This window comes from Chryseobacterium sp. P1-3, from assembly GCF_000738495.1.
In the GTDB taxonomy this organism is placed as follows: Bacteria; Bacteroidota; Bacteroidia; order Flavobacteriales; family Weeksellaceae; genus Chryseobacterium; species Chryseobacterium gallinarum.
The window spans coordinates 1-57671 of sequence record NZ_JPEQ01000025.1; the positions used below are offsets into that span (position 1 = coordinate 1).

At 37.1% G+C, this 57671-nt stretch carries 53 protein-coding genes and 12 pseudogenes; 34 read left to right on the forward strand and 31 right to left on the reverse strand.

Features of this window, described 5'->3' with window-relative positions; all coding sequences use genetic code 11:
* The first annotated feature begins 183 nt into the window (after positions 1 to 183).
* Both HX13_RS26180 and HX13_RS20805 read left to right on the forward strand, forming a co-directional pair.
* Entirely contained in the window at positions 184 to 1191 is a 1008-nt protein-coding gene (locus tag HX13_RS26180) for an RHS repeat-associated core domain-containing protein (RefSeq protein WP_050022637.1), read from the forward strand.
* 82 nt (positions 1192 to 1273) lie between these two features.
* Positions 1274 to 1522 carry a hypothetical protein gene (locus HX13_RS20805; RefSeq protein WP_238555585.1) on the forward strand — a complete coding sequence of 83 codons (249 nt, stop codon included), beginning with the start codon at positions 1274 to 1276 and terminating at the stop codon, positions 1520 to 1522.
* On the opposite strand, the gene HX13_RS20810 is transcribed toward HX13_RS20805, so the two are convergent.
* The 4 genes and pseudogenes from HX13_RS20810 to HX13_RS20830 all read right to left on the reverse strand — a co-directional run bounded on the left by HX13_RS20810 (position 1494) and on the right by HX13_RS20830 (position 4177).
* Positions 1494 to 1982 (reverse strand): hypothetical protein, encoded by a 489-nt coding sequence (locus tag HX13_RS20810; protein ID WP_128572548.1) that lies wholly within the window; start codon positions 1980 to 1982, stop codon positions 1494 to 1496. The two genes, HX13_RS20805 and HX13_RS20810, sit on opposite strands and share 29 nt — an antisense overlap.
* Before the next feature lie 1010 nt (positions 1983 to 2992).
* On the reverse strand, positions 2993 to 3301 hold the full coding sequence (locus HX13_RS20820) for a hypothetical protein (protein ID WP_050022641.1): 309 nt from the start codon (positions 3299 to 3301) through the stop codon (positions 2993 to 2995).
* The gene (locus HX13_RS20825; protein WP_050022642.1) at positions 3264 to 3632 is read right to left on the reverse strand and encodes a hypothetical protein; all 369 of its coding nucleotides are present in this window, start codon (positions 3630 to 3632) and stop codon (positions 3264 to 3266) included. Before HX13_RS20825 ends, HX13_RS20820 begins: the two co-directional genes overlap by 38 nt.
* Positions 3633 to 3747: 115 nt before the next feature.
* Positions 3748 to 4177, reverse strand: a pseudogene (locus HX13_RS20830) (DUF4268 domain-containing protein).
* A gap of 127 nt (positions 4178 to 4304) precedes the next feature.
* Here HX13_RS20830 and HX13_RS20835 point away from each other — a divergent pair.
* From HX13_RS20835 to HX13_RS20845, 3 genes are all read left to right on the forward strand, one after another.
* Complete coding sequence (locus tag HX13_RS20835) at positions 4305 to 4712, forward strand: RrF2 family transcriptional regulator (RefSeq protein WP_050022643.1); 408 nt, start codon at positions 4305 to 4307, stop codon at positions 4710 to 4712.
* Positions 4713 to 4833: 121 nt separating this feature from the next.
* Entirely contained in the window at positions 4834 to 5721 is an 888-nt protein-coding gene (locus tag HX13_RS20840; RefSeq protein ID WP_050022644.1) for a sulfite exporter TauE/SafE family protein, read from the forward strand.
* A gap of 88 nt (positions 5722 to 5809) precedes the next feature.
* The gene (locus tag HX13_RS20845; protein WP_050022645.1) at positions 5810 to 6100 is read left to right on the forward strand and encodes a putative quinol monooxygenase; all 291 of its coding nucleotides are present in this window, start codon (positions 5810 to 5812) and stop codon (positions 6098 to 6100) included.
* 79 nt (positions 6101 to 6179) lie between these two features.
* Here the strand turns inward: HX13_RS20845 and HX13_RS20850 are convergent, their stop codons facing one another.
* Positions 6180 to 7478, reverse strand: coding sequence for a T9SS type A sorting domain-containing protein (locus HX13_RS20850; protein ID WP_050022646.1), 1299 nt, complete (start codon positions 7476 to 7478; stop codon positions 6180 to 6182).
* Between the two features lie 352 nt (positions 7479 to 7830).
* The gene (locus HX13_RS20855; protein ID WP_050022647.1) at positions 7831 to 8643 is read right to left on the reverse strand and encodes a T9SS-dependent choice-of-anchor J family protein; all 813 of its coding nucleotides are present in this window, start codon (positions 8641 to 8643) and stop codon (positions 7831 to 7833) included.
* A 96-nt stretch (positions 8644 to 8739) separates the two neighbouring features.
* Between HX13_RS20855 and HX13_RS25145 the strand changes: the two genes are divergently transcribed.
* From HX13_RS25145 to HX13_RS20900, 12 genes and pseudogenes are all read left to right on the forward strand, one after another.
* Positions 8740 to 8946 carry a hypothetical protein gene (locus tag HX13_RS25145; protein ID WP_238555586.1) on the forward strand — a complete coding sequence of 69 codons (207 nt, stop codon included), beginning with the start codon at positions 8740 to 8742 and terminating at the stop codon, positions 8944 to 8946.
* Entirely contained in the window at positions 8924 to 9565 is a 642-nt protein-coding gene (locus HX13_RS25150) for a TonB-dependent receptor plug domain-containing protein (protein WP_238555587.1), read from the forward strand. The genes HX13_RS25145 and HX13_RS25150 overlap by 23 nt, the downstream gene beginning before the upstream one ends.
* An 82-nt stretch (positions 9566 to 9647) precedes the next feature.
* A pseudogene (locus tag HX13_RS25155) lies at positions 9648 to 10850 on the forward strand (TonB-dependent receptor plug domain-containing protein); the annotation flags it as partial.
* Between the two features lie 14 nt (positions 10851 to 10864).
* Positions 10865 to 11467 (forward strand): HmuY family protein, encoded by a 603-nt coding sequence (locus tag HX13_RS25160; RefSeq protein ID WP_238555588.1) that lies wholly within the window; start codon positions 10865 to 10867, stop codon positions 11465 to 11467.
* A gap of 109 nt (positions 11468 to 11576) precedes the next feature.
* Positions 11577 to 11990, forward strand: a complete 414-nt coding sequence (locus tag HX13_RS25165; RefSeq protein WP_238555602.1) for an HmuY family protein — start codon at positions 11577 to 11579, stop codon at positions 11988 to 11990.
* 84 nt (positions 11991 to 12074) lie between these two features.
* Positions 12075 to 12954, forward strand: a pseudogene (locus tag HX13_RS20870) (hemin ABC transporter substrate-binding protein).
* Positions 12938 to 13978, forward strand: a complete 1041-nt coding sequence (locus HX13_RS20875) for a FecCD family ABC transporter permease (protein WP_128572550.1) — start codon at positions 12938 to 12940, stop codon at positions 13976 to 13978. Before HX13_RS20870 ends, HX13_RS20875 begins: the two are co-directional and overlap by 17 nt.
* On the forward strand, positions 13978 to 14751 hold the full coding sequence (locus tag HX13_RS20880) for a heme ABC transporter ATP-binding protein (protein WP_050022649.1): 774 nt from the start codon (positions 13978 to 13980) through the stop codon (positions 14749 to 14751). Before HX13_RS20875 ends, HX13_RS20880 begins: the two co-directional genes overlap by 1 nt.
* A 2-nt stretch (positions 14752 to 14753) precedes the next feature.
* Positions 14754 to 15272, forward strand: a complete 519-nt coding sequence (locus HX13_RS20885) for a class I SAM-dependent methyltransferase (protein WP_238555589.1) — start codon at positions 14754 to 14756, stop codon at positions 15270 to 15272.
* 137 nt (positions 15273 to 15409) lie between these two features.
* Positions 15410 to 16439 (forward strand): annotated as a pseudogene (locus HX13_RS20890) (hemin-degrading factor).
* 142 nt (positions 16440 to 16581) lie between these two features.
* The gene (locus HX13_RS20895) at positions 16582 to 17454 is read left to right on the forward strand and encodes a ChaN family lipoprotein (RefSeq protein WP_050022650.1); all 873 of its coding nucleotides are present in this window, start codon (positions 16582 to 16584) and stop codon (positions 17452 to 17454) included.
* A gap of 286 nt (positions 17455 to 17740) precedes the next feature.
* Positions 17741 to 18313, forward strand: a complete 573-nt coding sequence (locus HX13_RS20900; protein ID WP_050022651.1) for a peptide deformylase — start codon at positions 17741 to 17743, stop codon at positions 18311 to 18313.
* 104 nt (positions 18314 to 18417) lie between these two features.
* Here HX13_RS20900 and HX13_RS20905 read toward each other — a convergent pair whose 3' ends face one another.
* The 3 genes from HX13_RS20905 to HX13_RS20915 are packed head-to-tail and all read right to left on the reverse strand — an operon-like array spanning position 18418 to position 19942.
* Positions 18418 to 18843, reverse strand: a complete 426-nt coding sequence (locus tag HX13_RS20905) for an organic hydroperoxide resistance protein (RefSeq protein WP_050022652.1) — start codon at positions 18841 to 18843, stop codon at positions 18418 to 18420.
* Positions 18844 to 19278 (reverse strand): MarR family winged helix-turn-helix transcriptional regulator, encoded by a 435-nt coding sequence (locus HX13_RS20910; protein WP_050022653.1) that lies wholly within the window; start codon positions 19276 to 19278, stop codon positions 18844 to 18846.
* A gap of 31 nt (positions 19279 to 19309) precedes the next feature.
* Positions 19310 to 19942 (reverse strand): NAD(P)H-dependent oxidoreductase, encoded by a 633-nt coding sequence (locus HX13_RS20915; RefSeq protein ID WP_050022654.1) that lies wholly within the window; start codon positions 19940 to 19942, stop codon positions 19310 to 19312.
* Between the two features lie 276 nt (positions 19943 to 20218).
* Between HX13_RS20915 and HX13_RS20920 the strand changes: the two genes are divergently transcribed.
* Positions 20219 to 20971 (forward strand): SDR family oxidoreductase, encoded by a 753-nt coding sequence (locus tag HX13_RS20920; RefSeq protein ID WP_050022655.1) that lies wholly within the window; start codon positions 20219 to 20221, stop codon positions 20969 to 20971.
* Between the two features lie 22 nt (positions 20972 to 20993).
* On the opposite strand, the gene HX13_RS20925 is transcribed toward HX13_RS20920, so the two are convergent.
* The 14 genes and pseudogenes from HX13_RS20925 to HX13_RS25170 all read right to left on the reverse strand — a co-directional run bounded on the left by HX13_RS20925 (position 20994) and on the right by HX13_RS25170 (position 32750).
* Entirely contained in the window at positions 20994 to 21308 is a 315-nt protein-coding gene (locus HX13_RS20925) for a hypothetical protein (RefSeq protein ID WP_050022656.1), read from the reverse strand.
* Positions 21309 to 21379: 71 nt separating this feature from the next.
* A pseudogene (locus HX13_RS20930) lies at positions 21380 to 22330 on the reverse strand (protein-glutamine glutaminase); the annotation flags it as partial.
* 350 nt (positions 22331 to 22680) lie between these two features.
* Positions 22681 to 23409 carry a lipoyl(octanoyl) transferase LipB gene (gene lipB / locus HX13_RS20935; protein ID WP_050022658.1) on the reverse strand — a complete coding sequence of 243 codons (729 nt, stop codon included), beginning with the start codon at positions 23407 to 23409 and terminating at the stop codon, positions 22681 to 22683.
* Between the two features lie 79 nt (positions 23410 to 23488).
* Entirely contained in the window at positions 23489 to 24223 is a 735-nt protein-coding gene (gene trpA, locus HX13_RS20940) for a tryptophan synthase subunit alpha (RefSeq protein ID WP_050022659.1), read from the reverse strand.
* Between the two features lie 64 nt (positions 24224 to 24287).
* Positions 24288 to 25472, reverse strand: a complete 1185-nt coding sequence (trpB, locus tag HX13_RS20945; protein ID WP_050022660.1) for a tryptophan synthase subunit beta — start codon at positions 25470 to 25472, stop codon at positions 24288 to 24290.
* Positions 25473 to 25476: 4 nt separating this feature from the next.
* Positions 25477 to 26022: a GNAT family N-acetyltransferase gene (locus HX13_RS20950; RefSeq protein WP_050022661.1), complete on the reverse strand. Its 546-nt coding sequence runs from the start codon at positions 26020 to 26022 to the stop codon at positions 25477 to 25479.
* A gap of 243 nt (positions 26023 to 26265) precedes the next feature.
* Complete coding sequence (tnpA, locus tag HX13_RS20955; RefSeq protein ID WP_050022662.1) at positions 26266 to 26715, reverse strand: IS200/IS605 family transposase; 450 nt, start codon at positions 26713 to 26715, stop codon at positions 26266 to 26268.
* A 35-nt stretch (positions 26716 to 26750) separates the two neighbouring features.
* Positions 26751 to 27473 carry a phosphoribosylanthranilate isomerase gene (locus HX13_RS20960; protein ID WP_238555590.1) on the reverse strand — a complete coding sequence of 241 codons (723 nt, stop codon included), beginning with the start codon at positions 27471 to 27473 and terminating at the stop codon, positions 26751 to 26753.
* Between the two features lies 1 nt (position 27474).
* Complete coding sequence (trpC, locus tag HX13_RS20965; protein ID WP_238555591.1) at positions 27475 to 28254, reverse strand: indole-3-glycerol phosphate synthase TrpC; 780 nt, start codon at positions 28252 to 28254, stop codon at positions 27475 to 27477.
* A gap of 85 nt (positions 28255 to 28339) precedes the next feature.
* Positions 28340 to 29327, reverse strand: a pseudogene (gene trpD, locus HX13_RS20970) (anthranilate phosphoribosyltransferase).
* Positions 29328 to 29365: 38 nt separating this feature from the next.
* Positions 29366 to 29965, reverse strand: coding sequence for an anthranilate synthase component II (locus HX13_RS20975; RefSeq protein ID WP_050022663.1), 600 nt, complete (start codon positions 29963 to 29965; stop codon positions 29366 to 29368).
* A gap of 70 nt (positions 29966 to 30035) precedes the next feature.
* Positions 30036 to 31455 (reverse strand): annotated as a pseudogene (locus tag HX13_RS20980) (anthranilate synthase component I family protein).
* Positions 31456 to 31718: 263 nt separating this feature from the next.
* Complete coding sequence (locus HX13_RS20985) at positions 31719 to 32333, reverse strand: hypothetical protein (RefSeq protein WP_238555592.1); 615 nt, start codon at positions 32331 to 32333, stop codon at positions 31719 to 31721.
* 159 nt (positions 32334 to 32492) lie between these two features.
* Positions 32493 to 32750, reverse strand: a complete 258-nt coding sequence (locus HX13_RS25170) for a cupin domain-containing protein (protein ID WP_238555593.1) — start codon at positions 32748 to 32750, stop codon at positions 32493 to 32495.
* 395 nt (positions 32751 to 33145) lie between these two features.
* Between HX13_RS25170 and HX13_RS20995 the strand changes: the two genes are divergently transcribed.
* The 4 genes from HX13_RS20995 to lysS all read left to right on the forward strand — a co-directional run bounded on the left by HX13_RS20995 (position 33146) and on the right by lysS (position 36514).
* Complete coding sequence (locus tag HX13_RS20995; RefSeq protein WP_050022665.1) at positions 33146 to 33364, forward strand: hypothetical protein; 219 nt, start codon at positions 33146 to 33148, stop codon at positions 33362 to 33364.
* Positions 33364 to 33738, forward strand: coding sequence for a c-type cytochrome (locus HX13_RS21000; RefSeq protein WP_050022666.1), 375 nt, complete (start codon positions 33364 to 33366; stop codon positions 33736 to 33738). Before HX13_RS20995 ends, HX13_RS21000 begins: the two co-directional genes overlap by 1 nt.
* Positions 33739 to 33741: 3 nt before the next feature.
* Positions 33742 to 34671: a 23S rRNA (adenine(1618)-N(6))-methyltransferase RlmF gene (rlmF, locus tag HX13_RS21005; RefSeq protein WP_050022667.1), complete on the forward strand. Its 930-nt coding sequence runs from the start codon at positions 33742 to 33744 to the stop codon at positions 34669 to 34671.
* A 145-nt stretch (positions 34672 to 34816) separates the two neighbouring features.
* On the forward strand, positions 34817 to 36514 hold the full coding sequence (gene lysS / locus HX13_RS21010) for a lysine--tRNA ligase (RefSeq protein ID WP_050022668.1): 1698 nt from the start codon (positions 34817 to 34819) through the stop codon (positions 36512 to 36514).
* Between the two features lie 34 nt (positions 36515 to 36548).
* Here lysS and HX13_RS25800 read toward each other — a convergent pair.
* The 4 genes and pseudogenes from HX13_RS25800 to HX13_RS21025 all read right to left on the reverse strand — a co-directional run.
* Positions 36549 to 36788, reverse strand: a pseudogene (locus tag HX13_RS25800) (ClbS/DfsB family four-helix bundle protein); the annotation flags it as partial.
* Positions 36789 to 36834: 46 nt separating this feature from the next.
* On the reverse strand, positions 36835 to 37065 hold the full coding sequence (locus HX13_RS25805; protein ID WP_202962943.1) for a ClbS/DfsB family four-helix bundle protein: 231 nt from the start codon (positions 37063 to 37065) through the stop codon (positions 36835 to 36837).
* 6 nt (positions 37066 to 37071) lie between these two features.
* Entirely contained in the window at positions 37072 to 38076 is a 1005-nt protein-coding gene (locus tag HX13_RS21020) for a cytochrome d ubiquinol oxidase subunit II (protein WP_050022669.1), read from the reverse strand.
* Positions 38073 to 39417, reverse strand: a pseudogene (locus HX13_RS21025) (cytochrome ubiquinol oxidase subunit I). Before HX13_RS21025 ends, HX13_RS21020 begins: the two are co-directional and overlap by 4 nt.
* 230 nt (positions 39418 to 39647) lie before the next feature.
* On the opposite strand from HX13_RS21025, the pseudogene gyrB reads away from it, so the two are divergent.
* From gyrB to HX13_RS21050, 7 genes and pseudogenes are all read left to right on the forward strand, one after another.
* Positions 39648 to 41584, forward strand: a pseudogene (gene gyrB / locus HX13_RS21030) (DNA topoisomerase (ATP-hydrolyzing) subunit B).
* 449 nt (positions 41585 to 42033) lie between these two features.
* Positions 42034 to 43548 (forward strand): DUF3857 domain-containing protein, encoded by a 1515-nt coding sequence (locus HX13_RS21035; RefSeq protein ID WP_238555594.1) that lies wholly within the window; start codon positions 42034 to 42036, stop codon positions 43546 to 43548.
* Positions 43505 to 43927 carry a DUF3858 domain-containing protein gene (locus HX13_RS25180; RefSeq protein ID WP_238555595.1) on the forward strand — a complete coding sequence of 141 codons (423 nt, stop codon included), beginning with the start codon at positions 43505 to 43507 and terminating at the stop codon, positions 43925 to 43927. The genes HX13_RS21035 and HX13_RS25180 overlap by 44 nt, the downstream gene beginning before the upstream one ends.
* Positions 43928 to 43929: 2 nt before the next feature.
* Positions 43930 to 45864 (forward strand): DUF3857 domain-containing protein, encoded by a 1935-nt coding sequence (locus HX13_RS21040; protein WP_050022670.1) that lies wholly within the window; start codon positions 43930 to 43932, stop codon positions 45862 to 45864.
* Positions 45865 to 45964: 100 nt separating this feature from the next.
* Positions 45965 to 46498, forward strand: coding sequence for a hypothetical protein (locus tag HX13_RS25185; RefSeq protein WP_238555596.1), 534 nt, complete (start codon positions 45965 to 45967; stop codon positions 46496 to 46498).
* Positions 46499 to 46511: 13 nt separating this feature from the next.
* Positions 46512 to 46793 (forward strand): RsiV family protein, encoded by a 282-nt coding sequence (locus HX13_RS25190; RefSeq protein ID WP_238555597.1) that lies wholly within the window; start codon positions 46512 to 46514, stop codon positions 46791 to 46793.
* Between the two features lie 4 nt (positions 46794 to 46797).
* The gene (locus HX13_RS21050) at positions 46798 to 47688 is read left to right on the forward strand and encodes a diacylglycerol/lipid kinase family protein (RefSeq protein ID WP_410493169.1); all 891 of its coding nucleotides are present in this window, start codon (positions 46798 to 46800) and stop codon (positions 47686 to 47688) included.
* A 47-nt stretch (positions 47689 to 47735) separates the two neighbouring features.
* Here HX13_RS21050 and HX13_RS21055 read toward each other — a convergent pair whose 3' ends face one another.
* Positions 47736 to 49016, reverse strand: coding sequence for a dicarboxylate/amino acid:cation symporter (locus HX13_RS21055; protein ID WP_050022671.1), 1281 nt, complete (start codon positions 49014 to 49016; stop codon positions 47736 to 47738).
* Between the two features lie 182 nt (positions 49017 to 49198).
* Positions 49199 to 50887 (reverse strand): gamma-glutamyltransferase, encoded by a 1689-nt coding sequence (gene ggt / locus HX13_RS21060; protein WP_050022672.1) that lies wholly within the window; start codon positions 50885 to 50887, stop codon positions 49199 to 49201.
* 344 nt (positions 50888 to 51231) lie between these two features.
* Between ggt and HX13_RS21065 the strand changes: the two genes are divergently transcribed.
* Together HX13_RS21065 and HX13_RS21070 are read left to right on the forward strand one after the other, a co-directional pair.
* Positions 51232 to 52197, forward strand: a complete 966-nt coding sequence (locus HX13_RS21065) for an NAD-dependent epimerase/dehydratase family protein (protein WP_050022695.1) — start codon at positions 51232 to 51234, stop codon at positions 52195 to 52197.
* 84 nt (positions 52198 to 52281) lie between these two features.
* Entirely contained in the window at positions 52282 to 53034 is a 753-nt protein-coding gene (locus HX13_RS21070) for a polysaccharide deacetylase family protein (protein WP_050022673.1), read from the forward strand.
* Positions 53035 to 53119: 85 nt separating this feature from the next.
* Here HX13_RS21070 and HX13_RS21075 read toward each other — a convergent pair whose 3' ends face one another.
* Together HX13_RS21075 and HX13_RS21080 are read right to left on the reverse strand one after the other, a co-directional pair.
* The gene (locus tag HX13_RS21075; RefSeq protein ID WP_050022674.1) at positions 53120 to 54325 is read right to left on the reverse strand and encodes a metallophosphoesterase; all 1206 of its coding nucleotides are present in this window, start codon (positions 54323 to 54325) and stop codon (positions 53120 to 53122) included.
* Between the two features lie 70 nt (positions 54326 to 54395).
* Positions 54396 to 55464 (reverse strand): annotated as a pseudogene (locus HX13_RS21080) (3-oxoacyl-ACP synthase III family protein).
* Between the two features lie 101 nt (positions 55465 to 55565).
* On the opposite strand from HX13_RS21080, the pseudogene HX13_RS26185 reads away from it, so the two are divergent.
* The 3 genes and pseudogenes from HX13_RS26185 to HX13_RS21095 all read left to right on the forward strand — a co-directional run bounded on the left by HX13_RS26185 (position 55566) and on the right by HX13_RS21095 (position 57658).
* A pseudogene (locus tag HX13_RS26185) lies at positions 55566 to 56137 on the forward strand (hypothetical protein).
* Between the two features lie 3 nt (positions 56138 to 56140).
* Complete coding sequence (gene ubiE / locus HX13_RS21090) at positions 56141 to 56872, forward strand: bifunctional demethylmenaquinone methyltransferase/2-methoxy-6-polyprenyl-1,4-benzoquinol methylase UbiE (RefSeq protein ID WP_050022675.1); 732 nt, start codon at positions 56141 to 56143, stop codon at positions 56870 to 56872.
* A 3-nt stretch (positions 56873 to 56875) separates the two neighbouring features.
* Positions 56876 to 57658, forward strand: a complete 783-nt coding sequence (locus HX13_RS21095; protein WP_050022676.1) for a porin family protein — start codon at positions 56876 to 56878, stop codon at positions 57656 to 57658.
* The last annotated feature ends 13 nt before the right edge of the window (positions 57659 to 57671 follow it).

The following is a 57671-nucleotide window of genomic DNA, read 5'->3' on the forward strand; positions in this document are numbered from 1 at the left end:
TTATAAGGAATCCGGGGAAATTCTTGAGCCGGGTGTTATTACCCCGGAATGGCGTCTTGATTTTGTACCAACAGCAGAAGGATTTTAATAGTTTCGCTGAAAACCGCTATATTTACCAATACAGGGATCACCTTGGAAATGCGAGGGTAAGACTATACTAAAAACAGCGTAGGTGCTGCTCAAGTGACGGATACTAACAATTATTATCCGTTCGGGTTAAACCATATTGGCCAGGGAAAAGGGCTTTTAGGAGGGTACTTTAATTACAAGTACAATGGAAAGGAGCTACAGGAGACGGGAATGTATGATTATGGGGCAAGGATGTATATGCCGGATCTGGGAAGATGGGGCGTGGTGGATCCGCTGGCGGAAACCTCTAGACGATGGAGTACTTACAATTATGCTTACAATAATCCGATTAGGTTTATTGATCCAGACGGAAGACAAAATGAAGATTGGTTCAAAAACTCTTTAGGCCAAATGGAGTTTAGAGATGATATAAAAAGCCAGCAGGATTTAAATGATAAAGGAATAAAAGGAAGCTATGTTGGTGAGACAGCTCAACAAGGAAATTTAAATTATGCTGCGAACGGAGTGGTTTATGACGAATCTGCTGGAGGGAAACCAATTGCTGATGGAAGAGTTTATGATGTTGGAGAAGTTAAAATAACTCCTAAAGGTGTTATCGCTGAAAGAAATCTTCAGGCTGCAAGAACAAGGCTTGGAGCCGCTGAGTCTGCTATGTTTGGAAAATATGCTTTAGGACTTACTTTTGGAGGTTCCTTTGCTCAGAGTTCAGGAAGCTTAACCTTAGCTTATAACTTAGGTACTGGCCAAGTAAATTTGTTTGGAACTTACGGGGAGCAAGATTTGCCAAGTATAGGAATGGGATTTCAATTTAACATGATGAATGCTTACGGAACAAATCCAGATGGATCAAAATATACAGATGTTTTTGGTGGTGCGGAAGGAGAATCTACAGCTTATTCAGGATCTTATGAAATAGGCGGAGAGTATAGTAAAAGTTCATCAAATGGAAAATTCTCTCCTTATGGCACAGAAACAAGAAGTCTTAACTTAGAATTAGGGTATGGCGTAGGAAAATCTAAAACAAACACTATGAGTATAAGCAATTGGATGAAAGCTAATCCGCAATACTTTAGAATTGGGAAATCTCCGAATTTAAATTAATGTACAAATGAGATTATTTATATTTATTAGTTTTCTTCTTTTATTTTCTTGTGGAAAAGTGAATTGTAACGAATATACTAAAATGCTTTCTAAAGAAGAATGTATTATAGTCGTTGAAACACCTCCTACATCTTCTGTTTATTTTGAAGTAAAAGGCTATGATCCATTCACACAAAAGCCTAAGGTTTGTAAAACTACTAATCGATGGTGGAATTTATATTGGAATGAAATAAAAGCTGGCGATACAATAGTAAAAAATAAAGGAGAGCTAAGTTTTAATATTCATAAACAAGATACTATTATTACTCATTCTTGGAAATGCTATGAATAATAAAAAAAATAAGGCGTAATTTTTTTCGCTTTATTTTTTTTGTTAACATATCAAAGTTTATTTTGTACTTCTCTATTTTAATAGTACCATTAATTTTTTGCATAACAAATGCTTCCTGAGTATTAGTAATAGATCTATTTACTTCATAGACTAGTAAATAATCAGATTTTGAATTTGTTCCTTTAATAATATGTGTTTCCCAATTGATAAGGCTATCATTTTGAATTTGTCCATTTTCACTTTCTATTTTATCAAGTACTAAATTAAATTTTTCTTTGCTTGTTGTTTCTTGGTTAAATAATTTAAATGCTTCCTCTCTGTTATTTTGTTTTATTAGAGAATAGAATTTGTTAGTTATCTTTTGAGCTTCCTGTCTATCGGATTCTCTGTTTTCATAAATTTTATCATAACTACAACCAATAAAAAGAAAAGAAATCAGTATTAGAATATATTTTTTCATAGTAATATTTTTCAATTTTTTTTGGCTCATTTTGTTAGAATTTACTTTTATCTAAAAGCCTGTTTAGTTTTAAAATTTTGGATATAGGTATCAATAACATTAAAGATAATGCTTCTAGTATCTTTTCATTACGTTCATATTTTTACTATAATTTCCCGGAAAGCATCTATCTTCTGGACAAAATCTCCTTGCGACAATCTTTCTGCTTTCTGAGCGCGCTTATTTTACTTTCGATGTCTATTGTGTTACCCATATCTAGCCTGTATTACAGTGAAAATACAAATATGAGAATTTTAGTGCATAAAAAAAGTAAATGATCAAATATAAGAAATAAATCCAACGCTTGCATTTTGATTCGAATTTGCCGCCCGCCACCAGAAAAAGACATTTTTCTCCAACGCTTGCCTAAACTTCCCTGAACTTTAATGCCACAGCAAATTACATAATAAAATTATACGCGCAGCAGTACCTAAACGTTGCCTTCCACTCCGCAAGCTCCGCTACTGGCAAAACCATCGGCACCTATAATTTGAGATTATGTAAAATGCTTTCCTACGCTTCACACAAAGTGCTCCGCTTCCAACGCCCCCGAATCTTCCCATCCCAAAACCAGCACCGAAAAATACCTTTTTGCCCAAGCTTCAACCACCCGAAATAAGGAAAAATGCGCCCCCGCTTTGAATCGAGGTTGAACTTGAGGTATGTTAAAAGGATGTAGATTTGTGGATAAAGCTAAGGCTAAAAGCAACACCAATTTACCCACAAGTCCACAATATTTTTATCCAGTAAAATATCTGCTCTTGCTAGCCAGCATCCTGCTCATGCCAGAATAAAAACAAAAACCTTCACAACAATGAAGGTTTTATTTATATAGAAATAGGGAGTGTTAATTAATTTTTTTAGAATGGGGTACCCATTTACCTTTCGCCATCAAAATCAATAATATTAACGCATATATGCTCTGCCATTATATAGAATAAATGTAATAGATGTAGCTAAATAAGATAATGTTATTTTTGAAAAGCCTCTTTAGGAAGCAGGTTGGCTGTTCTGTAATAACTGATATCTGTTGCTATTTTGTCCTGAAGATCCTGGAAGGTATCATAATCATAATGGGCCCAGTTTTGTTCATTATCAGGATCAGAGGTTTTGTCAACAGCGAGTTCCAGTTTACCGTCTTCCTGGTAGCTGCATTCAATTGCGGCATATTTTTCCCCGTTTTCGTCTGTGGTATACCAGCATTTTATGGTTTTTTCCAGCTGCGGTTCCTGGGTATTTTCATCAATAACCTGGGAACAGATAAAAATTTTCAGGATCATCCGTTTTGAAAACGGTCTTGGAAATAAGTGGATGATCATCTACAGATAACGAATAAAGCTTATTGGTGGAAATAATAAATCCATCAGCAATTTCTCTTCTTTCAATATCGAAGAAGTCTGATTTTTCTTTCAGGTATTCTACAATTTGTTCCTCATCATCTTCTTCACTCAGGAAGTAATTGATGTTGTATATACTGTCTTCACTGATAAATTCAATTTCTTTCAGTAAATCCGAATGCTCCTGGTAATAATACAGGTGATATTCATCTAGCTTCACAGCGTTGTTTTTGGAAATGACTTCTCCAAAAATGTTTTTGTACACTTTTCTCATTTTTAATCATATTATTTAATTTCATCTATTAGTTTAGTGGTGTGTGGGGGGACAAAGATAAGTTTCTTTTTTATCTTAGTTGAAGGCGTAAAATAGTAATTATTTCGCAAGTATATCATATATCCTTTATAAAATCCTCATACTCGTAGTAAAAACGTTCAAATCCGTCCATTTTGTCTACAAAAAATTCATAAATTTCTTGCCATGTACTTTTATTAAAAATTGAAACCCCGTGTTTTTCTACCCAGATTTTACTGATGATCTTTCCGTTTTCCAAAGTGAAATATTCCTCTTTATGAAAATCACCGATGAAATCTTTTAAAATATCTTCCAAAGACCAGATTTTTTCATAATAGGCATTTCTGAAAATTTCATCTTTCATTTCGATATCTAAAGAAACCTCTGCTTTTTTTATTATCAGCAGAAAATTTAAAGGCTAAATCTTTAACCTTGGTATCATAGAGGATCCATTTTCTTGGAAAAGATTTCCCAAAAGCTGTCCAAAACTCTTTCTTTAATTGCTGTGCTTCTTGTTTACTGAACATAAAAGCAAACTTAATGATTTAATGATAAAAAGACAAAAAAGTGAAAAGCCAAATAATTATTGTTTTTATCATTTTACCTTTTTACTTATTTTAGTCATTTCAAACAATTTTCTTTATTTTTGCTGTAATGCTTTCGAAAAAATCTCAATATGCGTTTAAGGCACTTTCATATCTTGTAGAAAAAAGAAATGACGGTCCGATTCTTATTTCCGAAATTGCGGAACATAAAAAGATTCCTTTAAAGTTTTTGGAAAATATCCTGCTTGAATTGAAAAAAGCGGACATCCTTGATAGTAAAAAAGGAAAAGGAGGGGGGTATTTCTTCAGGGAAAATCCTGAAAACGTTAAACTGGCAAAAATTATCCGTCTTGTTAACGGGCCTATTGCCATGCTACCTTGTGTAAGTCTGAATTTTTATGAAAAATGTGAAGACTGTAATGAAGAGCATTGCGGGCTCCACGATGTCCTCATCGAAGTCAGGGATGCCTCACTGAATATTCTGGAGAAAAAAACTTTAATGGATCTGGTTGATTAACCCGGTCCTTTTTTTGAATTATTAGTCTATCTGTTTTGTAGGATAATTATTTTATCAGATATTTGCATGGTCCAATGATATTGTTGTCAAATGGAACCGCAAACACTGAAGTAACAATAATATGGTAATTTCAAGAAAAATCCAGATCAGACTTAATATCCTTTTCATAACCCTTGCCTTGTTATCTATTACAGGTTTTTCCATGTATGAACTAGGGTATATGGATGAACTTTTAACAGTACTGGCAAAAGATCATTACATTTTTTACTGGATGCTTCTGGTGGGCATTTTCGCTGAAATTGTAGCCGGATCTATGGGAATGGGCTATGGAGTAATTTGTACCACAACGTTGATGTTTCTGAATATCCCTCCCCATATTGTAAGTGCAAGTATTCATTCAGCAGAAAGTTTTACCACTGCAGCCGGTAGTATAAGCCATGTAAAACTCAGAAATGTAAGCAAAAGCCTGGTAAAAAAACTGACTGTTCCTGCTGTTATTGGGGCGATTATCGGAGCTGTTTGCCTCACTTACCTCGGAGAATATTATGCTAAAATTACAAAAATCCTTATTGCATTTTATACTTTGTATTTAGGTTTCCGGATCCTGTCCAATGCTTTCAAAGAAAAACAAAACAAAGCCCTTAAAAGAAAAACCAACCTGACAGGCCTTGGACTTATCGGAGGTTTTATAGATTCATTTGCAGGAGGAGGATGGGGACCTTTAGTAACCGGAACATTGATTAAAAATGCATTTACTCCAAGGTTTGCGGTGGGAAGCTCTACTGTAGCCAAATGTATTCTCACCATTACGGCAGCGGTTACCTTTTTCTTTACCCTGGGGATTCAGCACTGGAATATTATCCTCGGACTTTTGATCGGAGGAATCATAACAGCTCCATTTTCTGCAATGCTTACAGCAAAGCTTCCTGTAAAAAAGATGTTTTTAGTGATCGGAATACTGGTGATCATAATGAGTTCTATAACTATTTATAAATCAGTGCTAAGCTGAAAATATAACCTGATGTGGAAAAATAAAGGCTTCAAAAATATATTTGGTTTTGAAAATATTTTACTTTTACATCACTAAATATTGAAACATGAACTTACATATCATTGCACTTTTTAAGTTTAATGAAAATTACCTGATGGAAGCAGTAGAGCTGTTTCAGAATCTTGTAAAGGAAACCAGAAAAGAAGAAGGCTGCCTTCAGTATGACCTTATTGAAGACAAAGACAATAAAGGAACTTTCTTCCTGATTGAATTATGGGAAAGTGTTGAACATCATAACAGGCACAATGGTCAGGACCATCTGCTGGATTTCCGCAGGGATGCTTCCAGGATGATGGAAAGCACAACAGAAGTTTACAAAGGATTTAAAATATATTAAATTGCCCTATATCAAAAGGCGGTTTCAACATTATGAAAACCGCCTTTTTATTAGAAAAAATAGAAAGTATTAAATAAAATTATTTCACGATGAGTTTTTTCGTTTCAGTAGTTCCTCCATAGGTAATCTTTACAAGATAATTTCCGGAAGCAAGGTGAGATAAATTTAAGTCCTGTCTGTAGAAGCCTGCCTGATTAGCAAGATCCGCAGAATAGACTGTTTTTCCTGTAAGGTCATAAACCTCAACTTTTCCTTTATTGCTGGCTTTCTCTTTAATATCAAACAAAACTGTAACTTTTTTATCGGCGGTTGCAGGATTGGGATAAATTCCAAAAGAAGCTTTTTTACCCACTTCTTTGATTCCTAAAGTCTGGGTGATGTTTTTATATTTAAAATACATGTCTCCGGTGGTAGCTCCCCCGTTGGTAATAAAATACATTCTATAGTAATCATTTCCTTTTTTGATGTAATACACTACATCACTTTTCACTGTGCCGATTCCTTTCCATGAATGTCCTACCGTTGTAATATTGGAAGAGAAGTTGGTGCTGGCAGGTATTGAATAGGCTGAAGTGGCCTGAATTTCCGGTTGTACCATGGCTACCTTTACATTAGGGTTTTGAATAGCTCCGGAAAGAGGGTACATCATGATGTTATTATAGAAGGTATAGTATTTGGTAAACATAAGGTCCCAGGCACTCCTGGACGGCTCCATATTGGGAACTTTTGCTCCTGTGGAGAAAGAAAAGTAGTTGAAAAAAGAATCATCACTTCCGTTGGTAATTGTTCTGGTTTCAGTAGGTCCCCAGGCATTTCCGTTCCATGTAGAATATCTGAAAGTATATCCTGCAAATGCTTCATCGATGGCAAACTTTACGTAAGATCCTGTTTTGGTATATTTTAGAACAAAAATAACCCTTCCTTCAATGCGATGCGTTGAAAAATTGTATTCTCCCCAGCCCGTTGGAGAGTAGTTGGGAGACGATGGGGTAGTAATTGGTCCCTGCTCAAATGCTCCCTGGCTTAGATCAGTCGTCTGATCCGGATTGTAAAGGGGAGCTCCCCATGAACCTATATTGTTAATATCGATATTATCCCAGTCGTTCATGTTGGTGGAAGCGGCATATACTTCGATTTCAAGAGCATCATTCACTCTTGAGCCAAAACCGAAATTAGAATTCCTGTAAAAGGCAATATCCCAGGTATTGGCTGGTTGTGAAACCATATTCCCATCAGTCAGGTTGACAAATACACGGTTCTGGTAATTGTTGCCCATAGACATATTCAGCTGGGTATATCCTAATGCATCCGTCTGTGCAAAAACCGTCTGCTGAACAGATAAAGCCAATACAGATGCCAATAATAGTTTTGTTTTCATAATTATCATTTATATTATTAGAACTATTCTACAAAATTATATAATTATTTTTAATAAGTCTAAATAAAAATATGATTTTTGTCGTGTTTACATTGCTAGCAAAAATTAAGAACAGGATAACAAAAAAGCTTTAAAGACTCTAGCATTATGTTTAAGAAGAGCACATAAGTTTAAAAATCATAGATTTCTGTAATCAGGACGGAGATCAAAAATTATCCGTAAACATTTGTGTCTATCTTTGTTATCTGTGGTTACAATTAAAAACCACAAAAGACACAAAAGCTTTTCTACAAATCTAAAAAACCGGCAATAGTCCTGCCGGTTTTACAGTAAAATAAATACTCTGATACTTTTATTTTTTTACGAATTTGGACGAAATGGTTTTTCCTTCTGCTGTTTCAAAATTCAAAAAATAAACTCCTGATGGTAGGGAGCTGATACCAAATTGACGTCCGATTAATTTACCCTCAGATACTTTCTCTCCTACAGCAGAATAGATCCTGATATTTTTCGGAGCTGTTTTAAAAATAAATTCCAATGCGGTCTGATCTGCATTTACTGCAAACCTGATTTCTCCTGCAGATGGATGGTTATCTCTTACACTTAATGAAGAAGAAGTATCATATACTACATCATCGATCTGAACTGCTACATGCTGGCTGCTTGGGGTAAATTTGAATACAAGATATGACCCGGTTACAGCCGGAATAGGAATGCTCTCATTTTGGATGGTTCCGATAGTGTTTACATTAATAGGAGTTCCAACGGGAACGAAAGTAGACATATCTGAAGGATTGCTGGCCACTCCGACCTGAATGGTTCCGGGACCCGGCGAAGGACTCACTAAAGTTGTTTTAAAAGAAAGTGTTTTAGTTCCGGACGGACTCTGGATCTGAGGAGAAATCAAATACGATGAATCTGTGGCGTTGGTTCCCGAATAAGACTGAACAGCTTTATCAGAACCGGTTGTTACAATCATTCTCGGCGGAACCGGAAATGGTGCTGTCCCTGTTACCATAGGAGCAACTACCGCAGACCAGCCCGATTGAGGGAAAGTGGAGTTTCCTGAAGTAAAATTGTCAAAATTTTCATTGATGCTTGAAACCTGGGCCTTCACTGTAAATGCTGAAAACATTAATGTTCCTAAAAGTAATTGTAATTTCATAACGTTATTTTTATTTAGAATTATTACACAAAAATATATATTTATTTTTAATGATTCTAAATAAAAGTTTTATATTTGTCGGAAATTTGTACCCTTATGAAGAAGAAAGTGCTTTCCATTCTGTCATTATCCATAGCTTTTTGGATAAGTGCACAAGAAAAGGATTCTCTTAATCAAAAGAAAATTGAAGAAGTTGTCATTACGGGCCAGTATGTACAGAAGTCAATTAATAAATCCATCTATAAAGTGGAAGTTATTGATGAACAGCAGATTAAAAAATATGGCAGCTACCAATGCTGCTGACGTTCTTAATCAGACTTTAAATATACAGATCACGCCTGATACCAACTCAGGAAATTCTACTGCAAATATCATGGGACTTGGTGGCGACTATGTAAAAATCCTGATCGATAATATTCCTGTTGTAGGAGATACAGGACTGGGAAGCAATATAGACCTTACCAAAATCAGTCTGAGCAATATTGAACGTATTGAAATCGTAAAAGGAAGTATGGGCGTGGAATATGGAAATGGAGCCCTGGCAGGAGTTATCAATATTATCACTAAAAAGAACAGCAACAAGAAATTAAGCATCAGGGCTGCTCTGCAGGAAGAAACAGTAAGGGATGGCTATGACCTGAAAAAAAGAGGAAAGGGAAGGCATATTCAGAATCTGAATGCAGGATATAATCTGAATGACCACTGGTTTGCCAATATCAGTTTTAACCATAATCAGTTTATGGGATACGAAGGCAATAAAAAAGGATATAAACATTTCGGGGATGAAAAGAAGCCGATGAGAGGCTATGAATGGAATCCCAAGGACCAATATGAAATCAATGCTTTGGTCAGATATGCTAAAAATAAGACTTCATTTTTTTATAAGATATCTTATTTAAACGAAAAATTTAAATTTTTATAATCCTGTTTCTACCCCGGAATCTCTTAATGACGGAAATGGAGGAACTACATATTGGGCTACAGATAGAGAGTATAATACAGGCCGGTGGATCCATCAGTTCAATATTCAAACTAACTTCGGGCATATCCGGTATATGGGAGATTTTTCGTACCAGAAGCAGGACAGAAAATATTTTGATTATATCTATGATGTTCCTAGCCGGGCTACAGTCAGTGAAAAACCTGAAAATTCTTATTATAAAACGGATGTGATCTACTCCAGAGGGATGTTCAGCAACTTTTTAAACAATAAAAAGTTTGATTTTCAGCTGGGTTATGAATTAGACCATACCAATGGGTATGCATCACTTATTGCCGGAAATTTCTTTGAAGATAGTGCCAGGAGAAAGATTTTTACCTATGGTACATTCCTGTCTGCCGAATGGAATATTTCAGATAGGTTTTCAGTAAGGCCTGGTGCCAGATTATCAGTGAGTGAGAACTTTGATAATCAGTTTAACTATTCATTCTCCACCAGATGGAAAACATCGGGAAATTCTAATCTCAGAGGAGTATTTGGAACCGCCAACCGATATCCCACCTATGATGAACTGTACACCTATTTTGTTAATCTGAATCATGATATTCAGGGTAATGCGGATCTGAAGCCGGAAAATGGCTATTCGCTTGGGCTTTTCTGGGATCAGGGATTTTCTTTGAGAGACGGATGGAAGTTGAATTATAATCTCGAAGCACTTTACGTTGATCTGAAAGATAAAATAGAATTGGTAATGGTAAAAAAACCTTCTACTTACAAGTATCTGAATATGGATACCTACAGAAGCCTTTTATTTGCCGCCAATGCCAATCTCGTTAAAGACCAGTTCTCTTTGGGAGTAAGGACTTCCCTCAATGGAATTTCTGTTTCAAGATATGATATGGATATTGCTTCACCTACCGATTTCCAATATAATTTCCAGGCAGGTGCCAATGTTTCCTATAAGCTGAAAAACATACATACCACTTTCAATCTTTATTATAAATATACAGGTCCCGCAAGATTATATGTCCTGGAGAACGAAGCTTTCAGGATCGGAAAGACAGATGGTTTCCATATGATGGATTTTATTGTAAGCCAACCGTTCTGGAAGGATCGCCTGGAACTTTCCGCAGGAGTCAAGAATATTTTTGACGTTACTTCAGTCAACAGTACAACGAATGGGGGAAATGCCCATACAGCCGGATCAGACCGTCTCAATTTATATTATGGCAGAAGCTATTTCGCAAGATTAATGTACCAATTCTAAAAGTAAAATATATCATGAAGTATTTAAACATATTTTCATTTCTATTAATAATCACGGCAACACAGTCTTGTCTTTCAGCAGATGAAGACCCTGTTGCAGTACCGCCAATTACAGGATCTATTGTTGACCCCGAGGTTAACGGTGCAAGACAGCCAAACCAGGTCTGGATTGACTTAAGCGATATGAACCCTGAAACCAAAAAACTCAATCAAACCGTTAATTTGCGGACGGATTGGGACCTCGGGTTTTACTCCGGGGATGAATACCGTGTTATCCTTAACAGCTCAGTAGCAATGGCGGTCGCAAAGATTCCTAATGCTACCGATATTAACAAGGTAAAGGAAGCCGATGTCAAAAACCTTATGAATACAGTACAGGTAGGACCTTTCGGACAAGCTGTATTGCAATATATTGATAATCCTGACGGAAATTTTCTGACCCAGACCACAGGAATTGCACCGGTAAAAGAAAATGATGCCGAAAACCCTGTTTACTTACTGAATCTGGGAAGAAAGCTCGATACAGGCTCAAATATTCCTCCGGGTTCTGTTTCTTTGTCAGGAGACTCAAGAGGATGGAAAAAAAATTCAGATTGTAAGGGCTCCGGGTGGGTATAAAATCAGATATGCAGATATAGATGCAACAGAGTATAAAGAATATATCATTACCAAAGATCCGGACTATACTTTTAGCTTCTTTAGTTTTACATCTGGGACAACTGTTAAAATTCAGCCTGAAAAAAAGAAATGGGATTTGGGGTTCACCACTTTTACCAATGAAGTATTTATGGGAACAGCCAGTGCTGGAAGCTACTTTTATGCTGATTTTGTAATCACTAACACCGCAGCAGGAGTAAGTGCTTATCAGGTGAATGTGACAGGCAGCCTGGACCAGGCTTATAAAGCTTTTAAACGAAGTGATGTAGATGCCGGCAAATTCATTTCCAATGATCAAAGGGCAATTGGAGATAAGTGGAGAACGACCACCGGAACTGCTGAAATACAAGGTGCATTTGTGTATACGGACCGGTTTTTTGTTATAAAAGATGCAGCAGGCTTCTATTTTAAACTAAGGTTTAATAAAATGAAGAATGTGGATGGTGAACGTGGATATCCCAACTTTGTGTTTGATCCCTTATAAATTCTGAAATCACCCGTAACAAGTTTTTCTGTTAAAATAATGCAGAACAATAAACGGTAATTGACTAACTATAAAAATCTATCTATGAAAAAATTTATCCTGGCAGCTTCTGTTCTTGTAGCAGTATATTCCTGCAAAAAAACAGAAAGCGCAACAAAAGAAAATACAACGGAAACTACTTCAGAAACTCCGAAAAGCAATAATAAAATCGTTACATTAAGCGGGGGGATTACGGAAATTGTAAGTGCTTTAGGGCACGAAAAAGAAATTGTGGGAACAGATGTTACCAGTACATATCCTGCATCATTAAAGACTACCGCCAAGGATTTGGGCCATGTAAGGTCGATGACTATTGAGCCGATTATGGCGGTCAACCCTACTTTGATTCTGGCTTCCGATAAAGATATCAATCCGGAACTATTGGGAAAAATCAAATCTTCAGGGATTAAAGCTGAAGTTTTTCATCAGGAATATACAGTGGAAGGAACTAAAAAACTTATTGCTGATGTGGCAAAAGCAATAGGAAATACAGAGTATCAGAAGCTTACCGATAAGATTGACGCAGATTTGAAGCAGGTACAGCCCTTGTCCAAAAAACCAAAAGTATTGTTCATTTATGCAAGAGGAAATATGCTGATGGTGGCAGGTAAAAATACTCCAATGGCCTCCTTGATCAATCTTGCAGGAGGGGAAAATGCAGTGAATGATTTTGAAGATTTCAAGCCATTAACTCCGGAAGCGGTTATAAAAGCTAATCCTGATGTATTGTTCTTCTTCGAAACAGGATTACAGGGAGCAGGAGGAAATGAAGGAGCTCTTAAAATGCCTGGGGTTTCCCAGACGAATGCCGGTAAAAAATAAAAAGATCATCGCAATGGATGGAGGTTTGGTTTCAGGATTCGGGCCGAGAGTAGGAGAAGCAGCAGTAGGATTAAACAAATTATTAGTTGAAAGCACAAAGTAAATTATACTTTTACATGATCATCAGTACCATATTGCTCGCTATCATAGCAGTATGGTCTGTTGACACCGGGGTTTATGATTTTGGTGGTCAATCTGCATTTGAAGTTTTAGGAAAAGTTATAAAAGGAGATCCTGATTTATCATTGAGTGATCGATATGTGGTTTGGGATGTACGTGCAGCCAGGATTATAATGGCTGTGCTGATCGGAAGTATGCTGGCGGTTTCCGGGACGAGCCTGCAGGGGCTTTTCAAGAATCCTTTGGCAACGGGGGATTTAATAGGGCTTACATCGGGAGCAACATTGCTGGCAGCCATTGCTATTGTTTTAGGAGGGCATTTCAAAGAATATCTTCCTGAAGCGATACAATTTTCACTGGTAGGAATCTCGGCCTTCATAGGATCTTTGTTATCAATGATGCTGGTTTATAGAATTTCAACAAGTGGCGGAAAAACCAATGTGGTAATGATGTTGTTAACCGGAGTAGCCATTACGGCAATCGGATTTTCTATTACAGGATTTCTGATTTATATTTCGAAAGATGAGCAACTTAGGGATTTGACATTCTGGAATTTAGGGAGTCTTGCTGCCGCGACATGGACAAAAAACATTATTTTAGCTATAGTCTTGGTTGTTGCTTATATTATTTTGTTGCCAAAAGGAAAAGCATTGAATGCGATGATGTTAGGTGAAAAAGATGCGCAGCATTTAGGCATTAATGTAGAAAAACTGAAAAAACAGATTATTATCATCGTAGCATTGATGGTGGGAAGCTGTGTTGCATTTTCAGGAACAATTGGTTTTGTAGGCCTTATTGTACCCTATATTTTAAGGCTGTTATTCAAATCCAATTATGTTTTTATACTGCCTTTATCAGCGGTATGCGGGAGTATCTTATTGCTGACTGCAGATACCTTCAGCAGAAGCATGGTGGCCCCTTCGGAATTACCGATCGGGATCCTTACAGCGCTGATGGGAGGGCCTATTTTTATAGCGATTCTGGTTAAATTTAAAAAATCATTGTAATGATCAAGGCACATCAGATTAATTATAAACATAAAGAATTCCATATCCTGGAGGGCATAGATGTTTCTTTGGGATATGGAGAATTCCTCGCTATTGTAGGACCTAACGGAGCAGGAAAATCAAGTCTTCTGAGTATTTTGGCAGATGAAGTAAGATCCAGAAAACAAAAGGTTGTGTTTAAAGACAAACCGATTCAGAACTGGAATGTGAAAGAACTTTCTATGCACAAGGCAAAATTTTCACAGCACAACAGTAATGATATCCCTCTTGATGTAAAAGATGTGGTCATGATGGGGAGATATCCCTATTTTGACGCTCAGCCCGGGCAGGAAGACTTTGAAGCAATGAACAGTATGATGTATGAAACGGATATTTTTCATCTGAAGGAAAGAGAATATAATACTTTATCAGGAGGGGAAAAACAACGGGTGCACCTCTCCAGGGTAATGGCACAATTGCAGAACGGAATTGCCCATAAGCTGGTATTTCTGGATGAACCCTTGAATAATCTGGATATCAAACATCAATATAAAGCGCTTGAGATCATCAAAAACTTTACTAAAAAAGCAAACAGTGCCATCGTTGTACTGCATGACCTGAATCTTGCCGCGCAATTTGCCGATAAAATCTTATTGATGAAATCGGGGAAAGTTTCCGCTTATGGAACCCCGCAGGAAGTTTTTACAGCAGACAATATCAGCCAGGCTTATAATTTTCCCTGCACGATCTGCGAACACCCTATTACTCATAACCCAATGATCATTTTTGGATAACCATGGAAAAAGAAGAATTAAAAAACCTCGCGAAGCATCTCGCCAATCCTCAGGGAGATAAAGGAATAGAGATCGGAGAAATGATGAATGCCACGAACATCAGCATGACGTTAGAAAGCGCCAGAATGCTTCTCATAGAAGACCATGACAGGATTCTTGAAATCGGACACGGAAATGCAGGACACCTGAAAAATATTTTGTCCCTTGCTAAAGATTTACATTATACAGGAGTCGATATCTCCGAAACTATGTACAATGAAGCCAGAAAATTAAACCAGGAATTTGAGGCACAGGCACAATTTGTATTGTATGGTGGGGAAAAACTCCCTTTTGAAGACCAAAGCTTTGATAAGATTTTTACCGTCAATACCGTTTATTTCTGGAAAAATCCCGTAGAATTTCTCAATGAGATCTATAGGGTTTTAAAGGATAACGGCACTTTTTGTTCTCACATTCGGACAAAAAAAATTCATGGAAAAGCTACCGTTTACAGAGTACAATTTTACCCTGTACAGCAATAGCGAAATGGAACAGCTGGTTTCAAAAAGCTCTTTTAAAAGAATGGAAAATTTCTGAAAAAGAAGAAGAAATCAAAAGTAAAACAGGAAATGACACTATACAAAGAATATATACAGTTTTAACCATAAAAAAATAAATAATGAGCACATTAATTAATGATTTAAAGGAAAAATGGGAGGCTCTGAAAGCAGACAATCCACATGTAAGAATAAGAAATGCGGCTGCCCAATTGGGAGTAAATGAAGCCGAATTATTAGTTACAGGAGTAGGAGAAGGGGTCACTGTGCTACAACCGGACTTTTCTGCCATTCTTACTGAAGTGGAAAAATTGGGAAAAGTAATGGCACTCACCCGTAATGATGAATGTGTTCATGAAAGAAAAGGAATATATCAGAACGGTGATTTCAGCAGCCCCCACGCCCAGCTTTTTGTAGGTGAAGATATTGACCTTAGGATTTTCCTGAACCACTGGAAGTTTGCTTTTGCTGTAGTGGAAGGAGATAAGAAAAGCTTACAGTTTTTTGGAAAAGACGGATTGGCACTGCATAAAATTTATCTAACTAAAGACAGTAATGAAGAAGCTTTTGACGCCATTGTGGAAAAATTCAGGGCAGAAGACCAGAATCAGACTTTTATATTTGAAAATGTAGCTCCGAAACAGGCAGAAAAGCCGGACACTGAAATTGATAGAGAAGGATTCAAAAAAGCATGGACAGAACTAAAAGATACCCATGATTTTTTTATGATGACCAGAAAATTCGGAGTAAGCAGAACCCAGGCATTAAGATTGGCTCCCGAAGGTTTTGCTCAAAAAAATTGATAATGCCAAAGTGGTAAATGTTCTTGAAGATGCTTCTGAAAAAAATACCCCCATCATGGTATTTGTAGGAAACAGAGGAATTATCCAGATCCATACCGGAAATGTAAAGAAAACCCTTTGGCACCAGCAATGGTTCAATGTGATGGATCCAGATTTCAACTTACACCTGGATGTTACAAAGATTGCAGAAGCCTGGATTGTGAAAAAGCCGACAGAAGACGGAGAAGTAACAGCCATTGAAGTATTCAACAAAGAAGGAGATTTCATCGTCCAGTTCTTCGGAAAAAGAAAACCCGGGATTCCGGAACTGCAGGAATGGAAAGACCTTGTTGCAGCATTAGAAAAATAATAATTAGATGATTTGAATAGGCCGTTTTGTTTTGCAAGATTCAAAGCGGTCTTTTTTATGCTAAAAGTAGAATATCAAATTTGCTCATCGTTAAGAATATAGGTAATTTGTAATGAGAATAAAAGAACAAATACATACTAACATGAAGAATATTTTCATAATGGTTTTACTTGCCGGGCTCTGTTCTTTGAAAGGTCAGGATTTCAAAGCTTACCAGTTTTATGATAAAAAAGGGAAAGAAATAACAACAGAAAAATTAGTCAGAGAACTTGCCGGATATGATGTCGTTTTTTTTGGAGAAAACCATAACAGCTCTATCAATCACTGGCTTCAGCTGAAAATTACGGAAGCTTTATATGAAAAGAAAAAGGGACAGCTTATACTGGGAGCGGAAATGTTTGAAAGGGATAACCAGGCTCAGCTTGATCAATACCTGAGCGGAAAATTTGATGCCAAGACCCTGAAAGATTCTGCACGCCTCTGGAATAATTATGCAACAGATTATAAACCACTGGTAGATTTTGCTAAAAATAAAAAACTGAATTTTATTGCGACCAATATTCCCCGGAAATATGCATCCCAGACAGCAAAAGAAGGACTGCAGTCATTAAATACCCTAAATGAAAAAGAGAAAACTTATATTGCCCGGCTGCCAATCCAAGTAACATTAGATACTCCCGGATATCCGGAAATGAAGGCGATGATGGGAGATCATGCAGAAGGAACAAAAGTGATGAACTTTATTTCGGCACAAGCCATAAAAGACGCCACCATGGCAGAATCTATTCTCAAAAACCGACAGGAAGGGAAGACTTTTATCCACTATAACGGAAACTACCACAGTAAAGAATTCGGAGGAATCTACTGGTATATCAGGCAGAAAAACCCAACCCTGAAAATGGCGGTAATTTCGGTTTTTGAATCCGAAGACCCGGAACTGAAAGTGCCCGCAAAAGACTATATCCCAACAGACTTTAATCTGATTATTCCAGCTGATATGACGAAGACTTTCTAGTTTCTGGCGATTTCAATCATTAATACATCAATAACAATTCAATGGGAACGGGCTTTAGCCCGTTTATTTATGGACAAAACCTCTAATGGGCTTTAGCCAAATCCTGATGGTAGAATGCTACCATTAAATAAAAGCTCAGGAATTAACTTCCGGACAAGGTTTAAACCTGCACTTTGGTTATCCATTTTATTCCTACAATTTTTACCTTTGCAGCAGATTTAAATCATTATGAAAAAAATAGCCATTCTGTTTATCTTTTGGGTCACCTTTTTTTAATGCACAAAAGTTGACTTTAGAGGAAGTTTCCCTTATTAATCAAGGGAATGCCAGTACAGCGTTACCAATTTACCAGACCACCAATGCTGTTCAACATAAAACATTACTGGGGCTTTCCACAGAAATTGATCCGCAGGATCCCAATACTGCAATTCTGGTAAAAAGAATGAAGGAATCCCTTCTTTCTACTGACGGCGGAGTAGGAATTGCTGCGCCACAGGTGGGCATCAACAGGAAGGTGATTTGGGTACAACGTTTTGATAAAGAAGGGGCACCATTAGAATATTTCATCAATCCGGTGATTGTATGGAAGTCTGACCTGCAGAATCTTGGGCCTGAAGGAGATTTATCCATCCCTGATTTCAGAGACCAGTTTTACAGAAGCAAGGTAATCCAACTGGAATATGCAGATCTGAAAGGACAACGATATTCTGAAATCGTAGAAGGTTTCACCGCAGTGATTTTCCAGCACGAAATTGACCACCTTTTCGGAATCCTGATTTCCGATAAAAAAGAAAAAGAAAAAAACGATTCATATAAAAAAGTAGATGCTTATCAGAAAAGTGACCTGAATAAGAGATAAGCGAATAATACTGCGATAAATCCGCAGCCAGATAAAAATAAAAAGGAGCTGTTTTCAAATGAAAAACAGCTCCTTCCGTTATAACTATGCTTAAAAAAATTGGATTAACCGTTATTGGTTACTGAAAGCTTAACCTCTATATTATTTCTGGTTGCATTGGAATAAGGACAGATTTGGTGCGCCTTTTCCGTTAAAGATTGCGCTTCTTCAAGAGAAACTCCCGGGATATTAACATCCAGTTCTGCTGCCAACCCGAAACCACCGTTTTCAAGCTGGCCTATGCTGACCTGAGCGGTAACCGTTGTTTCACCTGTTTGTATTTTAGATAAACTGATCACTCTGTTCAGGGCACTGTCAAAGCAAGCCGAATATCCTGCTGCAAAGAGCATCTCAGGATTTAGGAAGTCATCATTTGCCCCTCCTAAAGCTTTCGGCATTCTTACCTCAAGATTTAATACTCCGTTTTCACTTTTTACCTGTCCGTTTCTTCCTCCGGTAGCAGTAACTTTTGTTGTATATAACGTTTTCATTTATTTTTCTATTTTGTTTAATATTTTTAAAACTGTTTCTTTAAGCTGCAGCAGTTCTTCAGGCTGTATATCAATTTTTTTCTGGATTTTTCCAGGAATCTCGCATGCCTTTTTACGGAGTTGCCGGCCAGCTTCATTTAAAAATACCTCAACCACCCTTTCGTCTTCTTTTTTTCGCTTTCTGATGATAAGTCCCTTAGACTCCAGTCTTTTGAGGAGAGGCGTTAAAGTTCCACTGTCCAGAAACAGCTTTTCTCCAATATGCGTTACGGTAAGCCCGTCACCTTCCCATAATATCATCATAACAAGATACTGCGGATAAGTGATGTCAAGCTCATCAAGAAAAGGACGGTAAAGCCCTGTGATTTCTTTGGCAATCACGTATAAGGGAAAGCAGATCTGGTTCTCTAATCTTGGGGTATCCGGATTTTCCATAAGTTTAAATACGAAAGTTTCGATGAAGGTATTACTTTTTTATGATAAATTCATCCATTGGTATGCGGACTTTCTTCATAGAAGACAGCCAGTCATTAGCTTCGTCACGGTACCCAAGGTATAAAAGACTCACACTTTTCAGACCTAATTCCTTTAATCCCAATACTTCATCTACCACCTGATTGCTGAATCCCTCTGCCGGGGTGCTGTCGATCTTAAGTTCTGCCGCCTGTGCAAGGGCAATACCTAAGGCAATATAAGTCTGGCGGGCAGTATGCGCAAAATGCTGTTCTGGAGTCTGGGCTCCATAGATTTCTTTGATTTTATCCGTATAACTACCAAAACGCCCTCTCGGAAGATCTCTTACATCCGTATGATAATCATATACTTTATCAATCTTTTCGTTGGAATAACTGTCCCACGCTGCGAATACCAGTACATGAGAAGAATCTCTCATAACTTCAGGATTTAAAGAGCCGGCTACCATTTTTTCTTTCAGTTCCTGATTTTCTACAACAATAATACGGAAAGGCTGTAGTCCCGAAGAAGTAGGAGCCAGTCTTGCCGCTTCCAGGATGGTATTTAAATCTTTTTCAGATACTTTTTTAGTGGGATCGTAAGCTTTTACAGCATGTCTCCAGTTTAGATCTTCTATTAATGACATTTTTCTTTTTTTTAAATTAAACTACTTTTTATTCCTGAAATTTTTATCAGGCTTAAATCAACAATGCAAATATATGACCAATTAAATTGTGTGCAATTTAATTTTGAAAGATTTTATTGATGACTATTATTTATTTTATAAAAGATTAAAATAAATGAAATAACCCGTAAACCAGCAGCCTGATTTTTTATTCATTTATATATTTTCCGCATGATCCGGATTTTTTCGGAACAGGAAGATTTCAATCTTTGCAGTAGAATTTAAACTAAAAAAACAATGCAAAGATTTAAAAACAAAACAGCTTTGATTACAGGAGGAACAAGCGGAATGGGCTTTGCAACTGCCCAAAGGTTTGTAGAAGAAGGAGGCTCTGTAATCATTACGGGAAGAAGTGAAAACACTGTTAACAGTGCTTTGGAAAATCTGGGAAGTCAAGCTTCAGGAATTGTTTCTGATGCAGGAAGCGTCAATGATCTGATGAATTTGCAGGTAGCAGTGAAAAAATATACAGACCGGATTGATCTGCTTTTTGCCAATGCCGGTTATGGAAGATTTGCTTCTGTCACAGATGTTGATGTAAAAGATTTTGATGAGCTTTTTAATATATTGGTGAAAGGGTCATTTTTTACAGTCCAGCAAATACTCCCATTGATGAATAGCGGAAGTTCTGTAATTTTTAACACTTCCGTAGCTACTGATATTGCAATGGCTAATTTTTCAGTATATTCTGCTGCAAAGTCGGCAGTACAGTCTTTTATTAAAACCTTTGCAGTAGAACTTACTGAGCGTAACATTCGTGTAAACGGAGTGAGTCCCGGACATATCAAAACCAATATTTTTAACAATACGGGTCTGACCAGGGAACAAATTGAAGCTGCGGTTCAGGGGATTATTCCTGCCATACCTTTTAAAAGGCTGGGCGATCCGGTGGAAATTGCTGATGTAGTACTGTTTCTTGCGTCAGAAGAGGCTTCTTACATCCATGGTGCCGAAATCAAAGTAGACGCCGGAATCTCTGTGATACGGTAATAGAAGTTTACTGATAAAAGTATTATTTCTTTATGTCGTTGATCTGCCTGATAATATTGGTATTGTTTTCAATTCCTATATCATATGCTTTTCCTCTTTTGAAGCTTTGTTTGGCCTTTTCAAAAAGGGCATCATAATCAGATGATTTTTTAGAGAGGTAAAAGACCTGGGCGCTTATTCCGATAGCAATGCGTATCACTTCATCAGGTTTGTCCGGATCTTCAATAATATTGGTAATGGTAGAATTCTTATACCAGGTTAAGTTCGTTGAGCCGGAATTGCCGGAGCAGGATGTAATCATAATTAAGGGTAATAACAGATAGGTCCAGATTTTCATAATAAATTTGATTTAATAAAAAAAGCTCCTGCAATTTATGTGCAATAAATACAGGAGCTATATTAAGAGAGTTAGAATCCGCAGTGTCCTACACTCGGTGCAGGTGATGGAGAGCATCCGGAAAGAGACGAGAACGTAGTCAATACACAATTGGTATTTACATAGTTGTTATCATACAATAAAGAACCGCTAGGGCTTCTGTAGTAAACATTTCCTGCAGTATTGGCATAAGAAGAAACAGAAGTAGATCCGCAGGTGGAATTGGTACAAGCGCTTCTCCATGCCGTATCAGTAATAGGCCCGGTTGAATTTAATGAAGGATCTATGATTCTCTTTTCAACAATTCCGGAAGCATTTTTAAAGCTTACAAGGATAGCCACATGGTATACCCATGATACACAGCATGTACCGGTAGACGCTCTCAGGCTACCATATACAAATTGCTTTTCACATTCATATCCTGCATTGTTCAGAATTTGTCTCATTTTGTGAGCTCTTGCATAGCATCCGTCTACAGGATATCTGAAAGTGATGCAGGGAGAAGAAGCAGTGGAAGTCCCGCAAGACTGGCTTTTGATCTGAGCAAATAAGCTGTTTAAAGTAGCCACATCAGGGATAACAGTAGCCAATCTTCTGGCTGTATTATCACTTCTTTCTTCTTTCGTTAGAGCAGATCTGAAAAAACGGATATCTTCATCCGTACCTTTTTCTACCTTTGCAATCTCATTGGAATTGGGCTTAAGAAAAACATGAACCGGTGATTCATCCTTTACAGCCTGTCTGATCATTGAAATGTACTTCTCATTTTCCTTACTTGCTTTTATTGTATAAGGTTGAGCACTGATAATAAATGAAACTTTAAAAGTACCATTCTCTTCATCTATCCCTACCGGGACAGTTCTGCCGAAGTCTTTCATCGCAATTTCGCCGGACTCTGTTGTATTCAGTCCCTGATCCTGGTTAGCACCTGCATCCGAGCAGGCATTGAATGACAGCATTGTGGCAAATACCATCATGGATAAAAAAAAAGTTTTTCATAATTCTCATAAATTTGGTGGTTAAAATTTTCTCATGCAGTGATTTTAGTTCACTGAAATGTGATATTAAAAGTAAAAAAAAATAAAATACCAGCAACTTATTTTTTGTAAAAATTTCAAAAAAATATTAATATATCAGATTTTAAAGTAGTTTTTAAGCATATTTTACTGTAAATTAATAATCGTATTCGATTAAGGAATGTTTTTTATAAAGCCGGAAAATGCTTTTTACCTGCTGATAATTTTTGAGATCTTTTACAGAGAATTAATGGGGTATGGATAAAATTTTCCCTATGCATCCGGAGAGGCATAGGGAGAAATATATGTTTTGAAAATTATTTGTAAATCAGTTCAGCCTGGAAAACATCTGCAAAATGTTTCCGGATTTTTGCTTTTATGTCTTCCATTTCTTCAAGTGTCAGCTCCCTTTCAAGTTCTCTTTGTAAGGAAGTTACCTGTTTGTCTTTGATCCCGCATGGAATGATGTATTCAAAATATCGCATATCCGTATTCACATTCAATGCAAAACCATGAAGGGTTACCCACCGGGAAGCTTTCACTCCCATTGCACAGATTTTTCGCGCATAAGGTTTTCCTACATCGAGCCAAACTCCTGTTTCTCCCTGGGAACGTTCTCCTTTCAGGCCATAATCACCAATGGTTCTGATAATAACTTCCTCAAGGTTTCTCATATATAAATGAATATCAGTGAAAAAGTTTTCAAGGTCCAATACAGGATATCCTACAATCTGTCCGTAGCCATGATAAGTAATATCTCCACCACGATTGGTTTTCACATAAGTAGCTTCCAGTTTTTTAAGTTGATCAATCCCGGCAAGCATATTTTCTTCGTGGCCGCTTTTTCCTAGGGTGTAGACATGCGGATGTTCCACAAGAAGAAGGTGATTCTGAGTAATGCTATGCTGTTCTGCCGGCAGGTCCCGGTTTTTTATTTTGGTATCAATAATATCTTTCATCAGTTTTTCCTGATATTCCCAGGCAGGCTGATATTCTTTTATTCCTAAATCTTCAAACTCTACTGCCTTATTTTGATGTGTATTCATATGCTTATATCTGTCTTCTTTTAACGGTCAGTGAAAACAAGGTTTCAGACCATTTTTTGACATACAAATTTAGTGAATTTTAAGCTTTTATGGAATGGATAAAATCTATGGCATTTTTCTTCCAGCTTGTATCCCTTAGTAAAATATTCACAAAGGCCGTTCCGATAATCCCTCCATCTGCCTGTTCTGTAACATTTTCAAAATCTTCTTTTGATTTAATCCCGAATCCGATCATAACTGGATTTTTAAGAGGCAGCCCGGCCAGTCTCGAAAGGTAATTTTCATTTTTCAGAACTGCATTATCATTTCCGGTGGTTGAAGAAGAACTTACGGCGTATAAAAAACCTGAGCTTAAAGAATCAAGATACCGGATCCTTTCATCAGATGTTTCAGGCGTTACCAGAAAGATGAAGTTAAGATCATATTTTTTCAGGATCTGTTGATAATTTTTTTCAAACTCAATAGGAGGGAGGTCCGGGAGAATTAACCCGGAAATGCCACTTTCAGAACATTCTTTACAAAATCTTTCAAAGCCAAAACTTAAAACAGGATTAATGTACCCCATAAGAATAACCGGAATTCTGATCTCATTTTTAATGGTTTTTAATTGTGCAAAAAGTTTTTCTATGGTCATGCCGTTTTGCAAGGCCAGTTCATGAGCCTGTTGGATAACAGGGCCATCTGCCACAGGATCAGAATAAGGCATACCGATTTCAATCATATCTGCTCCGGAGTCTTGGATAAGCTGTATAATTTCGGTGGTGTTTTCCAGTTGGGGAATACCTGCTGTAAAATATATGTTTAGTTTTTTCATTGTTAATATATAAGTTAAAGGTTAGAAGTTAGAAGCAAATAGTAGAGTTGGTAATTTTTACTATCTAACTTCTAATTTCTTTTAAATAGGTTTCCATATCTTTATCTCCACGGCCACTCAGACAAATAACTACAACATCATTGGGGTTAAACTTCTTTTTGTCTAAAACGGCAAGAGCATGAGAGCTTTCCAAAGCAGGAATAATACCTTCCAGCCTGGTAAGTTCAAACGCTGATTGTAAAGCTTCATCATCATTGATACTAAAAAATTCTGCCCTTTTTTCTTTAAAAAGATTAGCATGGAATGGTCCGATTCCCGGATAATCAAGACCGGCAGAAATAGAGTGGGGCTCAATGACCTGGCCGTCTGCCGTTTGCATCACAAGACTTTTACTTCCATGAAGCACACCTAAAGTTCCTAAAAACGTTGTTGCAGCAGATTTCCCTGAATCTACCCCCAGACCTCCGGCTTCAGCAGCTATAATCTTAACCTCCTTCTCATCCACAAAATGGTAAAATGTTCCTGCAGCATTACTTCCGCCACCTACACAGGCAATTACATAATCCGGATTTTCCCTTCCCATTTTTTCATAAAGCTGCTCTTTTATTTCCTTTGAAATAATACTCTGAAATCTTGCTACAAGATCGGGAAACGGATGAGGTCCTACCACACTTCCGATGACATAATGGGTAGTAACAGGATTGTTGATCCAGTCCCTTAATGCTTCATTGACGGCATCTTTTAATGTTTTCGATCCTGAAGTCGCGGCTACCACTTCAGCTCCCAGCATTTTCATTCTCGCTACATTCGGAGCTTGTCTCCGGATATCAATTTCACCCATATAAACAATACACTCCAGGCCAAGAAGAGCACAGGCTGTTGCAGTAGCAACACCGTGTTGCCCGGCCCCGGTTTCTGCAATAATCCTGGTTTTACCGAGGCGTTTTGCCAATAAAACCTGGCCTAATGCATTATTGATCTTGTGGGCTCCTGTATGGTTAAGGTCTTCTCTTTTCAGGTAAATAGAAGTTTGATATTTTGCAGATAAATTTTTCGCGAAATAAAGAGGAGTGGCTCTTCCCACATAATTTTTTAACAAATCTTGATACTCATGCTGGAAATCTTCAGACTCAATGATTTCAAGATAGTTTTTTTGCAGTTCATCAACATTCGGATACAGCATTTCAGGGATGAATGCACCTCCAAATTCACCATAATATCCGTTTTCATCGGGATTTCTATAATTCATTTTTTTATTCTTTACTGATTAAATAAGCGTTATTTTGTGTGCTCAGTTTACCGAGCTGTTCTTTTCTTTCTTTTGAAACATTAAAAATAAGAATGTCGTCATCCTCAGAACTGATCCATCCGGAACCTGCTTTTTCTTTAATAGCCCTGGCCTTATCATAGAGAATTTCAATATTACATTTTTGATAAAACGGTCGCAATCCGGTATGGCAAAATCCTATCGTTTCAAGACCCCTTTGGGTTACATTTTCTTTAAAAACCTGTACGAGACCCGTACCATATCCCTTTCTTTCATGGGCTGAAACCAGTCCGACTGCTTCTGCAAAAGAATAGGTTTTCCCGGAAATTTCCAGTGCAAAATCAAAGTTAAGCCGAATGGCTGCCGTAATCTCTTTATGGGAATCAAGCAGAAAATGAAATTCGGAATCTTTAAAGAAACTTCGGAAATAAGCTGATTTCATCCCGTTCCAGGCAGAGATATTCCAAAGTTGCAGAATATGTTCTATTTCCTTTTCTGTTAACTCGTTTATTGTCTTAATTTGATATTTCATGATTCTGATTGTAATTTATAAAGAGTCCCGAAGGGACGATCTAACTAATGTAAGTGAAGCCATATCTTTTTCATAAGCCAAATCTGCCGGAATGAAGAGCCCCAAAGGGACGATTTAACTAATGTAAGTGAAGCCATATCTTTTTCATAAGCCCTAAACCTGCCGGAATGAAGAGTCCCAAAGGGACGATTTAACTAATAGCAAAGGATGAAAATCCTTTCGCTTTTTAATTTAAATTACCATTCAATCCCAAAGATATTTTTCATCATATTCCATATTATGTTTTTCTAATATTTCAATCATTTCATTCTTAAAATTTTGTGTCTGATGATGCTGCCGTTGATTTTTTATATAATTCTTTACCGTGTAAATATCTTTTTCACCAACAGAAAATGCCCCATAGCCATTCTGCCAAAAGAAATTTTCATACTTTTCACCTTTTGTTTTGATCCACTTTGAAGAATGTGCCTTTATTTCCTGGATCAATTTCAATGCAATTTTTTGAGAAAGACGACATAAAATATGGATATGGTTATCCGTTCCCCCTATTTGTAATGCTGTACTTTCAAAATCTTTACAAAGGACTGCAATATATGAATACAATTCTTTTTCTATTTTTTCATCAATAAAATCATTTCTATATTTTGTGCTGAATACAATGTGAATGTAATTCTTAACTAATGATTGTGGCATTTTGTGTTTTTTGGATGGTATTTTAAAGTAGTATATCAAGTTTCGGTTAAATCGTCCTTCCGGATGAGCGAAATGAATTTCTTTATTCTGTCGGTATCTTTATCTCCAGGGCTAATTTCAAATTTTGAGTTGATATCCAATACAGCTGGTTTTTGCATTAATGCATCCATTTGCCCAATATTGTCTTCGGAAATGCCTCCGCTTAAAAAATAAGGATGAGGGATTTCAAATTCATTCAGAAAGGTCCAGTCAAACTGTTTTCCGGTACCTCCGAAAGCTTTACTATCTGTATCAAAGAGATAAAAGCTGATGAGGTCTGGATGATTGCTGTTATGATTGAAAAACTGTTCTATATTAGCTTTATTTTCAGAATAATTATTTCCAATTCTTATGACTTTGATGATTTGAGTTTCCGGTTTTAATTTTTCTCTGAGCTCAAGAATGAAATCAGTATTTTCATTCCCGTGAAGCTGGATGAAATTAAGTTGGGCTTTTCCTGCAATCTCTGCTATTGTATCAGCCTCTTCATTAACAAAAACTCCGGTTTTTCCCTGATGGTCTATTTTTGAAATATCTTCTAAAGTTAAATGATTTAGAACATACCTCGGAGACTTTTTATAGAAGATGAACCCAAGAAAGTTTACCTTCATTGCCATAAGCTCCTGAATCTGGCTTAGCTTTGTTAAACCACATACTTTGAGTTCAGGAACATGTTTATTGGGAATAGCAGGCTGCATATTGTAATCATTAATAATCATTTCAATTAACAGATTTTCGGATTTGTGAACTAAACTCTTCAAATGCCTGGGCAGGATCGGTATTCCTCATAAAATACTCTCCCATAAGGAATCCGTCGAAGCCTTTTTCTTTTAAATAAATAAAATCTTCAGTGTGATAGATACCACTTTCAGCTACAGATATAACATCTTTTGGAAGAAGGTTTTTAAGCTGGACAGAATGCTGTAAATCTACTTTAAAATCTTTTAAATTCCTGTTATTGATTCCTACAAGATCTATCTTCGGATTAAAATGCTCAAGCTCTTCTTCAGTATGAATCTCCAGTAAAACTTCCATTCCCAATTCATGGGCAAGTTCTGTAAATTCCTGTACCTGATTGGGTGAAAGACAAGACGCAATCAATAAAACAACATCTGCCCCGATGCTTTTGGCTTCATAAAACTGATAAGCGTCGATCATAAAATCTTTTCTCAGGATCGGAATACGGATATGATTTCTTACATTAAGAATATCATCGGATTTCCCCCCGAAAAAATCCTTGTCTGTAAGAATGGAAATCCCGCTGGCCCCAAATTTTTCATAAGCTGAAGTTACCTCCAGAGGCTGTGCATTATTGTTGATAATTCCCTTTGATGGAGACTGTCTTTTGAACTCAGCAATAATTCCACTTTTATTTTTAACAGATTCTTTCAGAGAAAAGCAGTTTCTTTCGAAAAAAGCTGAATTTCTTAATTGTTCAATACTAATATCAGACTTTGCAGCTGCAATTTCTTCTTTTTTTTCTTTTAATAATTTTATCAAGGATATTCATATTACGGGTATAGAAGTTAGAAATGAAAAAGGTGTGATGTAGAGATAGATTCACTTTCAACTTTTAATTTTTATTTTAGCTCACCAAAAGTTCAAAGCTTTTCAGGGCCTTTCCGCCTTCCAGGCTTTCCTGGGACATAAGAAGACAGTCTTCATAACTTCCAAACCTGCCGGTATGGTAAAGAGCTACAGAAGCATTGGCCAGAACAACGGAATTTTGCTGAACAGTGCCTTTTCCTTCCAGGATATCTGTGAAAATCTTTGCCGTTTCCCGGATGGAGCTTCCTGCTTTGATATCTTCAAGAGTCACAGGGTTGAATCCGAGGTCATTGGCAGAATAGATCTCTTCGCCTTTTTTAGTGATAATCTTACTGTCGTGGGTAAGGCTGATTTCATCATAACCATCCAGACCATGCACCAATATGAAATCCTTATCATCCTTTTGAAGCAGGTATTGATATATTCTTGCAATTTCCAGATTATAGACCCCAATCATAGAATACTGCGGCTTTGCAGGATTTACCAAAGGACCTAAAAGATTGAAAAAACGTCCTTAATCCTAAAGACTTTCTCAATAATCCAACGGATTGTAGTGCAGGGTGGAAGTAAGGTGCATGTAAAAAACAGATATTGGCTCTTTCCAGTTCGTCATTCAACTGATCTGAATTATTTTTGAACTCATAGCCCAGCTCTTCCAGCACATTGGATGAGCCTGTGGTAGTTGAAGCCCCGTAATTTCCATGTTTTGTAACCTTCTGCCCGGCTCCGGCCACCACAAAGCTGGCCAATGTTGATATATTGATTGTGTTTTTTCCGTCACCTCCGGTTCCCACAATATCGATAGCATCTCCGGCATCGATGTTTACAGGAACGGCCATCTGGAGTAAAGCCTCTCTGAAGCCTTCCAGTTCTTTCAGTGTAATATTTCGCATCAGAAAAACACTGATAAAGGCTGTTACTTCCGCAGCATTGAATTTATTCTGGGCAATTTCAATCATCATGGCTTTTGCCTCGGATTTTGATAAAGTATTATGATTGAACAGGTATTGCAGTATGTCTTTCATTTGAGGAGTTTTTATATGGGAAGGAATGTCTATTGTATTCACGATAAAAGAAAATTTTTAATAATGGTTTCCCCTTCAGGAGTTAAAATACTCTCAGGATGGAATTGTACTGCATGTACATCATAGGTTTTATGCTGCAATGCCATGATCATTCCATCGTTATCTATTGCCGTAATTTCCAGTTCTTCCGGAAAGCCTTCGGGGTTGACAGCCCAGCTATGATATCTCCCAACTTCAAGTCCGGAATCAATATCTTTGAACAGTTTCGTATTTTCTTTGATCAGTTGAGTGGTAGTGGCTACTCCATGGAAAATTTCGGAAAGATTGATCAGGTTTCCCCCAAAAGCTTCAGCGATAGCCTGTTGTCCTAGGCATACTCCAAAAATACTTTTTGTAGAAGCGTATTCCCTGATAAGATCCAGTAAAATACCGGCTTCTTCAGGAATTCCGGGACCAGGAGAAAGGATAATCTTATCGTATTTTCCAATTTCCTCCAGGGTAATCTGGTCATTTCTTACCACATCCACTCTCTGATTCAGGATTCTTTCGATGATCTGGACAAGGTTGTAGGTAAAGCTGTCATAGTTATCAAAAACCAGGACTTTAGGCTGTGATTGGTTATTTATTGTGGTATTCATTTTTGTTAATGGTTGATTTATTACTGGTTTTGGGTACAGGTTGTTTGGTGCATCATTTTCAGCTTCATTTTTACACTATTTTCTCTGCTTTTTCTACTGCTTTTTTTAAGGCGTTTTAATTTGTTGTTGACCTCCTGCAATTCATTTTCAGGAACCGATTTGGCTACAAGCCCTGCTCCGGCCTGATAAAAGAGTGTATTGTTTTTGCTTAAAAAGGTCCTGATCATAATGGCCTGATTACAGCTGCCGTTCAATCCAACCATTCCTATACAACCTCCATAATATCCCCGGGAGTCTTTTTCATACTGATTGATCAGCTGAAGTGCTTTATGTTTTGGAGCTCCGCTTAAAGTCCCCTGAGGGAAGGTGGCAGACACCATCTCCAGAGGATTTAAATCACCTGGAATATCGGCTGTTACTTCGCTTACCATATGGATGACATGTGAAAATAGCTGAATTTCTTTCAGTTTGGTAACAGTTACATTCTTTCCTAATTTTCCAAGATCATTTCTGGCCAGATCAACCAACATGGTATGCTCAGCATTTTCTTTCGGGTCATTTTTTAAAAGTTCAACAGCCTGAAGATCTGTTTCGAAGTTTCCTGTTCTTCTGGCAGTTCCGGCAATCGGATGTATGGTGGCTTTATTGTTTTTTATAATCAGCTGGCTTTCCGGACTTGAACCAAATAGCTTGTAATTTCCATAATCAAAATAGAAAAGGTAGGGTGAGGGATTGATATTCCTTAAAGCACGGTATACATTAAATTCGTCTCCTTTAAACTTTTGTTCGAACCTTCTGCTGAGAACCAATTGAAAAACATCTCCTCTCATGCAGTGCTTTTGGGCCGTTTTCACCAGATCAAGGTAATCTTCATCAGTGATATTGGAGGTTTCCCGGCCATTTTTTTCAAACGGATAAAGAGGAGTATTCTGATTTTTAATAAGGTTCTCCAGGAGGTGTACTTCCGATTTAATCCCATCAATTAAATTTTCAATAAGGTACATTTCGTCATTGAAATGATTAATAGCAATCACATATTGATATAACCGGTATCTGAGAATGGGGATTTCAACCTCCGGGCTTTGTGCTTTTAAATTAATATTTTCAAAAAATTGTACGGCCTCAAAACTGGTATATCCAAAAAGGCTTTGTGCCGTTTCTTCAATAGGATCACTGGCTTTTTCGCACTTAAATGCAGTACGGAAATTTTCAAAAATGTCCGTAATGTTTTGCTCCATAATGAATTGCTTTACCGGAGCAGAGTTAGGAAACTTGATTTCATATTCATTGAGATTCTTCACTTCAATTCCTGCAATTGCATTGATGGCTATAAAAGAAAAATTATGATCAATACTCTTTGAATCTGAACTTTCCAGAAGTACCGTATCCCGGAACTTGTCTCTGATCTTGAGATAAATATTCATGGGAGTATGAAGGTCTCCCAAGGTTTTTTTCGAAATGGTTTTTATGTTGATGGTATCACTAAGCATCTTTAGGTTTATTTTTTTTGTAAGGTTTAAGGAATAAAAAAAGGCTTCAACGGTATCCGTCAAAGCCTAGTATATTGTATTATTTTAATTATTTCTGCTGTACAGTTAACAACATGACAATACTTTCAGACCCGACGAAGAGTTTGAAAGCCACCACCAAATATTGTTGCTCATTTTAAACATGGGACAAATGTAGAAAATTTTTCAATAACAAAAAACAAAAAAAAATGAAAAAATAAAGAAAAACTGAATTATCAAATTGCTCATTTCAGTTTTTTAAGCTGCTGTTTAAGCTCTTTAAGTTGTGCCAGGTAATTCTCATCATCATAATATTTCAGGTATTGTTCCAGAGCCTCAATATACTCCTGGACAAACTCTTTGTTAGTTCTGTCTGCTTCGTATTTGATCTTTGCGGTGTTTACCGGAGCAAGCATTGAATATTGAAGAGCCCGCTTTCCCTCTTCAGACTCATTGTAAAGAATGACAATGTTTTTTTCGTATCCCGGAATAAATTTTACAGGAAAAGATTCTCCCACACCCGGAATTCTGATGGCATTTTCAATAGGGTATATGGCAGCAGTAGTGGTAGAAAAGAATGTAGGGCTGTATTTGCCATTCAGTTCTTTCACAATAGCTTCGTAATCATGAATGTACATATCATTTAAAGTAGAATTGGTTTCTATGTCAGAAGTAATGATAGCTGTACTTTTTACTCCGTATTTATTTAAAAACCAGGCATTCAGAGACTGGCCGCCAAATCCGTTTAAGATGGCTAAAGGAATAATGGGAGCCAGAAACCATGCTTTTTTGGTCAGGTAAGAAAGCAGTCCAAAAAAGGCAAAGAGGATTACCACTGTATAAAAACCGTGGTGACTCATAAAAAACAGAATTTTTGAAATAAAAACCATAACTTTAATTAATATATCGGGATAGAACTGTTTTGAATACCAAAATACAAAGGCTATGACAGCTTTAATGTGCCCGTTTTATATACGAAAGATAGGACAATTTCAGAAATTCTGTTTTAAACAATAATTTTATTGTACGGGTTCTGAAACAGGAAGGTCAGTTGTTCCGCTGTAGAACACTATTAAAGTAGCTCCTTTATCTCCTGTTTTTCCCCTGTGAGCAGTATTCACCACCTCTGGGAGTGCTTGCCCCTGCCTTACCCAATGTGTTCTGCCGTCATCTTTTCTTTCAATCTGGATTTCTCCCTTCTCTATATACGCAGCATTGATCATCGGATGTTTATGCCAATCCAGCGTTTTATGGGGAGGAACGGAAATTTTCAGCACTGATATTTCAGGCTGCCCACCCGGGTAGCTGTCATATAATGTCCCATCCCAGGATTTTGTAGCTTTTAATAAGGTTATCGATTCAATTTTATCAGAATACTCTGATTTTTCATCATCTGATGAAGAGTTATCACAAGAAAAGGGAACAGAGGAGGCTAAAACAAGTAAAGCTACTCCTGATAAATTTTTTTTTGGTCATAAGTTTATATTTTAGAATAATATTTTTTATTTCATGAATGTGCTATACAAAAATAATCATTTGATCTAAAATTCTCTTTAATTTGAATTATTTTGTTGCTATTATTTTTGCCTGGGTATAAAAATCTTTTAAAGAAAACATTTGTCATAAGTTTAAAAGTTTATTTTTTATATTTTTGCTTCCAAATTAGAAAACAATGAAAAAAGTATTAGCAATCGCATTTATCGGAGGTCTAGTAATCGCTAGCTGCTCTAAAAAAGTAGATCATTCATTACAAGACAGCAATACCATGCTTGAAGAACCAGAAGCAACTACGGTGGTAGACTCTGCTGCTAAACCTGCTGCTCCTGCTGCTGCAACTCCGGCTACACCTGCTCCTGAAGCTGCTAAAACAGACTCTACAGCAAAAAAATAATGAAAGAAATGCTTTTGGCAGGAATAATGGGTCTTCTGATCCTTTCCTGTTCTAAAAAAGAAAATGTAGCAGAAGTGGCACCTTCTTCTGAAACTGCCGCTGTTTCGGAACCTGCCCAGTCTAATCTTTCAGGTGATCAGATCATTGAAACATTAGATTGCTCAGGCTGCCATTCTGTTAGTGAGAGAATGATAGGACCTTCTTATCAGGAAATAGCAGGTAAATACACTGAAAAAGATGTAGAATTACTTGCTTCCAAAATCATAGAAGGTGGAAGTGGAGTGTGGGGAGGAGTTCCTATGGCCGCTCATCCACAGGTGTCTAAAGAAGATGCCAAAAAAATGGTAGAATATATTTTAAGTCAGAAGAAATAAAATATGTCTGCTGAAAAATCAAGTCTGCACACAAGAAATCTGCACCGTGATTCCTATAATTTTGATCAGCTTATTTCTTGTGTGCCAGAACTTAAACATTATGTTTTTGTCAACGCTTATCAGACAACAACTATTAATTTCAGCATTCCTCAAGCTGTAAAATTGCTGAATAAGGCTTTATTACAGCATTTCTACAATATCAGAAGTTGGGATATTCCCGAAACGTATCTTTGTCCTCCTATTCCCGGAAGGGCAGATTATGTACATTATATTGCCGATTTGCTGGGCGAACAGCAAAAAGAAATTCCAACAGGCATCTCCGTTCGGGGTCTGGATATTGGAACCGGAGCGAATCTTGTGTATCCTTTAATTGCCACCAGATCTTATGGTTGGAAAATGACAGGTACGGATGTCAATGAAGATTCCCTGAAAAATGCTCAACATATTTTAGATCAAAACCCGGATCTTCTTCCGGTGATTCAGTTACAACAACAGCCGGATTCAAAACATATTTTTAAGAATATCCTGAAACCTGGTGACCGGTTCACATTTTCGATGTGTAATCCTCCTTTCCATGATTCAGAAGAATCTATGATAAAAGGAAATATCAGGAAAACGAAAAATCTCAATAAAGCAAAGCACCAAAAACCATTGCTTAATTTTGGCGGACAGCAGTCAGAATTATGGTATGAGGGAGGCGAACTGGCCTTTATCACTAAAATGATTCATGAAAGTGCTTTATATTCTTCACAGGTTCTTTGGTTTACTTGTCTGGTTTCCAAAAAAGAGAATCTCCATAAGCTGACCAGTCTTTTAAAGAAGCTAAAAGCTGTAGAGGTAAAAACCATTGATATGGCCCAGGGACAGAAAATAAGCAGAGTACTGGCCTGGACGTTTATTCCTCAACAGGATAGAAGGACATGGTTTATCTAGTGTAAAGTTCAGGATTAATAGGATTATAGCTCAATCCGGCATCTCAGTTCCCACTCTTAGTTCACTTTTTTAAAATTTCTGAAAAAACTCGTTGACGGTCAACTCAAAAAATGCCTAAATTTGTACGCTTTTAGAAAAATAAGAAATGCAATTATCAGAACAAGAAATCATTAGAAGAGAAAAGCTGAATAAGCTTACTGAAATGGGGATTAATGCGTTCCCTGCGGATGAGTATACAATCACAGATACTACAGAATCTATAAAACAGGATTTTTCTGAAAGTAAACAGGTGAAGATCGCCGGTAGATTGATGTCGCGCAGAATTCAAGGGAAAGCTTCTTTTGCAGAATTGCAGGATTCTAAAGGAAAAATCCAGGTATATTTCAATAGAGATGAGATCTGTCCGGGTGAAAATAAAGAATTATATAATGAAGTATACAAGCATCTTTTAGATATTGGGGATATTATCGGGATTGAAGGAGAATTGTTTACCACTCAGGTAGGAGAGAAGACTGTTTTAGTAAAGAATTTTACCCTTCTTACCAAAGCTTTGCGTCCATTGCCGCAGGCAAAAACAGATGAGAACGGTGTTGTACATGACGGATTTACAGATCCTGAGCTGAGATACAGACAGCGTTATGTAGATTTAACGGTAAATCCTCAGGTAAAAGAAATTTTTGTGAAGAGAACAAAATTGTTCAATGCCATGAGAACTTTCTTCAACGATGCAGGGTATTTTGAGGTAGAAACCCCGATTTTACAGTCAATTCCGGGTGGAGCTGCGGCAAAACCGTTTATTACCCATCACAATGCCCTGGATATTCCATTGTATTTAAGGATTGCCAATGAATTATATCTGAAAAGATTGATCGTAGGTGGTTTTGACGGGGTATACGAATTCTCCAAAAACTTCAGAAATGAAGGGATGGACAGAACTCACAATCCGGAATTTACAGCGATGGAAATCTATGTGGCTTACAAAGATTACAACTGGATGATGGATTTCACTGAAAAATTATTGGAATTCTGCGCTATTCAGGTAAACGGAACTACAAAAGCTACTTTTGGAGAACATGAGGTGGATTTTAAAGCACCTTATCCAAGAGTTTCGATGACAGAAGCAATCCTGAAATTTACAGGGTTCGATATCACCGGAAAAACAGAGCAGGAATTATACGATTTTGCGAAATCTATTGGAATTGAGGTGAATGAGACGATGGGGAAAGGAAAATTAATCGATGAAATCTTCGGTGAAAAATGTGAAGGAAACTTCATTCAGCCGACTTTCATTACAGATTATCCGATTGAAATGTCTCCATTAACTAAAAAACACAGAAGCAAAGAAGGTTTAACAGAACGTTTTGAGCTGATGGTATGCGGAAAAGAAATTGCAAACGCTTATTCAGAGCTTAATGATCCGATCGACCAGAGAGAACGTTTTGAAGCTCAGATGGCTTTATCAGAAAGAGGAGACGATGAAGCAATGTTCATTGATCAGGACTTCCTGAGAGCACTGGAATACGGTATGCCACCTACTTCAGGATTAGGAATCGGAATGGACAGACTAATTATGTTCCTTACGAACAATGCATCCATCCAGGAAGTTTTATTCTTCCCTCAGATGAGACCTGAAAAAGCAACTCCGCAAATTGAGCTAGGGGAAGATGAAAAAGTAATCCTTGAAATCCTTAACTCTCAGGAAGAGCCAATGGCTTTGGCTGAAGTAAAAGAAAGAAGTCAGTTATCCGGTAAAAAATGGGATAAGGCATCTAAAACCTTGACTAAAAATAATCTGGTGAAAGTGGAAAAGATTGATGAGAATCTTTTGATGAAACTGGTTTAAAAATAGAACAGAATACCATATAAAAGGTACAGAGCTATTCTGTACCTTTTTCTTTTTTCCATTTCCGGAGTTGGGCTCTGAAATTCTTAAACGGTGCTACCGTATTCATATGGATCCATTTCCAGACCGGCCATTTTGCAGGCGTTATAGCCCATTTTCTTTGCTCAGGTTCAAACAGGATTTTGTTGTCGAGATTTTCTATCCATTCTATAATTTCATGCATCTGTTTTTGTAACAGTTTCCTTTGTTCTGCTAAACTGTAAGAAGAATATTGATCATAAAAAGACTGGTATAGTCCCTTTAAATTATTCCATTTGTATTCAGGAGAAGGCGTTTTTTACCTCAATTCCGTTCTTTTCGTTGGATTCCCATTGCAGCAATAAGGCTGTCCATCCTATCTGATAGGAAATATTTTGTGAAGGAGTTTTGTCAATTCCTGGTTTTAACAGATTTTTTTCTTCTTCTTTAATACCATTGAACTCCTGGTCGTAGAGAAGGTACCTGGTTTTAATCTCTTCAATAAGTTCTTCTTTGTCTTTATAAGTCTGCATATTACTTTATTTTCTCAACCTGCTAAATGAAGCCATCAGGTAAAATAAAAACGGAAGAATAAATAAGGAACCTAAGATTAGTGCCCATCCTAACGCAGAAATTGTTTTATCAGGGGCCATATGTTCCAGAAGAGAAAGATGTTGCCCGTTACCTAATAATATGATGTTCGGATTGTGCTGATAGGTTGCTGCTACAAGAATCATTACCATTTGAAAGCCTGCAAGAGCACGTACCGGAAGCAGTTTTTGACGATTCATTGCTCTAAGGATCAGAAGCAAAGCAATTGTGGCAAAAGCAATAGCCATAATTCCTAAAGGCTTCGAAAATACCCACATTAAAAGAGGGATATCTGAAATATAAGCAGTAACAAAAACAAGAATTCCGGTAATGACCACAAAAATCATAGTTTGTTTGGATTTTCTGATCATCAGCAGCAATTCGTCCTTACCGCGGGTTTCTCTCAGTGAAAAAATAGAGGCGAGATAAGCACAAAGTGCAACGGTAAATAAACCAACAGAAACTCCGAACCAGTTCAGCCAGCTAAAAATATACAGGTCCAGAAAACCTGTAGCATCGGGGTTGATAGAATGTGAAACTGTTGCAGCAGCGATCAGCCCAAGGAAAAAAGGAGTCAGAAGGCTTGCATAATAAAATATCTGGGTATATAAAATCTGCCAGTTATCCTTTACTGCATCATAATGCCTGAAGGTAAAAGCTGTGCCTCTTGCTATAATTCCTAAAAGCATAAGAACCAGAGGAATATGGAGGTAAGTAGACATGGTAGTATAAATTTCAGGAAACCCTACAAAAAGGATTACAATGGCAATAATCAGCCACATATGATTGGCCTCCCAAACAGGAGCAATAGATTCATACATGATTTCCTGAGTCTTGTGACGTGCTTTCTTATTGGTAAAAAGTTCTACAATACCAGCTCCGAAATCAGCACCTCCCAGGATAATGTAAAGACAAATGGAAAGCCATAAAAAGCCTATAACAATGTAGATCATGATTTTTTGTTTTTATCGTTAAACTGAGGATCTGTAGGGTCATAAAGTTTGGGAACCATCTGGACTTGTCTTCTTAAAAGGAAAATGAGAATCAGGGACAAGGAAATAAAAATTGCAGTAAAGAAATAAAAAGAATATTGTATTCCCGGCATCGGGGTTACTGCATCTATGGTTCGCATTATTCCATAGATAATCCAGGGCTGTCTTCCTACTTCTGTAACAGTCCATCCCGCTTCCAAAGCAATATAACCGAAAGGGGTAGCTATTAGAAATGTTTTCAGGAACCAGTTTTTAGTAAGCCATTCTTTCCTGAAATAAAATGCGTATAAATACATGATTCCGATACAGATCATCACAACACCAAAGAAAATCATAATCTGGAAAGCATAATGAGTAACAGTAACCGGTGGCCATTCATCTTTTGGAAAATCTTTAAGTCCTTTGACTTCAGCGTTGAAATCATTGCTAACCAGAAAACTCAGAACTTTCGGGATTTTTATGGCATATTTTATTTCTTCCTTTTCTTCATCAGGAATTCCCCCGATCACAAATGCAGCTCCTTTTTCTGTTTCAAAATGAGCTTCCATGGCTGCTAATTTTATGGGCTGCCTTTCAGCTACGGATTTGGCAGCAATATCACCACTTAAAGGCGCTCCAAATGCTCCGATCAAGGCAAATCCAACAGCAATCCTGAAGGCCTTGGTATGAAACTCAATATTTCTTTTCTTTAAAATTAATAAAGCATGAACTCCTGCAACAGCAAATCCTGTGGCACAAAAAGCAGCAACCGTCATATGCAGCGCCTGTGGAAACCAGGCATCATTGAACATCGCCTTAATAGGATCAATATTCAGATATTGCCCGTTGATATAATCAAAACCAGTAGGAGAATTCATCCACGCATTGGCTGCCACAACAAGAATTCCGGAAGCCAGTCCGCTTAAGCCTACCAGAAAACCACAGAACCAGTGAAACCATTTATTGAACTTTTCCCATCCGTATAAAAAGAACCCAATTGCGATGGCCTCAATAAAAAAATGCTGTTCCCTCCAACGAAAACGGCATTCCGAAAATAGGGCCCGCATGTTTCATAAAACCCGGCCACAGAAGCCCGAGTTCAAAAGAAAGCATCGTTCCTGAAACAGCGCCGGTGGCAAATAAAATGGCTACTCCCTTGCTCCAGGCTTTAGTAAGCCCTTTATATACTTCATTCTTGGTTTTTAAATACTTCCAATGGGCAAAGGCCATCAGAAAAGGCATCACCATTCCCACACAGGAAAAGATAATGTGAAAGCCCAGCGACAGGGCCATCTGGGCGCGTGCTGCAATAAAATCATCCATAATATCAACTTTGAGTAACTAAATTTACGTATAAATTATTGATGTTGAGTATGATTTACAACAGTTGATATTTCAGAAATACCATGTAATTTTGAATCTTTATAGTTCTTCTGATGTTCTATTTAGAAGAAAACTCCAAATTTTTTTTGACATTTTTTTAACTTTCGTACCTCGAAAAAAATCACGATATTTGTAAGTCTTTGCATGTAGCAAGATTTTTAATATTTTATATGAGTCAAAAACAATATACAGCTAGTAGTATTCAGGCATTGGAAGGAATGGAGCACGTACGTATGCGTCCTTCAATGTACATTGGTGATGTGGGAGTAAGAGGTCTCCATCATTTGGTTTATGAAGTAGTAGATAATTCTATTGATGAGGCGTTGGCAGGATACTGTGACACCATCTTCGTTAACATTAAAGAAGGAAACGGAATCGAGGTTAGCGATAACGGTAGAGGTATTCCGGTTGACTTTCACGAAAAAGAACAAAAATCTGCACTTGAAGTTGTAATGACGAAAATCGGTGCCGGTGGTAAGTTTGATAAAGATTCTTACAAGGTTTCCGGAGGTCTTCACGGAGTAGGGGTATCGTGTGTGAATGCACTTTCCAATGAGATGATTACTACCGTTTACAGAGACGGGAATGTCTATCAGCAGGTGTATTCCAGAGGTAAAGCCCAGACCGGTGTTGAAGAAATCGGACACAGCGAAAAAAGAGGAACGAAACAGTTCTTTCAGCCGGATGATACCATTTTTACGGAATTAGTGTACAACTATGATACTTTAGCTAGTCGTTTAAGAGAACTTTCATACCTAAATAAGGGAATTACCATTACCCTTACCGACGAAAGAGAAAGATTAGAAGACGGTTCTTTCAAATCAGAAGTTTTCTTCTCAGAAGGCGGATTAAAAGAATTTGTTGCTTACATCGATGGAAACAGGGAATCAATCATGGAGCATGTAATCTTTATGGAAGGAGAAAGAGACGATATTCCGGTTGAAGTAGCGATGCGTTACAATACTTCTTTCAATGAGAATCTTCACTCTTACGTAAATAATATCAATACCCATGAAGGAGGTACTCACCTGGCAGGTTTCAGACGTGCTTTAACGAGAACCCTTAAAAAATATGCTGATGATTTAGGAATTCCACAGAAAGAAAAAGTGGAAATTACAGGAGATGACTTCCGTGAAGGCTTAACGGCTGTAATTTCTGTAAAAGTAATGGAACCTCAGTTTGAAGGGCAGACAAAAACAAAACTGGGTAACTCTGAAGTTTCAGGAGCTGTAGATAAAATTGTAGGGGAAATGCTTACCAATTTCCTTGAAGAAAACCCTACTGAAGCAAAACAGATTGTTCAGAAAGTGGTTTTGGCTGCAAAAGCAAGACAAGCAGCAAAAAAAGCCCGTGAAATGGTTCAGAGAAAATCTCCGATGGGAGGTTCCGGACTTCCGGGAAAACTGTCTGACTGTTCATCCAAAGACCCTGCAGAATCTGAAATATTCCTTGTAGAGGGAGATTCCGCAGGCGGAACAGCAAAACAAGGACGTGACAGACACTTCCAGGCCATTCTTCCGCTAAGAGGTAAAATCCTGAACGTAGAGAAATCTATGCTTCATAAAGTATACGATAATGAAGAGATCAGAAATATCTATACAGCTCTTGGAGTTTCTGTAGGAACCGAAGAAGACAGCAAGGCACTAAACCTTACCAAATTAAGATATCATAAAATTGTGATCATGACCGATGCCGATATCGATGGGTCCCACATTTCTACATTGATTCTTACTTTCTTCTTCAGATATATGAAAGAGCTTATTGAAAACGGATATATCTATATTGCGCAGCCACCTTTATACCTGCTAAAGAAAGGAAATAAAAAAAGTGTATGCCTATAACGAAAAAAGAACGTGAAGAGTTTACCTTAGAAATGTCTCCGGATGGAAAAGGAGTAGAAGTACAGCGTTACAAAGGTCTTGGGGAAATGAACCCTGAGCAGCTTTGGGAAACAACTTTGAACCCTGAACATAGAATTCTGAAGCAGGTAACGATTGATAATGCTGTGGAAGCAGACAGTATTTTCTCAATGCTGATGGGAGACGAAGTTCCTCCGAGAAGAGAGTTTATCGAGAAGAATGCAAAATATGCTAAAATTGATGCATAATCATTAAAAAACATATAGAAAAGAGGCCGTATCACAACTTGTGAAAACGGCCTTTTTTATGAAATTTTTCCTGCATATCCATATGAGAGGATTTTCAGTAAACGATTCCCAACCCAACCATTAGTTGCGATATATTTTTATATTAAGGGCCAAAAATAGTAATAGGGTAACTTTTATACACAGATTCTTATAAAAGTATGATTGTGGTGGAGCCACAACGGCGGGTTTAGGATTGGAATATATTATCAGATAATTCAAAAGGCTTTAGAAATAAAGTCTTTTTTATTGTTATAAAAGCAGACAAATAAATCTTTGCAGAATTTATTATACAGTTACGGGTATAATTCCTACACTTCGAGATCTTGTTTGATAAGATATTATAAAGCCTTTTTATATATAAATTTTAACAGTTATTAAGATTTTATTATTTTTGCAAAATATAAATAACCATGATGAAAATCTTAATACTTGGAGCTTTGTCTACCGCTTCACTATATTTTACACAAACTTATCCGGTTTCTGCAATTCCTGAAAATTTAAAGAAAAATGCCGATGCTGTTGTACGGAAGGATTTTACGACAGTCCAGATTAACAAAATCAATGAAATAAAATATCAGTACAATACCGTTACTACAGTCTTAAATAAAGATGGGGATTCCAAAGCAGCCATTTACATACCCTATAAAAAAGGAGATAATATTTCTGATGTAAAAGTAGTCATTTATGATGAAGCAGGAAAAAAAGTAAAAAGTTATTCGAAATCTGATTTTGGGGATTTTGCCAATAATACCCAGGGAACATTTTATTCGGATAACAGGGTGTTAGCTTTATCCCATACCACTGCTTTCTACCCTTACACTGTTGATTTTTCATACCAGATTACCAATGAAAATACGGTGTTTATCCCGGATTTTGTACCTTTTTCTTCTACCAATATCTCACTGGAAGAAGGACAATTTAATATTATTAACAAATCGGGAATAGAACTTAAAACGAAGACTTATCCGTCAAAATATAACTACACTTCCGTAATAGAAAATGATCATGGAAATGAAAAGAGCTATTCCTTTAAAAATGTTCCGGCTGTTGAAGATGCTTTTTTAATTCCCCAACCCGTTAAAATTTTACCTAAAGTGAGTTTTGCTTTGACAAAATTCAATCTGGCCGGAAAGGAAGGGACTCTTAATAGCTGGACGGATTTCGGGACCTGGTATTACAAAAATCTGGTAGAGCCTGTAGCTGTTTCTACTCCGGCTATCAAAGCAGAAGTGGCCGCTTTACAATTACAGGGGTCTACTGAAGAAAAAGTGAAGAAGATTTATCAATACATGCAAACCAAAACCCGGTATATTTTTGTCGCATTAGGAATCGGAGGATGGCTTCCTATGCAGCCGGATGAGGTGCAGAAAAAAGGATACGGAGATTGCAAAGGACTTACCAATTATATGAAGGTATTATTGGATGAAGCAGGAATACCTTCCTATTATTCAGTGATTAATTCCGGCTTTTCTCCGGTTTCATTTGATCCTGATTTTCCAAAGATGGGTGGAAATCATGTTATTTTAATGATTCCTACGGATAAAGGAAATATCTGGCTGGAAAACACTTCGCAACAACTGGCGTTCAATCACCTTAGCTACAGTACTACAGACAGGAATGTACTTTCTGTAAGGAAAAATGGTATAGAGCTGGTAAACACTCCTGCCTATACTGCAGATCAGAATAAGGAAAAGCAGTTTCTGAAAGTAAAAATAGGAGATGATAACAGTATGACGGGTGAGGGGAGCTTCTCCTACACAGGAAATCAATACGATTACAATTTAGGATTTGCCAACCTTAATCCAAAAGATAAAAATGAGGCGTTGAAAAGCAGGTTTGCCGTTTTAGACTTTGAAAAAGTTGAAATGAAAAACTTCGTGAATGACAAGGATAAAGCGGTTATTACTTATGACATTGAACTTTAAAACGAATAATTATTCTAAAAAAGCAGGAAATAGCCTGATATTTAGAGCGGTCCCGATTTTTTCAGACAATATTTATAAAACAGAAGAGAACCGTAATTTACCTTTTGAAATCAGACAGTCATTTAAAGATGAATATGAAATTGGGTTTATCCTTCCTAAAGGATATAAAATTGATGAGATACCTGAAAACACTAAGATAACTTCAGAATTCGGATATTATCAATTGGATTTTATTAAAAATGGGGAGGAAGTAAAAGTTATTAGAAAGCTACAGGTCAATAAAGGCATGTATCCTAAAGAGAAATATAATGAATATATAAGCTTTAGAAAAAAAACAATAAACATGGACCATTCAAAAATTTTAATCACCAAAATATAAAGATGAAAAAAACTTTACTACTGATCATTTGTTCAGCAAACTTAACCTTAATCAAAGCTCAAAAACATGAATTTTTGAATATTCCTAAGTTTTCTGACGCTGATCTGTCTAAACCAAAGTCCTTACTGGATGAAAATGCCCCTGCAGAAATTTTGTATAAATCAGTTCATTTCATGATTGATTCTCAAACGGGCCATCTGCACAAGCAGTATTTCTACAGGGTAAAAATTTATAATAAAGATAAAGTAGAGAGTTGGCTGAATGTTGAAGTTCCTATTTATAAGCTGGGGAGTGATCAGGAGACATTGAGTAAATTCAAGGCATTTACCTATAATCTCGAAAATGGAAATACCGTTCCGGTGAAAGTTGAGAAGACTTCTAAATATAAAAGTAAGGAAAGTAAATATGTAACCGTGAATAAATTTGCTTTTCCGGGAGTAAAAGACGGTTCGGTTTTAGAATACCAATATGAAATAATATCACCATATCTGTTTTCTATTCCAGAAGTATTAATAGAATCCGACACTCCATCTCTTTATACGGAATATGTTTTGGATGCCCCTCTCAATATCGCATATAATATCAATTATACAGGAGAGATGATTCCTAAATATAAAGAAGTTGAGGAAAAAACCATGTATGGCTCACAATATAAGACGTATAGATTTGCCTATGAAAATATAAAGGGATTCAAAACTGAGAAATTTGTCAGAAATGACAGGAATTACCGGACAAAAATAAGCGCAGAGCTTAATTCTACAAATTTTGGTACCCTTAAACTGTTTTCATCCTCATGGGAACAAATCAATAAAAGGCTGCATGAAAATGAAGATTTTGGCGGAGAGCTGAAAAGGACGAAGCTGGCTAAAGAAAATATGCCCGCAGATGTTTTGTCGATAAAGGATGAAATGGAAAAAGCCAATGCTATTTTCGCGTATGTTCAAAAAACATTCACATGGAACAAAGACAGGGGAATCTATACAGAAGACGGAATTAAAAAACTTTTAGAAACTAAAACAGGAAATGCTGCAGAAATAAACCTGTTTTTAATAATGCTTCTTCGCGAAGCAGGTATTAAGGCGGATCCGTTGCTTATTTCTACGGTGGATAACGGATTGATTAATCTGGTATCTCCGAACGTATCAAATATGAATTTTGTACTGGCAGCCGTTAAAACAGGTGATGTATTTCATTTGTATGATGCAACATCCAAACAGTCTTCTATGGATGAACTTCCTTTACGGGATTGGAATCAGTACGGAATTTTACTCAACAAGGAGAAAACCCTTCAGATTCAAATGGCTAATGCCAAACCGGGAAATACTTTTCTTACGATAGAAGCAAAGATCAATGAGGATGGAAGTGTTTCCGGAACCTATTCCGATAAAGATACTGGGACTTTTGCAATGTATGTGAAAGACAGTTATGATGAAAATGCTGAAAAATATAAAAAACAATATCAGGAAAACTTTTCAGTAGACTTCACAGGAATCGATTCGAAGGTTCTGGAAAACGGTGATTTTGAAAGTACAATGAAATTTTCATCCATGAATATGATTGACAGAATAGGAAAGAAGATGATTATTAATCCTATGCTATTTTTAAGTAAAAGTTCCAATGAATTTGATCAGACAGATGACCGTAAGTATTCTATTGATTTTGGAGCACCTTCTACAAAAGTGAAAAAAGTGACTATTGAAATTCCGGAAGGGTATATCATAGAAGAACTTCCTCAAAATAAAAAGATTGTTACAGATGATAAAGAAATAGAGTATAGCTATCAGTTTAAGCAAAATAAAAATAAGCTGGAAGTAACAGCAACGGTAAAAATTGGCAGTCCGGATTATCCGAAAGAATATTATCCTGCCTTTAAACAGATCTGGGGGGTGGCTTCAAAATCTGAAAATCAGGTAATAAGCTTAATTAAAAAACAATAAATGAAAAAATTATAACTGTTTTTTCTTTTAAAAATAATTTTTTTCAAAACCATTCATTCTTTTGAATGGTTTTTGTATAAATAACAAAAAAATTAGAATTATGAAAAATACAATTGCTGTAATGGCCCTTTCTGCACTCTTTGCCTTTTCGGCCTGTAAAAAAAATGAAAAAACAGGAACTCCAACAGAGAAAAAAGATAATAATCAGACTGAAAAACTGATAGTGGATTCTGTGAAGGTGAGCGACTCTACCCGGATTACAGATTCACTGAAAGTAACCTACACTTCAAAATTATTGGTTTTTCCTTCCATTACAGACAAAAAATTATTAGACAGTATTTATTTTCAGAATGAAAAAATTAAAGACTTTTCCAAGGCAGGTCTTCAAACTTATCTGGAAAATGAAAAAAATAATTATTTCAATTCAGTGAAAAATAATAATAAAGACTGGATTTCAGATATTACCTATGCCCAGGATTGGTATTCAAGTTCCCATATGAACCTGATATCCGATATCAATGGCTATATGCACATTCAATATGTAGGAAGTGGCTACGAAGGAGGAGCCCATGATAATTATGGTTTTTCAGAGCGGGTTTTTGACCTTAAGAATAAAAAAAAGGCTGGAACTTAAGGATATCACATCAATGCCCAAGAGTAAAATTGAGGAGATACTGATGAAAAATATCAACAAGATCAACGGCGGAGCCAGCGATGGTGATGGAGAAATAAATAATTCGGAAATGCTGTTGGTTGAAAAGATTCCGGCTTCGGACAATTTTTATTTTGATGAGAAAAACCTGTATTTTCACTATAGCCCATATGAAATTGCCGCATTTGCAGCAGGAGATATCATTATTCCTGTTTCCTGGGAAGAACTTAAGGGAACATTAAATGCAGAATTTAAAGAAAGAATGAAAATTAAGTAATTTAATGCTTCCGGATCAGGAAGCATTGTTTATTTTTGCGGTAATGGAAAAAGTAGCTTTTATCATCAACCCTTTCTCGGCCAAAAAAAATTATCAGCCCTTTTTAAATGAGCTTAAAACCAAAGTTGATAATCCGCTTTACTACGTATCCGAATCAATTCCGGGAACAGATGAATTCATCCGGACTCATTTTGATCATGTAGATGTTTTTGTGGCGATAGGAGGTGACGGAACCATTTCTACAGTAGCAAAAAATCTGATTTTTACCAATAAAATCCTGGCCATTTTTCCGGCAGGGTCCGGGAACGGATTTTCCAATGAAACCCGTTTCAGTAAGAATCTTGATGAGCTTTTGGATAAAATTAAAGCCAAAAAATCCCGGAAAATTGATACATTTACGGTTAATGAAAGACTTTCCATTAATGTTTCAGGAACAGGTTTTGATGGAAAAGTCGTTAAAGAATTTGAAAAAACGAATCGCGGATTCAAAAATTATATCAAAGTTTCCCTGAAAACATTCTTTAATTACAAACCAATCAAAGTTACTTTTTTTGACGAAAAATACCAGCAATACAATGGCAGATATCTTATGCTGAATATTGCCAATACCCGCCAGTTTGGGAATAACGCCTATATTGCTCCCAAAGCAAGTAAAAGTGACGGGCTGGTAGATATGGTATTGGTAAAGAAATTTCCTCTTACTTATTCTGCACTTTTTGCTTTCAGGATGTTTACCAAAAGGCTGAAAGATGATGAATATGTTACTTATCTTCCCGTTTCTGAAATCTCTTTTAAAGTAAATACCAAAAACTGGCATCTTGACGGCGAATTTAATAAAATCGAATCACCGGTTCATGTTAAAATACAGCCTTCAAGTTTGAATATTTTGATATAGCGTTGTGCTGGCAGGATTGTTTATATAAATCTTCAGGATTCTCTTTTTTAAACTTCAAGTTTTTTCTCTATTTCCCCGGGATTGTTCAGGCAATAGTTGAATTGCTCTTTGTCAAGCTGCTTTTCCCAATTCGCAACCACTATGGTAGCTACAGAATTACCTATCACATTGGTAAGTGCCCTGCATTCGCTCATAAACTTATCAATCCCTAAAATCAAGGTCATTCCTGCTATGGGAATTTCAGGAACAACTGCTAATGTGGCAGCTAGTGTAACAAATCCGGCACCTGTAACCCCTGCTGCCCCTTTTGAACTTAGCATGGCAACCAAAAGCAACATCAGCTGTTTTTCAAAAGGAAGATGGATGTTTAACGCCTGAGCAATAAATAAGGAAGCCAGTGTCATATAAATATTGGTTCCGTCAAGATTAAAAGAGTATCCGGTGGGAACCACAAGACCTACGATAGCCCGGGAACATCCTGCTTTCTCTAGTTTTTCCATCATTCCTGGAAGGGCAGACTCCGATGAGCTGGTTCCCAGTACCAGCAGCAACTCTTCTTTAAGGTAATACAGGAGTTTAAAAATATTAAACCCGTTATAAAGGGCTACAGCCCCTAAAACCAATACTATAAAAAGGATTGAAGTAATGTAAAAAGTACCTACCAGGAATATCAGGTTCCAAACAGAGTGAAGGCCATATTTTCCTATGGTAAAAGCTATAGCTCCAAAAGCACCTATCGGGGCCAGCTTCATCAGCATATGAACAATTTTGAATACAGGTGCGGAAAGGTCCTGAAGGAAATCTGTTACTTTCCTGCTTTTTTCTTTGGTAAGAACAAGAGCGATCCCCATTAAAATTGAGACAAGCAGAACCTGTAGTATATTTTCTCCCACTAATGGACTAAATAAAGTTTCAGGAATAATATTCATGATAAAAGCTGTAAGAGTAGACTCGTGAGCTTTCTCCTGGTATTGGGAAACATCCCCTGAAAGGGTAGCGGGATCAATGTTCAAGCCATGACCGGGCTGAAGAATATTACCTACCAATAATCCTATGATCAATGCCAATGTGGAGAATATGAAAAAATAAATCATAGCTTTTATGGCAATTCTCCCTACCTTTTTAAGGTCTGTCATATGGGCTATTCCTAAAGTAAGGGTGATGAAAATAACCGGGGCAATAATCATTTTGACCAGCTTGATAAAACCATCACCTACCGGCTTCATCTTTTCCCCCAGTTCAGGGTAAAAATGTCCTAAAAGAATGCCTGTGATAATGGCTATAATGACCTGGAAATAGAGGAGATGATAGAATTTTTTTGCTTTCAACTGAAATAATTTTAAAGAGCGAAAGTAAGAATTTTAATTAAAAACATGATAAAAGTCATTAATTTATGGCTGACTTCATTCTACACTATCTGTTTTCTGAATAGGAAAATAAAAGTTGAAAAAAAATTCTGTTTTAGTAAACTAAAACAGAATCCTGATATCAAATTATATATTGTCTTCAATTATTCCATCGCAACGGAGTCATCACCACGGCCATCTGCAACCGCATGAATGTTACCGTTTTCATCCAATACAATCATTTCCGTTTTCCCAATCTGTTTCACTTTTTCAATCGTGTAGTTCTTGCTTTTCAGCTCAGAAATAGTACTTTCGGGGAAGTTATTTTCTACCTTTATGGTTTCCGGAAGCCATTGATGATGGAACTTCGGAGCGTTTACAGATAAGTTGGCATTTAATTTAAAATCTACCACATTCACAATCGACTGGTATACTGAAGTGGGAATGGTGGTTCCTCCCGGGGTTCCTACTACCATATAAGGCTTCCCGCTTTTAAGGAGAATGGTAGGAGTCATGGAAGAAAGCATCCTTTTATTCGGTTGTATAGAATTGGCTTCTCCACCTACTGCTCCAAACATATTGGGAACACCGGGTTTAATGGAAAAGTCATCCATTTCATTATTTAAAAAGAATCCTGCTCCGGAAACAACCACTTTGCTTCCGTAATATCCATTAAGGGTCGTTGTTACTGAAGCCGCATTTCCGTCCTTATCCAATACTGATATGTGTGTGGTCTGGGTAGATTCTTTTGGCTGGGGAATGATTTTTCCTACTTCAGCACTTGGTGTTGCCTTGTTGAAGCTGAAGCTTTTCCATCTGTTTTTTAAATATTCATCAGAAATCAGATAAGAGGTTTTGTCCTGTATGAAATCCGGATCTCCCATATATTCCGCTCTGTCAGCAAAAGCTCTTCTTTCAGCTTCAGCCATGATCTGAACAGCTTGTGTGGAATTCTGCTGGTATTTTTCCAGGTTTTCAAAGCTTGCCATTCTGAGCATCTGGGCAAGAAGAACCCCGCCACTTGAAGGTAAAGGCATGGATACCACTTTGTTTCCTTTATAATCAAACTCTAAAGCTTTTCTTTCTGCTACTTTATAATTTTTAAGGTCTTCCAGGGTAATAATTCCGTTACCTCTTTTCATTTCTGCAACCAAAAGCTCTGCTGTTTTTCCTTCATAGAACCCTTTTGCTCCATATTTCTGGATAAGCTTAAGGGTTTCGGCCAGTTCTTTCTGAACCAGAATATCTCCGGCTTTCCAGGGCTGGTCTTTTACAAAAACAATGGAAGAGGTATTATGTTTTTTGAAATGTTCCCTGTTGTTATTAAGCATGTCTGCTTCCTGTTCAGTGATGGCAAATCCTTGTTCTGCCAGGTCAATGGCGGGCTGGATAATTTTCTCCATCGGCAGTTTACAATACTTTAATGTTGCAAAAAAACCTGCCACACTTCCCGGGATTCCTACTGCAAGCCTGCCGTTCTGAGACAGATCCGTATTGGCTTTTCCTTTTTTATCAAGGTACATGTCCCTGGAAGCTTTTTTAGGAGCGGTTTCCCTGTAATCGAGAGTAAATTTTTCACCGTTATTTTTTACTCCTACCAGAAATCCACCTCCACCAATATTTCCTGCCTGTGGGTATACAACTGCCAATGCATATTGGGTAGCGGTAACGGCATCGTAGGCATTTCCACCCATTCTCAAAATCTTGGCACCTGCTTCGCTTGCCAGGGGATGTGCAGATACTACGACCCCTTTATTCTTAACTTTTACCTCTTTTACAATATTGATATCCGTAAACTGGGCCCAGCTGAGCTGGCTGGCTAGTATAATCGAAGCAATTAAGATCTTCCTCATAATGATTGTTTTTCTTATAACAAAAATATGGAAATTACATCAATAACTTGAGGTTGGAACTACGAAAGTAAGGCAGAAAGGTTAGGAAGATGGAAGAAAGAAGCTGGGAGTTCCTATTTGGTTTTAGAACTTGTATGAGTTTGTTCAATAGTTGATATGCTTAATTTTCAGTGTTTCTAAGACTTTAATAACTTCCTTCTTCCAGTTACAGGCTTCCTGCCTTTATCAAGGATTCAGGTTAAATAATTTCACAACAATGGCGGGAATATTTTAAATACACCTTTTTTATTATGGTTGACATGTTTTTTTTACTTTTGTACAATTCTAAAAAAAAATCTGAAAAAATGGAATCCTATACGGAAAGAATACTGATTACAGGTGCTCTGGGACAAATCGGCACCGAACTTACCAACAGACTTGTTGAAATTCATGGAGCGGAGAATGTGGTTGCTTCAGGACTGGACAGATGGCAGGAAGGAATTACCTCTGCAGGACATTATGAAAGGATGGACGTAACGAATACACAGCTAGTAAGACAGGTGATTCAGGATTATGACATCACTACTGTGTATCATCTGGCTTCTCTTTTATCCGGAACTTCGGAAAAGCAGCCTATTTTCGCCTGGAAATTAAACCTGGAACCTCTGCTTCATTTCTGTGAAATGGCAAAAGAAGGGCTTATTAAAAAGATTTTCTGGCCGAGTTCTATTGCAGTGTTTGGAAAAGGAATTCCAAAGCATGATGTAGGGCAGGATGTGGTGCTGAATCCAACAACTGTTTACGGGATCTCTAAAATGGCGGGTGAGAAATGGTGCGAATACTATTTCGACAAACACGGGGTAGATGTAAGAAGTATCAGGTATCCGGGGTTAATCTCTTGGAAGACACCGGCAGGAGGTGGAACTACAGACTACGCTGTTGAAATTTTCTACAAGGCAATCGAAGAGGGGAAGTATACAAGTTTTATTTCTGAAAATACAGGAATGCCAATGTTGTATATGGATGATGCGATCAATGCAACATTGAAATTGATGGAGGCTCCAAAAGAAAGTTTAACGGTTCGTTCATCTTATAATCTGGGAGGAATGTCATTTACCCCAAAAGAACTGGCTGAAGAAATCAAGAAAGAAATCCCGGATTTCACGATCGATTATAAGCCGGATTTCAGACAGGCGATTGCAGATTCATGGCCGGCTTCCATTGATGATTCAGTAGCTAAAAAAGACTGGGGCTTGACTTATAATTTCGGAATTTCTGAAATGACAAAAGACATGATCAAAAATCTGAAAGTAAAATTGGCTAAGAATTAATAATGTAAAGTAATACTTTAATTATAAGTCTTTTTAACTTCTGATTAATAGTATATTATAACTTTTATCTAAAATTTAAATTAAATGATATTGTTGACTTTTAACATCATAAATATTGAGGCTGAAGCAAAAAGCGGCGTTCAGATTACTGATGAAGAAAGGCTGAAGATTATAGAAGATAATACAAAAGCGATTCTTAGAATTTTAGATATTCATGATATAAAAGCAAGTTTTTTTGTAGAGATTTCTCTTACAGGAAAACTGCAGAATCTTATAAAAGCAATTTCATCCAAAGGGCATGAAATTGCTTTTTATAATCAGAACTCAAATCCGGAGGAAATTGAAATTGCCAAGAAAAATATTCAGGATCTTCTGGAAAAACAGATCAGGGGAATCCGCCAGAAAGATGTAAAGGTTCCGCAGGAAAATTTAAAGATGCTGGAGTTTAATTATGTTTCCAATATCGACAATGCCAATATTCTCTTTCCTTTCAAACGTTTGAAAAGAGATACCGAGATTACTGAAGAAGACGGTTTAAGTATTGTTCCGGAAAGTATCTCTCCTTACAGTCAGTTACCATACAATGATTTTGTATTCCAGATCCTTCCGATGAAGTATTACCAGAATATGGTTCTGGAGACTTTGCAGAATGAAGAATTTGTGTTAATCTATCTGAATGTATGGCAGTTTACAGACTTTAAAAAATACCGTTTTGATATCCCTTTTTATAGGAGTCTATTTTCGGGCAAAAAAATGGAGGACAAATTAGATGCCCTCCTGAAATTTATCAACGAGAAAGAGCTTGCCGTTTCCCGGATGAAAGATTATATTTTTTAGATACAGAATAGAAGATGCAGCTTAGGGTTTAACCAATTACTTCAACAAAGCCAATCAGTAAGAATAACCAGCAGCAAACAACTGCTTAGCTCAATTCAAAAAGTGTAATTTCCGGTAATACTCCCACTCTTCCAGGGTAGCCCAATACCCCGAATCCCCTGTTGACATACAACAGTTTCCCTTCACTTTCATAAAGATCCGCCCATTTAGGATAACGGTATTGAACAGGTGACCATTTTACATTTTTAAGATCCAGACCAAACTGCATCCCATGCGTATGCCCTGAAAGGGTCAGCTGGATGTTTCCGGGGTGTTTTTTTACCACGTAATCAAAATGAGTGGGGTCATGGCTCATCAGAATTTTTGTTGCGGATTCTGGTACATCTTTTAAAGCGCTGTCAATTTTACCAAACTGAGGAAAAGGTTTCAGTCCCCAGTTTTCAACACCCAGGATATAAAGCTTTTCCCCGTTCTTCTCAATAATCCTGTGTTCGTTTCTCAGCATATCAAAACCGGCTTGTTTTTCATAACCGATCAGGGTATCAAGATTTTCTTTTTTAGCAGAAGGAGATTCCCAGGTAACATAATCCCCGTAATCATGGTTTCCAAGCACTGCAAACTTGCCGTCTTTAGCTTTGATTTGTGAGAACAGGGGAATGAAAGGTTTGAATTCATCCGCTACATTGTTAACCATGTCTCCTGTAAATAACACAAGGTCAGGTTTTTGTTCGTTAATTAAATCAACGGCATGTTGTAGTTTTCCCGGATCGGAAAAGCTTCCGCTATGAACATCAGAGATCTGGATGATTTTATAACCTTTAAAGCTTTTCGGAAGATCCGAGAGTTTTACTTTTACCTTTCTAACCTTATGGCGGTATTTCCCAAAGGTGATCCCGTCAATAAAAAGAGCGGAAAGTACTCCTCCCAGTCCTATTCCCACCAGGCTCAGGAATTTTCTTCTTTCCGGGAAGAAGTTATCCGGCGATTGCGTTAAACCTGCTAAATAACTTCCGGTTCTGAAGATATCATCGATTAATAAAAACAAAACCACAAAAATTTTTGGCAGAATAAATACTAAGAATAATGAAATCATGATCTGGGCTCTCACCATGCTCCGGTCTGTCCTCTGATAATGGGTGATCTCGTAGGCAAAAACAGCATAGATGATTAAAGATACGATCCAATAGCCGCTTCTTATCCAGAAGTTATCGGTAAGCGTTCTGATGGCCTGGTAAATGTAAATTTCCAAAAGCAGGAAAATTCCGGCAGTGATTAAAAGGTTTCTTGGCATATTCTGAGTTAAAAAAAAGCACAAAAGAAAGACTTCCTTTGTGCTTTTTATATATTTTTTTAAATTATTCTTAAGGAAATCTATACACGATAGCATTGATATTCATTCCGGCACCTACCGAAGTCATAACAATGTTACCTTTATCTTTAAACGATTGACCCTCCATTTTTCCTTTAATGATTAAATCATACATGGTAGGAATGGTTGCTACAGAGGTGTTTCCAAGGTCCTGAATCGTCATAGGGGAGATGGCATGATCATAATCTTTCACATCGTAAAGTTTATGAAGTCTTTCAATCATGGCGTAATCCATTTTGGCATTAGCCTGGTGGATCAGGATTTTGTCAATATCTTCAATGGAGAGACCTGCATCAGTAATCGTATCTTTAATGGCTACAGGAACGTTTTTAAGGGCGTATTCGTAAATTTTTCTGCCCAGCATTCTTACATACAGGCGTTTTTTGATCTACATTCTTGTTAATAGACGGTTGGTTTTCAAGGTAGTTTAATTCAGGGCCATTATCGCAGATCGTATTGTGTGCAATAATACCTGCATTTTCATCATCCGTTGCTTTTACCACTACAGCTCCGGCACCATCAGCAAAAATCATTCTGTTTCTGTCATGCGGATCAGTTACCCGGCTTAAAGTTTCAGCTCCAATAACAAGGATGGTTTTGGCTACTTTAGCTTTAATCAGATTGTCTGCCAAAATCATACCTTCCACCCAACCCGGGCAACCGAAAATCATGTCGTACGTTACACATTTTCTGTTTTTAATCCCCAGTTTATTCTTAACCCTCGCTGCCATTGTTGGCATAAAGTCCGCGTATCCGTTCTCCGTAACTTCTCCAAAATTACTTGCGTAGATAATATAATCCAGGTCTTCGCCGTTTACTTTTGCGTCTTCAAGGGCAATTTTAGCAGCTTCATAACCGATTTGTGAGTTGGAAAGATTATCTTCAATAAACCTCCTGTTTTCGATTTCAGTAATTTCTACAAACTTCGCAATAGTTTCTTCCACAGGCTTTTCAATCTTTACTCCGTCTTCTGTGTAAAACTCAGAATTCATGAAGTAATCTCTACCAATAACTCTGTTCGGGATGTAAGATCCAGAGCCAATAATGATCGTATTCGGCATTCGTTTATATGATTTTTTTAAAGATGCAAAGTTAATAATTAATATTAATAACGGAGAATTAAAAATATTATTAAATTTGCAAAAATTGTACTTTACAATCTATGAAAAACAATCCGTCCTTAAAAGGCTTACTTATTGCAGTTGTGGCGTTTATCGTTGCCTTTGGGATCTACTTCCTTTTTTTAGCCAAGAAGAATTATTATGTTGTAGATAATCCTACCCCGAATACGTACTACTTTAAGATCAATAACGGTTCTGAGGGAATCATTTCAGCGGGACAGTATGTGCATGTGGATCTGAAAAAAGGTAAAAATTCTATTCAGGTTTTTGATCAGAATAAAAAAAATGCTTTATGATTCCGCATTTGAAGTAAATAAACTGCGGGGATTGCTTAATATTGCCCATCAGGATTATTATGTGAATGATCAGTATTACGGCTATAATCTTAAAAAAAGATTCATTGTTGATGGCTCTTGACAAGACCGTGATTGATGGAAAGACTTATGTGGGAGGTGCCAGACACTTCAACAAGCTTTACACCGAAGATTTTTATTACAATGTAGATGAGGATTATGATAAAGTGATCAAAAATATCCAGAAAGTGGAGTCCAGATCAAAGATCTTCAGAAAGCAGGATTACCTAAATTATTACAAAGAATATTACAAGTTTTAAGTTTTGACAAAAGATATCACCAAAGTTACTCCCTACAATTCAGAGGCTACAAAGAAAAGCCAGGTAGAGGATATGTTCGACAACATTGCGCCGAAGTATGACCTTCTGAACCATGTTTTATCCATGAAAATTGATGTTTTATGGAGGAATAAACTGGTAAAATGGATGAAAAATGATACCCCGCAGGAAGTGCTGGATGTGGCTACCGGAACGGGAGATCTGGCTATTGCCATTGAAAAAGGAACCGGCTCAAAAGTAGTTGGTTTAGATTTATCACAACAAATGCTCAATGTTGGCGTTATTAAAATAAAAAAACTTAAATTAGACGGCAAAATTTCCATGCAAAAAGGAGATGCAGAAAATTTACCTTTCGGGGACAATAGATTTGATGCTGTTTCCGTTGCATTTGGAGTGAGGAATTTTGAAAACCTTACCAAAGGTTTGGCAGAATTAAGAAGAGTAGTTAAAGATAACAAAAGTGTTTACATACTGGAGTTTTCAAAGGTTGAGGGTTTCATGGGGCCGCTGTATATGTTTTATTTCAAAAACATATTACCTGCCATAGGCAGACTGGTTTCCAAAGATAATAGGGCATATACATACCTTCCGGATTCTGTAAATGCTTTTCCTTTCGGGGAGAAGATGAAGCAAATTCTTTTAGATACGGGATTTAAGAAAGTTGAATATAAAAAACTAAGTTTAGGTATAGCCACAATTTATAAAGCAACAAAGTAACCTATGAATAAATTTCTATTAAAAGCACTGGTTTTGACCTCAGTAAATGTTGCCGTTTTTGCAAACGCGCAATTTAGAACCCGAAACAGAATGGATAAGCTGGAAGATTTCGACGAACAGAAATTCAGTTGGGGGTTTTATCTGAACGGGAACAGACTGGACTACCGCATCGTATTGCATCCCAAATATGGGGCAAACGAAAATCAGAATCTTGTTACCTCTAAAGAAAGTTACAGTTTCGGTGCCGGGCTTATTGCAAAATGGAGACTGAACGACTATCTTGATGTAAGGATAGAGCCGGGATTACAGTTTGCACAAAGACAGTTGACTTTTAATACGCAATCTAATGACATCTATGCAGGCGGATCTTTAACCAATCCTCCTTTCACACCATTCCCTTTAGCAGATAAAGATAAAGTAAGAGAAATTAAATCTACCCTGATTGATATTCCCGTACTTTTAGAACTTCACGGGCGAAGATGGTACAATTCGAGACCTTATATTGCAGGTGGGGTAAACTATGTGGTAAACCTTCAGTCTAATGCCACTTCCACCGATGATAATATGCAGGGAATTTTCAGATCTACAACCCACAACTTTGCGTGGTCTGCAGAAATGGGGATTCAGTTTTACTTCAACAAATTTAAGCTGACTCCGGCCATTAGAGGAACTTTCTTCATGAATAACGAAAAAGTAGCAGATAATGCAACAACACCGCCTTACTGGGCTTCCGCAATCTCTACTTTACAAACAAGAGCAGTCATGTTCGTCTTGAAATTTGAATAAGAAATACCATATT

Coding starts and splice junctions, on each gene's coding strand:
- HX13_RS20805 (WP_238555585.1), top strand. CDS start 1,274: ATGCTTTCTAAAGAAGAATGTATTATAGTCGTTGAAACACCTCCTACA.
- HX13_RS20810 (WP_128572548.1), bottom strand. CDS start 1,982: ATGAAAAAATATATTCTAATACTGATTTCTTTTCTTTTTATTGGTTGT.
- HX13_RS20820 (WP_050022641.1), bottom strand. CDS start 3,301: ATGATCCTGAAAATTTTTATCTGTTCCCAGGTTATTGATGAAAATACC.
- HX13_RS20825 (WP_050022642.1), bottom strand. CDS start 3,632: ATGAGAAAAGTGTACAAAAACATTTTTGGAGAAGTCATTTCCAAAAAC.
- HX13_RS20835 (WP_050022643.1), top strand. CDS start 4,305: ATGCTTTCGAAAAAATCTCAATATGCGTTTAAGGCACTTTCATATCTT.
- HX13_RS20840 (WP_050022644.1), top strand. CDS start 4,834: ATGGTAATTTCAAGAAAAATCCAGATCAGACTTAATATCCTTTTCATA.
- HX13_RS20845 (WP_050022645.1), top strand. CDS start 5,810: ATGAACTTACATATCATTGCACTTTTTAAGTTTAATGAAAATTACCTG.
- HX13_RS20850 (WP_050022646.1), bottom strand. CDS start 7,478: ATGAAAACAAAACTATTATTGGCATCTGTATTGGCTTTATCTGTTCAG.
- HX13_RS20855 (WP_050022647.1), bottom strand. CDS start 8,643: ATGAAATTACAATTACTTTTAGGAACATTAATGTTTTCAGCATTTACA.
- HX13_RS25145 (WP_238555586.1), top strand. CDS start 8,740: ATGAAGAAGAAAGTGCTTTCCATTCTGTCATTATCCATAGCTTTTTGG.
- HX13_RS25150 (WP_238555587.1), top strand. CDS start 8,924: ATGGCAGCTACCAATGCTGCTGACGTTCTTAATCAGACTTTAAATATA.
- HX13_RS25160 (WP_238555588.1), top strand. CDS start 10,865: ATGAAGTATTTAAACATATTTTCATTTCTATTAATAATCACGGCAACA.
- HX13_RS20880 (WP_050022649.1), top strand. CDS start 13,978: ATGATCAAGGCACATCAGATTAATTATAAACATAAAGAATTCCATATC.
- HX13_RS20885 (WP_238555589.1), top strand. CDS start 14,754: ATGGAAAAAGAAGAATTAAAAAACCTCGCGAAGCATCTCGCCAATCCT.
- HX13_RS20895 (WP_050022650.1), top strand. CDS start 16,582: ATGAAGAATATTTTCATAATGGTTTTACTTGCCGGGCTCTGTTCTTTG.
- HX13_RS20905 (WP_050022652.1), bottom strand. CDS start 18,843: ATGAAAACGTTATATACAACAAAAGTTACTGCTACCGGAGGAAGAAAC.
- HX13_RS20910 (WP_050022653.1), bottom strand. CDS start 19,278: ATGGAAAATCCGGATACCCCAAGATTAGAGAACCAGATCTGCTTTCCC.
- HX13_RS20915 (WP_050022654.1), bottom strand. CDS start 19,942: ATGTCATTAATAGAAGATCTAAACTGGAGACATGCTGTAAAAGCTTAC.
- HX13_RS20920 (WP_050022655.1), top strand. CDS start 20,219: ATGCAAAGATTTAAAAACAAAACAGCTTTGATTACAGGAGGAACAAGC.
- HX13_RS20925 (WP_050022656.1), bottom strand. CDS start 21,308: ATGAAAATCTGGACCTATCTGTTATTACCCTTAATTATGATTACATCC.
- lipB (WP_050022658.1), bottom strand. CDS start 23,409: ATGAATACACATCAAAATAAGGCAGTAGAGTTTGAAGATTTAGGAATA.
- trpA (WP_050022659.1), bottom strand. CDS start 24,223: ATGAAAAAACTAAACATATATTTTACAGCAGGTATTCCCCAACTGGAA.
- trpB (WP_050022660.1), bottom strand. CDS start 25,472: ATGAATTATAGAAATCCCGATGAAAACGGATATTATGGTGAATTTGGA.
- HX13_RS20950 (WP_050022661.1), bottom strand. CDS start 26,022: ATGAAATATCAAATTAAGACAATAAACGAGTTAACAGAAAAGGAAATA.
- tnpA (WP_050022662.1), bottom strand. CDS start 26,715: ATGCCACAATCATTAGTTAAGAATTACATTCACATTGTATTCAGCACA.
- HX13_RS20960 (WP_238555590.1), bottom strand. CDS start 27,473: ATGATTATTAATGATTACAATATGCAGCCTGCTATTCCCAATAAACAT.
- HX13_RS20975 (WP_050022663.1), bottom strand. CDS start 29,965: ATGAATACCACAATAAATAACCAATCACAGCCTAAAGTCCTGGTTTTT.
- HX13_RS20985 (WP_238555592.1), bottom strand. CDS start 32,333: ATGAGTCACCACGGTTTTTATACAGTGGTAATCCTCTTTGCCTTTTTT.
- HX13_RS20995 (WP_050022665.1), top strand. CDS start 33,146: ATGAAAAAAGTATTAGCAATCGCATTTATCGGAGGTCTAGTAATCGCT.
- HX13_RS21000 (WP_050022666.1), top strand. CDS start 33,364: ATGAAAGAAATGCTTTTGGCAGGAATAATGGGTCTTCTGATCCTTTCC.
- rlmF (WP_050022667.1), top strand. CDS start 33,742: ATGTCTGCTGAAAAATCAAGTCTGCACACAAGAAATCTGCACCGTGAT.
- lysS (WP_050022668.1), top strand. CDS start 34,817: ATGCAATTATCAGAACAAGAAATCATTAGAAGAGAAAAGCTGAATAAG.
- HX13_RS25805 (WP_202962943.1), bottom strand. CDS start 37,065: ATGCAGACTTATAAAGACAAAGAAGAACTTATTGAAGAGATTAAAACC.
- HX13_RS21020 (WP_050022669.1), bottom strand. CDS start 38,076: ATGATCTACATTGTTATAGGCTTTTTATGGCTTTCCATTTGTCTTTAC.
- HX13_RS21035 (WP_238555594.1), top strand. CDS start 42,034: ATGATGAAAATCTTAATACTTGGAGCTTTGTCTACCGCTTCACTATAT.
- HX13_RS25180 (WP_238555595.1), top strand. CDS start 43,505: ATGACAAGGATAAAGCGGTTATTACTTATGACATTGAACTTTAAAACG.
- HX13_RS21040 (WP_050022670.1), top strand. CDS start 43,930: ATGAAAAAAACTTTACTACTGATCATTTGTTCAGCAAACTTAACCTTA.
- HX13_RS25185 (WP_238555596.1), top strand. CDS start 45,965: ATGAAAAATACAATTGCTGTAATGGCCCTTTCTGCACTCTTTGCCTTT.
- HX13_RS25190 (WP_238555597.1), top strand. CDS start 46,512: ATGCCCAAGAGTAAAATTGAGGAGATACTGATGAAAAATATCAACAAG.
- HX13_RS21050 (WP_410493169.1), top strand. CDS start 46,798: ATGCTTCCGGATCAGGAAGCATTGTTTATTTTTGCGGTAATGGAAAAA.
- ggt (WP_050022672.1), bottom strand. CDS start 50,887: ATGAGGAAGATCTTAATTGCTTCGATTATACTAGCCAGCCAGCTCAGC.
- HX13_RS21065 (WP_050022695.1), top strand. CDS start 51,232: ATGGAATCCTATACGGAAAGAATACTGATTACAGGTGCTCTGGGACAA.
- HX13_RS21070 (WP_050022673.1), top strand. CDS start 52,282: ATGATATTGTTGACTTTTAACATCATAAATATTGAGGCTGAAGCAAAA.
- HX13_RS21075 (WP_050022674.1), bottom strand. CDS start 54,325: ATGCCAAGAAACCTTTTAATCACTGCCGGAATTTTCCTGCTTTTGGAA.
- HX13_RS21095 (WP_050022676.1), top strand. CDS start 56,876: ATGAATAAATTTCTATTAAAAGCACTGGTTTTGACCTCAGTAAATGTT.